Source organism: Acinetobacter sp. P37, from assembly GCF_057480965.1.
The window spans coordinates 173,015-230,685 of the sequence record NZ_JBLIYY010000003.1 but is presented as its reverse complement, the minus strand read 5'-3'; the positions used below and the strand labels follow the sequence as shown (position 1 = coordinate 230,685).

The 57,671-nt window shown below is 40.2% G+C and carries 51 protein-coding genes and 2 pseudogenes (2 of these 53 running past the window's edge); 30 read left to right on the top strand and 23 right to left on the bottom strand.

What is annotated here, in order from left to right:
* From AC25JC_RS04485 to AC25JC_RS04475, 3 genes are all read left to right on the top strand, one after another.
* On the top strand, positions 1-305 hold the final stretch of the coding sequence (locus AC25JC_RS04485) for a glyceraldehyde-3-phosphate dehydrogenase (RefSeq protein WP_111885541.1). The gene continues 1,153 nt to the left of window position 1, outside the view; 305 of the gene's 1,458 nt are visible here — the last part of the coding sequence; the start codon falls outside the window, past its left edge; its stop codon occupies positions 303-305.
* Positions 306-611: 306 nt separating this feature from the next.
* Positions 612-1,313 carry an MFS transporter gene (locus AC25JC_RS04480; RefSeq protein WP_143221649.1) on the top strand — a complete coding sequence of 234 codons (702 nt, stop codon included), beginning with the start codon at positions 612-614 and terminating at the stop codon, positions 1,311-1,313.
* Between the two features lie 3 nt (positions 1,314-1,316).
* Positions 1,317-1,997, top strand: a complete 681-nt coding sequence (locus tag AC25JC_RS04475; RefSeq protein WP_078190209.1) for a hypothetical protein — start codon at positions 1,317-1,319, stop codon at positions 1,995-1,997.
* A 58-nt stretch (positions 1,998-2,055) separates the two neighbouring features.
* Here AC25JC_RS04475 and AC25JC_RS04470 read toward each other — a convergent pair whose 3' ends face one another.
* Entirely contained in the window at positions 2,056-2,910 is an 855-nt protein-coding gene (locus AC25JC_RS04470) for an SDR family oxidoreductase (RefSeq protein WP_486923529.1), read from the bottom strand.
* A gap of 115 nt (positions 2,911-3,025) precedes the next feature.
* Here AC25JC_RS04470 and AC25JC_RS04465 point away from each other — a divergent pair, with 115 nt between their 5' ends.
* From AC25JC_RS04465 to AC25JC_RS04450, 4 genes are all read left to right on the top strand, one after another.
* Positions 3,026-3,400, top strand: a complete 375-nt coding sequence (locus AC25JC_RS04465; RefSeq protein WP_078191873.1) for a winged helix-turn-helix transcriptional regulator — start codon at positions 3,026-3,028, stop codon at positions 3,398-3,400.
* A gap of 213 nt (positions 3,401-3,613) precedes the next feature.
* On the top strand, positions 3,614-4,828 hold the full coding sequence (gene cgtA, locus AC25JC_RS04460) for an Obg family GTPase CgtA (protein ID WP_078190204.1): 1,215 nt from the start codon (positions 3,614-3,616) through the stop codon (positions 4,826-4,828).
* A gap of 40 nt (positions 4,829-4,868) precedes the next feature.
* Complete coding sequence (gene proB, locus AC25JC_RS04455) at positions 4,869-6,002, top strand: glutamate 5-kinase (protein WP_180004924.1); 1,134 nt, start codon at positions 4,869-4,871, stop codon at positions 6,000-6,002.
* A gap of 279 nt (positions 6,003-6,281) precedes the next feature.
* The gene (locus tag AC25JC_RS04450; RefSeq protein WP_486923528.1) at positions 6,282-6,611 is read left to right on the top strand and encodes a GNAT family N-acetyltransferase; all 330 of its coding nucleotides are present in this window, start codon (positions 6,282-6,284) and stop codon (positions 6,609-6,611) included.
* Between the two features lie 57 nt (positions 6,612-6,668).
* On the opposite strand, the gene arsH is transcribed toward AC25JC_RS04450, so the two are convergent.
* The 6 genes and pseudogenes from arsH to AC25JC_RS04420 all read right to left on the bottom strand — a co-directional run bounded on the left by arsH (position 6,669) and on the right by AC25JC_RS04420 (position 12,411).
* Positions 6,669-7,373, bottom strand: coding sequence for an arsenical resistance protein ArsH (arsH, locus tag AC25JC_RS04445; RefSeq protein WP_486923527.1), 705 nt, complete (start codon positions 7,371-7,373; stop codon positions 6,669-6,671).
* Between the two features lies 1 nt (position 7,374).
* The gene (gene arsB, locus AC25JC_RS04440; protein WP_180055084.1) at positions 7,375-8,415 is read right to left on the bottom strand and encodes an ACR3 family arsenite efflux transporter; all 1,041 of its coding nucleotides are present in this window, start codon (positions 8,413-8,415) and stop codon (positions 7,375-7,377) included.
* Positions 8,415-8,888: an arsenate reductase ArsC gene (locus AC25JC_RS04435; protein ID WP_078191858.1), complete on the bottom strand. Its 474-nt coding sequence runs from the start codon at positions 8,886-8,888 to the stop codon at positions 8,415-8,417. Before AC25JC_RS04435 ends, arsB begins: the two co-directional genes overlap by 1 nt.
* Positions 8,885-9,214, bottom strand: coding sequence for a metalloregulator ArsR/SmtB family transcription factor (locus tag AC25JC_RS04430; protein WP_078191857.1), 330 nt, complete (start codon positions 9,212-9,214; stop codon positions 8,885-8,887). The genes AC25JC_RS04435 and AC25JC_RS04430 overlap by 4 nt, the downstream gene beginning before the upstream one ends.
* Before the next feature lie 113 nt (positions 9,215-9,327).
* A pseudogene (locus tag AC25JC_RS04425) lies at positions 9,328-11,522 on the bottom strand (TonB-dependent receptor family protein).
* Between the two features lie 187 nt (positions 11,523-11,709).
* Complete coding sequence (locus AC25JC_RS04420) at positions 11,710-12,411, bottom strand: SIMPL domain-containing protein (RefSeq protein WP_180133095.1); 702 nt, start codon at positions 12,409-12,411, stop codon at positions 11,710-11,712.
* A 483-nt stretch (positions 12,412-12,894) separates the two neighbouring features.
* Between AC25JC_RS04420 and AC25JC_RS04415 the strand changes: the two genes are divergently transcribed.
* Entirely contained in the window at positions 12,895-14,268 is a 1,374-nt protein-coding gene (locus AC25JC_RS04415; protein ID WP_180040630.1) for a diaminobutyrate--2-oxoglutarate transaminase, read from the top strand.
* A gap of 3 nt (positions 14,269-14,271) precedes the next feature.
* A complete protein-coding gene (locus tag AC25JC_RS04410) occupies positions 14,272-15,804 on the top strand; it encodes a pyridoxal phosphate-dependent decarboxylase family protein (RefSeq protein ID WP_486923526.1) in 1,533 nt (510 codons plus the stop codon).
* 359 nt (positions 15,805-16,163) lie between these two features.
* Here the strand turns inward: AC25JC_RS04410 and AC25JC_RS04405 are convergent.
* Positions 16,164-17,216: pseudogene (locus tag AC25JC_RS04405) on the bottom strand (Rieske 2Fe-2S domain-containing protein).
* Between the two features lie 408 nt (positions 17,217-17,624).
* Between AC25JC_RS04405 and AC25JC_RS04400 the strand changes: the two are divergent.
* The 6 genes from AC25JC_RS04400 (at position 17,625) to AC25JC_RS04375 (ending at position 26,155) form a co-directional block, all read left to right on the top strand.
* The gene (locus AC25JC_RS04400; RefSeq protein ID WP_180107529.1) at positions 17,625-18,650 is read left to right on the top strand and encodes a substrate-binding domain-containing protein; all 1,026 of its coding nucleotides are present in this window, start codon (positions 17,625-17,627) and stop codon (positions 18,648-18,650) included.
* Between the two features lie 100 nt (positions 18,651-18,750).
* The gene (pstC, locus tag AC25JC_RS04395) at positions 18,751-20,130 is read left to right on the top strand and encodes a phosphate ABC transporter permease subunit PstC (protein ID WP_180023450.1); all 1,380 of its coding nucleotides are present in this window, start codon (positions 18,751-18,753) and stop codon (positions 20,128-20,130) included.
* Entirely contained in the window at positions 20,127-21,518 is a 1,392-nt protein-coding gene (gene pstA / locus AC25JC_RS04390; protein WP_078191850.1) for a phosphate ABC transporter permease PstA, read from the top strand. The genes pstC and pstA overlap by 4 nt, the downstream gene beginning before the upstream one ends.
* A 13-nt stretch (positions 21,519-21,531) precedes the next feature.
* A complete protein-coding gene (pstB, locus tag AC25JC_RS04385) occupies positions 21,532-22,455 on the top strand; it encodes a phosphate ABC transporter ATP-binding protein PstB (protein ID WP_218945842.1) in 924 nt (307 codons plus the stop codon).
* A gap of 189 nt (positions 22,456-22,644) precedes the next feature.
* The gene (gene sohB, locus AC25JC_RS04380) at positions 22,645-23,607 is read left to right on the top strand and encodes a protease SohB (RefSeq protein ID WP_078190186.1); all 963 of its coding nucleotides are present in this window, start codon (positions 22,645-22,647) and stop codon (positions 23,605-23,607) included.
* A 340-nt stretch (positions 23,608-23,947) separates the two neighbouring features.
* Entirely contained in the window at positions 23,948-26,155 is a 2,208-nt protein-coding gene (locus AC25JC_RS04375; RefSeq protein WP_486923525.1) for an Ig-like domain-containing protein, read from the top strand.
* Between the two features lie 62 nt (positions 26,156-26,217).
* Here the strand turns inward: AC25JC_RS04375 and AC25JC_RS04370 are convergent, their stop codons facing one another.
* Positions 26,218-26,847, bottom strand: coding sequence for a DUF2238 domain-containing protein (locus tag AC25JC_RS04370; RefSeq protein WP_180115065.1), 630 nt, complete (start codon positions 26,845-26,847; stop codon positions 26,218-26,220).
* Between the two features lie 212 nt (positions 26,848-27,059).
* On the opposite strand from AC25JC_RS04370, the gene AC25JC_RS04365 reads away from it, so the two are divergent.
* A complete protein-coding gene (locus AC25JC_RS04365; protein ID WP_180023455.1) occupies positions 27,060-27,299 on the top strand; it encodes a hypothetical protein in 240 nt (79 codons plus the stop codon).
* A 115-nt stretch (positions 27,300-27,414) separates the two neighbouring features.
* Here the strand turns inward: AC25JC_RS04365 and purB are convergent, their stop codons facing one another.
* Genes purB through AC25JC_RS04345 form a run of 4 tightly spaced genes read right to left on the bottom strand, consistent with a single transcriptional unit; the run spans position 27,415 to position 31,230 of the window.
* Positions 27,415-28,803 carry an adenylosuccinate lyase gene (gene purB, locus AC25JC_RS04360; RefSeq protein WP_180115066.1) on the bottom strand — a complete coding sequence of 463 codons (1,389 nt, stop codon included), beginning with the start codon at positions 28,801-28,803 and terminating at the stop codon, positions 27,415-27,417.
* A gap of 56 nt (positions 28,804-28,859) precedes the next feature.
* The gene (gene hflD, locus AC25JC_RS04355) at positions 28,860-29,591 is read right to left on the bottom strand and encodes a high frequency lysogenization protein HflD (protein WP_486923524.1); all 732 of its coding nucleotides are present in this window, start codon (positions 29,589-29,591) and stop codon (positions 28,860-28,862) included.
* 12 nt (positions 29,592-29,603) lie between these two features.
* Complete coding sequence (gene mnmA, locus AC25JC_RS04350) at positions 29,604-30,740, bottom strand: tRNA 2-thiouridine(34) synthase MnmA (RefSeq protein ID WP_486923523.1); 1,137 nt, start codon at positions 30,738-30,740, stop codon at positions 29,604-29,606.
* Positions 30,741-30,744: 4 nt separating this feature from the next.
* Positions 30,745-31,230: an NUDIX hydrolase gene (locus AC25JC_RS04345; protein WP_180010414.1), complete on the bottom strand. Its 486-nt coding sequence runs from the start codon at positions 31,228-31,230 to the stop codon at positions 30,745-30,747.
* Between the two features lie 181 nt (positions 31,231-31,411).
* Here AC25JC_RS04345 and AC25JC_RS04340 point away from each other — a divergent pair, with 181 nt between their 5' ends.
* Positions 31,412-31,798: a hypothetical protein gene (locus AC25JC_RS04340; protein ID WP_078191841.1), complete on the top strand. Its 387-nt coding sequence runs from the start codon at positions 31,412-31,414 to the stop codon at positions 31,796-31,798.
* A 131-nt stretch (positions 31,799-31,929) separates the two neighbouring features.
* Here the strand turns inward: AC25JC_RS04340 and AC25JC_RS04335 are convergent, their stop codons facing one another.
* From AC25JC_RS04335 to AC25JC_RS04315, 5 genes are all read right to left on the bottom strand, one after another.
* Positions 31,930-32,472 carry a hypothetical protein gene (locus tag AC25JC_RS04335; RefSeq protein ID WP_180065471.1) on the bottom strand — a complete coding sequence of 181 codons (543 nt, stop codon included), beginning with the start codon at positions 32,470-32,472 and terminating at the stop codon, positions 31,930-31,932.
* Positions 32,473-32,560: 88 nt separating this feature from the next.
* Positions 32,561-33,103, bottom strand: coding sequence for a gamma carbonic anhydrase family protein (locus tag AC25JC_RS04330; protein WP_486923522.1), 543 nt, complete (start codon positions 33,101-33,103; stop codon positions 32,561-32,563).
* Positions 33,104-33,206: 103 nt separating this feature from the next.
* Positions 33,207-34,355 (bottom strand): D-alanyl-D-alanine carboxypeptidase PBP5/6, encoded by a 1,149-nt coding sequence (gene dacC, locus AC25JC_RS04325; protein ID WP_078191838.1) that lies wholly within the window; start codon positions 34,353-34,355, stop codon positions 33,207-33,209.
* A gap of 118 nt (positions 34,356-34,473) precedes the next feature.
* Positions 34,474-34,860, bottom strand: coding sequence for an MCR_0457 family protein (locus AC25JC_RS04320; protein WP_111884221.1), 387 nt, complete (start codon positions 34,858-34,860; stop codon positions 34,474-34,476).
* A gap of 228 nt (positions 34,861-35,088) precedes the next feature.
* Entirely contained in the window at positions 35,089-35,463 is a 375-nt protein-coding gene (locus AC25JC_RS04315) for an MCR_0457 family protein (protein WP_111884222.1), read from the bottom strand.
* Positions 35,464-35,579: 116 nt separating this feature from the next.
* Here AC25JC_RS04315 and surE point away from each other — a divergent pair, with 116 nt between their 5' ends.
* The 3 genes from surE (at position 35,580) to AC25JC_RS04300 (ending at position 38,320) form a co-directional block, all read left to right on the top strand.
* A complete protein-coding gene (gene surE / locus AC25JC_RS04310; protein WP_111884223.1) occupies positions 35,580-36,353 on the top strand; it encodes a 5'/3'-nucleotidase SurE in 774 nt (257 codons plus the stop codon).
* Positions 36,354-36,467: 114 nt separating this feature from the next.
* Positions 36,468-37,298 carry a peptidoglycan DD-metalloendopeptidase family protein gene (locus AC25JC_RS04305; protein ID WP_078191836.1) on the top strand — a complete coding sequence of 277 codons (831 nt, stop codon included), beginning with the start codon at positions 36,468-36,470 and terminating at the stop codon, positions 37,296-37,298.
* A 92-nt stretch (positions 37,299-37,390) separates the two neighbouring features.
* Positions 37,391-38,320 (top strand): LysR family transcriptional regulator, encoded by a 930-nt coding sequence (locus AC25JC_RS04300; RefSeq protein WP_078190171.1) that lies wholly within the window; start codon positions 37,391-37,393, stop codon positions 38,318-38,320.
* A gap of 69 nt (positions 38,321-38,389) precedes the next feature.
* Here the strand turns inward: AC25JC_RS04300 and AC25JC_RS04295 are convergent, their stop codons facing one another.
* On the bottom strand, positions 38,390-39,601 hold the full coding sequence (locus AC25JC_RS04295) for an acetylornithine/succinylornithine family transaminase (protein WP_486923521.1): 1,212 nt from the start codon (positions 39,599-39,601) through the stop codon (positions 38,390-38,392).
* Between the two features lie 198 nt (positions 39,602-39,799).
* On the opposite strand from AC25JC_RS04295, the gene grxD reads away from it, so the two are divergent.
* Entirely contained in the window at positions 39,800-40,141 is a 342-nt protein-coding gene (gene grxD / locus AC25JC_RS04290; RefSeq protein WP_067762767.1) for a Grx4 family monothiol glutaredoxin, read from the top strand.
* A 182-nt stretch (positions 40,142-40,323) separates the two neighbouring features.
* Here the strand turns inward: grxD and AC25JC_RS04285 are convergent, their stop codons facing one another.
* On the bottom strand, positions 40,324-42,972 hold the full coding sequence (locus AC25JC_RS04285; protein ID WP_486923538.1) for a Lon protease family protein: 2,649 nt from the start codon (positions 42,970-42,972) through the stop codon (positions 40,324-40,326).
* A 205-nt stretch (positions 42,973-43,177) separates the two neighbouring features.
* Here AC25JC_RS04285 and AC25JC_RS04280 point away from each other — a divergent pair, with 205 nt between their 5' ends.
* From AC25JC_RS04280 to rpmE, 5 genes are all read left to right on the top strand, one after another.
* Entirely contained in the window at positions 43,178-45,322 is a 2,145-nt protein-coding gene (locus tag AC25JC_RS04280; protein WP_486923520.1) for an AmpG family muropeptide MFS transporter, read from the top strand.
* Positions 45,323-45,519: 197 nt separating this feature from the next.
* Positions 45,520-45,921: a lactoylglutathione lyase gene (gene gloA, locus AC25JC_RS04275; RefSeq protein ID WP_078191833.1), complete on the top strand. Its 402-nt coding sequence runs from the start codon at positions 45,520-45,522 to the stop codon at positions 45,919-45,921.
* A gap of 223 nt (positions 45,922-46,144) precedes the next feature.
* Entirely contained in the window at positions 46,145-47,119 is a 975-nt protein-coding gene (locus AC25JC_RS04270) for a bile acid:sodium symporter family protein (RefSeq protein ID WP_486923519.1), read from the top strand.
* A 379-nt stretch (positions 47,120-47,498) separates the two neighbouring features.
* Complete coding sequence (locus tag AC25JC_RS04265) at positions 47,499-47,645, top strand: hypothetical protein (RefSeq protein ID WP_486923518.1); 147 nt, start codon at positions 47,499-47,501, stop codon at positions 47,643-47,645.
* A 217-nt stretch (positions 47,646-47,862) separates the two neighbouring features.
* Positions 47,863-48,087, top strand: coding sequence for a 50S ribosomal protein L31 (gene rpmE, locus AC25JC_RS04260; RefSeq protein ID WP_078190165.1), 225 nt, complete (start codon positions 47,863-47,865; stop codon positions 48,085-48,087).
* An 83-nt stretch (positions 48,088-48,170) separates the two neighbouring features.
* Here the strand turns inward: rpmE and AC25JC_RS04255 are convergent, their stop codons facing one another.
* From AC25JC_RS04255 to epmB, 3 genes are read right to left on the bottom strand one after another with little or no spacing between them, the layout of a single operon-like run.
* On the bottom strand, positions 48,171-50,300 hold the full coding sequence (locus tag AC25JC_RS04255; protein WP_486923517.1) for an EAL domain-containing protein: 2,130 nt from the start codon (positions 50,298-50,300) through the stop codon (positions 48,171-48,173).
* Entirely contained in the window at positions 50,282-52,027 is a 1,746-nt protein-coding gene (locus tag AC25JC_RS04250) for a GTPase (RefSeq protein ID WP_486923516.1), read from the bottom strand. The genes AC25JC_RS04255 and AC25JC_RS04250 overlap by 19 nt, the downstream gene beginning before the upstream one ends.
* 14 nt (positions 52,028-52,041) lie before the next feature.
* Positions 52,042-53,058: an EF-P beta-lysylation protein EpmB gene (gene epmB / locus AC25JC_RS04245; protein ID WP_078191830.1), complete on the bottom strand. Its 1,017-nt coding sequence runs from the start codon at positions 53,056-53,058 to the stop codon at positions 52,042-52,044.
* Between the two features lie 387 nt (positions 53,059-53,445).
* Between epmB and efp the strand changes: the two genes are divergently transcribed.
* The 4 genes from efp to AC25JC_RS04225 all read left to right on the top strand — a co-directional run.
* Complete coding sequence (efp, locus tag AC25JC_RS04240) at positions 53,446-54,015, top strand: elongation factor P (RefSeq protein ID WP_067762759.1); 570 nt, start codon at positions 53,446-53,448, stop codon at positions 54,013-54,015.
* A gap of 194 nt (positions 54,016-54,209) precedes the next feature.
* The gene (locus tag AC25JC_RS04235; protein ID WP_486923515.1) at positions 54,210-56,312 is read left to right on the top strand and encodes a carbon starvation CstA family protein; all 2,103 of its coding nucleotides are present in this window, start codon (positions 54,210-54,212) and stop codon (positions 56,310-56,312) included.
* 13 nt (positions 56,313-56,325) lie between these two features.
* The gene (locus AC25JC_RS04230) at positions 56,326-56,628 is read left to right on the top strand and encodes a YbdD/YjiX family protein (RefSeq protein WP_078190160.1); all 303 of its coding nucleotides are present in this window, start codon (positions 56,326-56,328) and stop codon (positions 56,626-56,628) included.
* A 262-nt stretch (positions 56,629-56,890) separates the two neighbouring features.
* Positions 56,891-57,671 carry the 5' portion of an AAA family ATPase gene (locus AC25JC_RS04225; protein ID WP_486923537.1) on the top strand. Its footprint extends 143 nt past the window's final position, so 781 of the gene's 924 nt are visible here — the first part of the coding sequence; its start codon is at positions 56,891-56,893; its stop codon lies off the right edge, out of view.

The following is a 57,671-nucleotide window of genomic DNA, read 5'->3' as shown; positions in this document are numbered from 1 at the left end:
ACCTTACTTTGGGTCAAGATGTTGACCGTGAAGAAGTGAATGAATACATTCGCCAAATTTCAATCAACTCTAACCTTCAAGGTCAAATCGGTTATACAAACTCAACTGAAGTTGTATCGTCTGACTTTATCGGTTCACGTACTGCAGGTGTGTTTGACGCTCAAGCGACAATCGCTTCTGGTAACCGTTTAACTGCTTATGTTTGGTACGATAATGAAGTGGGTTATAGCTGCCAAGTATTGCGTATTGCTGAGCAAATGGGCGGCGTAAGCTATCCAAAAGTTCCTGCTGAAACTAATGCTTAATTAGTTCATGCTGTAAAAAAGAGCCTCATTTGAGGCTCTTTTTTTATCTAAAGAGCAGGGGTAAAAACTTAAGGCATAGATGACGAATGGATTGATCAAAAGCATCAAAAGTTCTTGTTTTTTCTGCCACTGTTAGATGAGTGAGAGTCATTTATAATGAAAAGCTGACTAAAATATTCAAGTTTTAAGTTAATGAAATTATTAAAGAATTAAATACAAAAAATTGCAAACTGGTTTGTATAATGTGTTCAAAATGAGACTGTAAAAAATAAAAAGCAAAAGGAATTTAGTTTGCAAGCAAAGCACATGCTCAGTGGATTGGCATTTATTGTGTTTGCTGCGCTCTGTGGTGTACTTATCGCCATTTGGGTGTTTAAGCACTTTAATATTTATATCCCGCTAGAAAATCAGAACGTCAATATTGACCTGCAAGAGCCGTTACAAGCCGAAGTCAAAATTCATGATGCCTTGGATGTGGACGTGACAGGGAGGGTGAATGCTGAAATTCCGATACATGAAAATTTAAATATTCCCTTAACTCAAACGCTGACGCCACGGGTGTATTTTGATAATCAAGTCCCGATTAAGACCACGATTCCAGTGCGTGAAACTTTGAAAGTGAATCAAAACCTACCTGTGAATACCAAAGTGAAAGTTAAAGTCATGGGGCAGGATGTGACTTTGCCGCTCAAAGGTGATATCCCGATACAATTGGATATTCCAGTAAATATGAATGTGCCTTTGGAGCAAAAAGTACATTTAAAATTTGATGCGCCAGTCAAAACCGTGCTGAAAGAAAACCTACATATTCCACTAAATGCAAATTTAAAAACCAACATTCCTATTGAAGGTAATTTAAATGTTCCAATTAAGACGGCATTAAAAGCGACAGTGGATGTGCAAAATACGTTGCCGGTTCAAATTAAAAAGGGTGAATTAGTAATTCCACTAAAAACAATGCGACTCAACAGAGAGCATGCCAAAACTGAAGCGAAAGCTCAGGAGTAAGCCATGTGGATATTTCAATCGGCGAAGCGCATCATTTTGAGTTTTATCGCAGTTGCGTTATTGGTTGCGGTACTATTTTGGTTGTATTTAAATATTTATGCGTCGATGCAAGTACGTGCAAAAAATGCTGATATTCAATTGTCGCATTCACTACCCACCAAAATTTCCGTTGGTAATTATTTGCAAACGCAGTCTATTGGGACTCTGGATACGCAGATTGCTTTAGATCGGAAGCTGCAATTACCCTTAAAGGGAAAATATCTGGCAGATTTGCAATTTAGTGTAGAGGTTCCGATCTCAGTGGATATTGATTATTCCACCAATATTCAAATTAACCAGACGATGCCGCTTGAGGCGACCACAGATTTGGTGATTAAAAATAAACTCGTGCCGAAATTTCCGTTAAAAATGGACATTCCTGTCAAGTTAGATGTGCCTTTTCATTTGAAAAGAACCTATAACATTCCTATTCGAATTAATTTTAATGGCCCTGTGTATTTTGAGTTTAATGAAAAAGTTGATTTGCATGTGGTACATCAGTTTGCACCACAGCTAAAACTGAATGACCCGATGACCATGCGAAAAATCGCAACCTTTAATGCCACGATGTACAACGCAGAGCGTAATACCAAGGCAAATTTAGATATGAATATGGATTTGCCGATAAAAAATGTACATCCATAAGTTAGATTTAACTCAAAAAAAAGCCCGAATCAATTCGGGCTTTTTTGTTGGTTTGATCTTATTTTAAAGCAGCTTCAACAGCACTACGTAGAGAAGTGGTTGGGTGACCGAGTAACTGTTCCAAGTCCTTACGATCACTTTGCATTGCACCGTCAATGCTGTTGATATCAGCATCGACGATCACATCTACAAGACCAGCAGGTAAGCCAGCTTGTAATAGGCCTTGTGTGTAGTCTTCTGCTGTAAGATTTTGATAGTGAACATTTTGACCTGAAACTTGCTGTAGGATTTCAGCAAGCTGTGCCAATGTGAAACTGTCTGAGCTTGCAAGTTCATAGGTTTTATTCTCATGACCAGCGCTTGTAAGTACTTTTGCAGCAGCTTCAGCATAGTCAGCACGTGTCGCTGCATTAATTTTTCCATCCTTTGCTGCACCAAATAAGGTACCTGTTTCAACCACATGCCCTACAGCGGCAAGATAGTTTTCGACATACCAGTTATTTCGTAAGAAGGTATAGGTTAAACCACTAGCTTGAATCAAACTTTCTGTTTCACGATGTTCTTGAGATAAACCCAATGGTGACGTATCTGCACGTAACAGGCTGGTATAAGCAAGATATGGAACTTTCGCATCTACTGCAGCATCAATTACGGCTTTGTGTTGTGGAGTACGACGACCAATTTCATTGGCGGAAATGAGTAATAATTTATCGACACCTTGTAGTGCAGGAACCAGTGTATCTGGTTGATCATAGTCAAAATGACGAAGTTCGATGCCTTGAGCTTGTAGAGATGCTGCTTTTTCTGGTGAGCGAACTAAAGCGATGATGTTTTCGGCCGCGGTTTCTTTCAATAAAAATTGAAGGACCAATTGGCCTAGTTGACCTGTTGCACCTGTAATTGCGATTTTCATATTTAAACCCTCTGATTGTTGAATAAATAATCTTGATGGTTAAATCTTAATCTGTTAACTTACTAAATGTAAGTACGTACCAAAAAGTAAGTTAGTGACTTTGAGGAAAGATTTAATGAACACATACGCTACAAGTAAATTATTAGGTCAAGTTTTATCCACAGATTGTCCATCTCGAGAAATATTGGAACATCTCACCAATAAATGGTCAGTATTAGTTTTACGTTGTTTGACTGAAGGGGTACACCGTTTTAGTGAACTTAAGCAGCGGATCGAAGGGGTAAGCGAAAAGATGCTGGCTCAAACGCTGAAAATGCTCGAGCAAGATGGTTTTATCTTAAGGACAGTCTATCCAGTCGTGCCACCCAAAGTTGAATATCAACTGACTTTAATGGGCTCGCAGGCTGCAGAAAAGTTAATGCATCTGATTGGTTGGGTTGAACGAACCTTGCCTGAAATTATTGAAGCCAAGGAAAATGCACGTAAATAGCTTTCAGAAATGGGGAGTGAAATTCGTTTGCCATTTATTAAAGGTATTTTGATGATGAGCTAAAGATTTTCAAGCGAGGTGCGGATTTTCCTAAAAATTTGCATCAGCACCAAGATGAATGAAATTTATAGTATTGCTGAATAATATTGTTCGAGAAATTCTTTAAAATATGGCAGAATAAGCGGTTTTAAAGTTTTTAGAGGATTGGCAAACATGCGCTTTGTTGATGAAGCAGTCATTACCGTAGAGGCTGGCGACGGTGGCAATGGCGTAGCCAGTTTTCGCCGTGAAAAATTCGTACCATTTGGTGGTCCAGATGGTGGTGATGGTGGTCGTGGCGGTAACGTATACGTTCAAGCCGACAACGACACAAGTACCCTAGTAGATTATCGTTATACACGTAAATTCCGTGCAGAACGTGCTAAAAATGGTCGTGGAGCGAACTGCTCAGGCCGTGGCGGTGAAGATACCGTATTGCTCGTTCCAGTGGGCACAACAATTGTAGATACAGAATCTGGCGATATCATCGGCGACTTAGTGGCTGACGGTCAGCGTGTGTTAGTGGCAGCAGGTGGTGAAGGTGGTTTGGGTAATACTCACTTCAAATCTTCAACCAACCGTTCTCCACGTAAATGTACACACGGCTCAAAAGGCGAATATCGTGAAATTCGTCTTGAATTAAAAGTACTCGCAGACGTTGGTTTGTTGGGTATGCCAAATGCGGGTAAATCAACCTTTATCCGTGCAGTTTCAGCAGCAAAACCAAAAGTTGCAGATTATCCATTTACCACTATGGTGCCAAACCTAGGTGTGGTTGATGCCGATAGTCACCGTTCATTTGTAATGGCGGATATTCCAGGTCTAATCGAAGGGGCTGCAGAAGGTGCAGGTCTAGGTATTCGATTCCTGAAACACTTGGCGCGTACACGTATTTTATTGCACATCGTAGATGTTCAACCGATTGATGGTTCTGACCCTGCGTACAATGCAAAAGCAATTTTGGAAGAGTTGAAAAAATTCTCCCCAACACTTTCAAAATTACCTGTTGTATTGGTACTCAATAAAGTAGACCAATTGGCGGCTGAAACGCGTGATGAATGGTGTGATCACATTCTCGAAGAGTTGCAGTGGAAAGGCCCTGTATTCAAAACTTCAGGTTTAACGTTTGAAGGTACTAAAGACGTTGTGTACTACCTGATGGATCAAATTGAAGAACAGCGCGAACGCGAAACTGAAGATCCTGAATATGCAGCAGAAGTTAAAGCGTTCCGTGATCAGCTTGAAGCTGAAACACGTGAGCAAACGCTTGCTGCGAAAGAAGCATATCGTGAAATGCGTCGTCAACAACGTCTGGCAGGTCAAGGTGAAGACTTTGATGATGAATTTGAAGACGGTGATGATGAGGCAGAATCGTACTACGTACGTTAATTGCTGAATAAGTGTCAAAGCAAACAAGTCTGAGGACAAGATGATAGAAGTGGTAGATGGGCAACGTCAGCTCAAGGGTTGTAAACGTATCGTTGTTAAAATCGGATCATCACTACTCACAGCAAACGGAAAAGGGTTAGATCTGGATGCAATCTCGCATTGGGCGGGACAAATTGCAGAACTACACAATGCAGGGCACGAGATCATTCTTGTGTCTTCCGGTGCTGTGGCTGAAGGTATGGTTCGAATGAATCTGGACAGCCGACCCACAGATCTACCCAGTCTTCAGGCTTGCGCAGCCATTGGACAAATGGGTTTAATACATACTTGGTCAAGCGTTTTAGAACAACGTTCTATTCGTACAGCTCAAGTTTTATTAACCCATGACGATTTGGCTGACCGTCGTCGTTATTTAAACTCTTGTGATGCCTTGCAGCATTTGATTGATTGGCGTGTGATTCCTGTGATCAATGAAAATGACACAGTGTCGACTGACGAAATCCGCTTTGGCGATAACGATACTTTGGCTGCGATGGTGGCTGGACAGGTTCATGCAGACCTTTTGGTGATTCTAACTGACCAAGAAGGCATGTTTGACTCAGACCCTCGTTCCAATCCAGATGCAAAACTGTTCCATACAGTACGTGCAATGGATGAATCATTATTCGATATGGCTGGCGGCGGCGGTAAATTCGGTCGTGGTGGTATGTTGACCAAAGTTCGTGCGGCACGTTTGGCAGCCAAGTCCGGTTGTCCAACAGTCATTGCGAGCGGTGATAGTGATAATGTGCTGTCACGTGTAATGGCAGGTGAATTACTCGGTACATTATTTATTACCGATAATGACCGTGTGACAGCCCATCAACAATGGTTAGCTGCACATTTACAAACAGCTGGACGTTTGGTGATTGATGATGGTGCTGTAAAGGCAATACGTGATAATCACCGCAGTTTATTACCTGTCGGTGTGAAAGCGGTTGAAGGGCATTTCGAACGTGGTGATGTGGTGGAATGTGTTGATACACAAGGTCATCGTGTTGCCGTAGGCCGTGTAAACTTCAGTTCACGCTCGGCAGAAATCGTTAAAGGTTTAGCCTCAGATAAAGTTCATCAAGTTTTAGGGGAAGCCCGATCACTTGAAATGATCCATCGCAATCATATGTCGATTTACTAAATTGAAAATCAAAATCCTGCTTCCGAGCGGGATTTTTTATGGCATGCCATTTGAATATAACGATAAAAATAGAAATAAGAGGAAAAGAAGATGAGCTAAATTTAATATTTAAACTTTCAAGATCTAAAAGATGAGCAGGCTCAACTTTGCGAAATATTGGCACAATGTGTGCAAGATAAAGCATCACTGAGTTTTTTTGCTGAAAAATCTAAGTTACCCTATGATGAATATTGGTCTGCTGTGGCAAAGGATATTCAAAAGCATAAAACCTTTTTGTAGGTGGTGCTGCAAAGCGGTGAAATTGTGGGCACAGTACAATTGGTTCGTGCCACCAAAGCCAATGCACTGCATCGTGCTGAGATTGAAAAACTTATGGTGCATCCAAAGGAACGTCAGCAAGGCATTGCTCACCAACTATTAACACTTGCAGAAGATAAAGCAAAACAATTGAACTTGAAATTACTTGTACTTGATACGCGTACAGGCGATGTCTCTGAAAAGCTATATGAAAAATTTAACTTTATAAAAGCTGGGATCATTCCGCAATTTGCATTGAGCCATACAGGTACAATAGATTCAATGACATTATTTTATAAATTATTAGTTTAAGTTGAAACGGATGGATATTTTAGACCAAAACTCCTGCACAGATGCAGGAGTTTTTCATTAAAGGTTCTTTTGATTAACTCGTTTAGAGAGTTCTTCCGCACTTTCAACTCGTTCAGAATAGCGATCTGTGAGGTAGGCAGATTGACCACGTGTGAGTAGGGTAAATTTGTATAATTCCTCCATCACATCGACAATGCGAATGTAATAGCAGGAAGGTTTCATGCGATCATTTTCATCAAACTCTAAAAATGCTTTTGCAACGGAAGATTGATTTGGAATCGTGATCATCCGCATCCAACGCCCAAGGATGCGCATTTGGTTAACAGCATTAAAAGATTGCGAACCACCACTGACTTGCATTAACGCCAGCGTTTTACCTTGAGTAGCACGAATGGCACCTGCCGCTAAAGGAATCCAATCAATTTGTGCTTTCAATATAGAGCTCATCGCACCATGTCGTTCTGGCGAACACCAAACCATGCCTTCTGACCATGTAAGCAATTCATGTAATTCCTGAACTTTAGGATGGGATGTTTCAGCATCTTCAGGCAGAGGAAGACCTTTAGGATGAAAGATTTTGACTTCTGCACCAAAATGTTCAAGGATTCGACCCGCCTCCAATACCGTTAAGCGGCTAAATGAGCGTTCACGGTTGGAGCCATATAGCAGCAGAATGCGTGGCGGATGTTCAAGTGCTTTAGCTTGAACTTGTTCAAAACGCGGTGTTTCAAGTAGATCTAGTTGAATATTGGGGAGCTTCATTTTAGTTCTCTTTATACCATTTGCGTTTTAACCATAGCGATACACTCACTAATGCAATAAGCACAGGCACTTCAACCAATGGGCCAATAATCGTGGTAAATGCAATCGGAGATGCAATGCCAAAGGTCGCGATGGCAACAGCGAGGGCAAGTTCAAAATTATTACCTGCTGCGGTAAAGGATATGGCAGTGGTTTTGGCGTAGTTATTGCCCATCCATTTGCTCATCAAAAAGCTAATGAAAAACATCACCACAAAGTAGATTGTGAGGGGAATGGCAATACGCAGTACATCCATCGGAAGGCTCACGACATCTGCACCTTTGAGGCTAAACATCACCACAATAGTAAAGAGTAATGCGATTAAACTGATGGGGCTGATTTTGGGTATAAATTGATTTTTATACCAATCCAGACCTTTTTGTTTTACCAATATGGCACGCGTCAGGAAACCGAGTAGGAAGGGAATACCTAAATACACCAATACTGCATGTGTGATGGTCCAAAAGCTGACTTGGATCACTTGCGCTTCTATACCAAAATAAGGCGGTAAAAAACTCAAAAAGAACCATGCGTAGGTACTAAAAAATGCAATTTGGAAAATACTGTTAAATGCCACTAAAGCCGTAACGTATTGGTTGTCCCCACAAGCTAAATCATTCCAAACCAAAACCATCGCAATACAACGTGCTAAACCAATCAGAATCAAACCGGTCATGTATTCAGGGTAGTGTTGTAAAAACACGATAGCCAAAATAAACATCAGGCAAGGTGCGATTAACCAGTTTTGAAGTAGTGAAAGGTATAAGGTACGTTTATCTTTAAACACTTCAGGCAGGGCTTTGTAATCCACTTTAGCTAAAGGCGGATACATCATCAGGATTAAACCAATGGCAATCGCAATATTGACATCACCGATATTGAGTTGATTTAAAGCCCTTGAAGCACTTGGAATATACACGCCAATCGCAATGCCTAGCCCCATTGCGATAAAAATCCATAGCGTTAGATTGCGGTCTAGAAATGACAGTTTTGCAGCAGCCATTATTGAATCTCTGAAATTTTTTGGATTTCTTTGTTAAGCTCTTCACGACTTAATTGCTTAAAATCGAGTGCAAATAAAGCATCTAAACGGCGGTTAATATGTGCCACGGTATCAAGAAAAGCTGCAAGTTTTACGTCATCTGCAAGCTCTAAATGGGAAGGGTCTTCTAAACCCCAGTGTGCTTTGATGGCAGAGCCTAAGTAAATTGGGCAAGCTTCTTGAGCTGCAGAACCACAGACAGTAATTACCACATCGGGTTGGTATTGTTCACATGCGGTGATGGTTTTACTCGACAAGCCCTCAGTCGGTAGATTGAGGTTATGTAGGGTTTTTAAGGTAAATGGGTGGACTTGTCCTGAAGGTTTACTGCCTGCGCTATAAGCACGGAAACCTTCAGGGGCACGCTGGTTAAAAAGTACTTCGGATAAAATGCTGCGGCAGCTATTGCCAGTACATAGAAATAAAAAATTCATAGCGTTTCACACAATGTGGTAGTGCCTTTCGGGGAGTTTAAATCGAGGTCTTTAAATCGTTCTTGGTGACGCATGACATCGAGTATTTGTGTACACCAAGTAGGCAGTGCAGGGTGAATGGAGTAATAGACCCATTGACCTTTACGTTGATCACTCAGCACACCTGATGAACGCAGTAATGCCAAATGACGCGAAATTTTAGGTTGGCTCAATTCAAGGGACTCAGTGAGTTCGCAGACGCAGAGTTCACCTTTACAAGCCAACAGCATGATGATGTTCAGACGAGTCTCATCTGCAAGTAATTTGAAAAATTCAGTCTGTTCCATGTTTATCTGTATATATGGATTTTCATATATCCTTACATATGAATATATGGATGTCCATATATATTATTCAATAAAAATCCCACACTTGGTGGGATCTTTATATTTAGACCAGTTTAAAAGTCGAATGAAGTTTGTAAGAAGAAGGTACGTGGTTGCCCTATATATTTACCACCTGTTGCATCTGATGAACGGGTGAAATACTGTTTATCAAATACATTCTTGATGCCAGCGGCAACTTTAACCCCTTGCAGCGAACCGCCAAAGTCATAGCCGGTACGCACAGCAAAAGTTGAATAGCCTGGAATATCGCCCAGTTTACCATTTGCCGTTTCTTCAGTTTGGTAGATCCCTGAATCTTGGTTACCTGGGGCACGTTGTTTAGATTGAGCATACATGTCGGCATTGATTGACCAAGCATCGTATTTATAGCCTAAGCCAAAGTTTGCGACATTTTGTGAATAGAAGGGCAAATCTTTACCTTTAAAGTTACCTGCTTCAGCAACTGCTTTGGTATAGGTGTAATTACCATAGGCTTTTAAGCCTTCGAGGGTGTCAGCTAAATGTCCAAAGTCATAACTAAAACCGGTTTCAATCCCTTTATGACTTGTAGCACCGAGGTCAGTCCAAATGCCATTGTTTGCAGCATCACGTTCTAAAATCAGTTCTTTGTCAAAATCAAGATAAAACGCAGTCAATTCAGCACTCAAACCATTGCCTAAATATTTGGTACCAATTTCATAGTTATTAGACTTTTCAGGATGTAAGCCATCTAGGGTTGTGACTGCTGTAGTACCTTGTGTTGTTGCTAATTGGTTATATTGCTGTGGACCAAAAGATACACCGGCATTGGCAAAGAAATTCCAATGGTCTGTTGCTTTATATAGGACAGCTAAACTTGGTAAAAATTCGTCTGATTGGATCGAGGGATGAACAGTATTTTGTAATACGCCATTTTTATAGGCACTAAAACTGTTTTGCGTATCAATCGATTCAAAACGAACGCCGGGTGTAATATTCCATTTACCCAATTCTATACGGTTATCGATATAAGCTGCGTGTGCTTTGGTGCCACCCGCACTGCGGGTACGTGCTATAAACTGACCGGGTTCAGCATCTGCAGCGTATTCAGTACGGCCTGCGAACTCGGTGCTTTCTTCATCCATATAACGGTAGCCTACAGTCACTTCATTCAGCGTGCTACCTAAGCTATAGCTACGAGAATAACGTGGCTCAATGGCAAAGACTTTATAATCACGCGGTGAAGTATCTAAGCGATGATTGCCATTGGTTAAGGTGGATTCAAGATTGCTGGTACGGAATGAATCGATGTAATAACTTAAAAGTTCAAAGTTGTTCGTGTCATCTTTATGTGTATAACGCAGCGATACGTCTGAACGACGGCCAGTGAAAAAATCACGATAATGCGACGTTTGATATGGATTTGCTTCGAATTCAGCAGTGCTTAAACCTTCAGGCATTTTACCTGTACCATCGTAGTGATGGAAATTTAATGCAATTTTATCCTGATCTGTTATGTCATAAGCGGTTTTTAACATGACATCATCAATGTCATTTTTATTGTTCGCTTCACGATAACCATTGCCTTTAGTACCTGAATAAAGCAGGGCTAAGCCTAAACCATTATCTAATGTTCCACCAACGAACAGACTAGGACTTAATTTTACCTGATCTGTACCTGTTGCATATTCAGAGTTTAAAGCTACAGTTCCTTTAAATAATTCAGGAATGCTACGTGTGGCAAAATTGATAATACCACCGACATTTTGTGGCCCAAAACGGACAGAACCTGCACCACGGACTACATCAACAGATTCTATATTTCCTAAAGAGACAGGCGCCATCGAAAGCTGTGGTTGGCCATACGGTGCAAATGATATTGGGATGCCATCGATCAACACGGTTGAACGTGGAGAGAGGCGAGAGGTTAATCCTCGAACGCCAATATTTAATGAAACATCGCTACCGCCAGTACCATTATTTTCTTGAACCTGAACGCCGGGAACTTGGCGTAACGCATCTTTAAGAGATGTTGCTGCGCTTTCGTTTAAGCGTTTACGGTCAATAATGGTCCGCGCACCGGCATGCTTTTGCACTTTTTTTCATTGGCGTTTTCCAGCCAGTTACCTTGAGTTTCAATGGTGATGGTCGGTAAAACATTAGCTTGCGCGGTATCTGTATTTTCAGCAGCAGAAGCCATAGTGGCAACCATGCTTATACCTACGGCAATACTCAGCGGTAATAAAGGGAAGTTTTGAAGCTTTGAAGATTTTTTGCTTGAACTATACATAAAAGTGTGAGCAATGGAGAGAGTGGGCGTATCATAATCTTGAGTGTGATAAATTTAAATAAGGATGATTATCATTTAAAACTATGAATATGATTAAGCTAATAGACTTTTTAATTTAAATAAAGAATAGGTGTAATTTATAGTCAAAAAAACCGCGCTAAAGCACGGTTTTTTAAAATGAATTTAATTATTTGAACTGGATAGAGCCATTTGCACTGACCGTGATTTTAGATTCACCACCTGCCATTTCTTGTTCAGGAATAGCATCGGCACTTGCAGCTTTCATCATCGCCATACGCGGAACTGGCTGACCACCATAATTGCTGGTATTTAAATTAATATTAACTAAGTTGTAGCCTGATTTATTCCATGCCTGAGCGAGCGCTTGGGCACGTTGTTGAAAGTTTTTGGATGCTTCAACCATCAGTTCATTTTCAACTTTTTTACGCTGTGCATCTGACACACTAAAGCTGATGGATTGAGTTTGGAAATTTTGTTGTAACTCGCTCACCAATTGGCTAGCTGCTTTAAAGTCTGTACTTTCTAAACGTAATTCGGCACGACCACGCCATTCTTTAAGTTTACGGCTGTCATTGTCATAGATAGGATAAGTAGTTTGTGAACCTGTTTCAATTTTTACCGATGGGTATTTACGGGCGGTGTTCACCGCTTGGGTCATCAATTGGTTGATTTGGGTAGCAAGTTCAGCCGGCTGTTTATTTGATTTTTCAATATATAAAACGGCATACATTTGGTCGTTCGACACTTGGCGAGTAGCATCCGCCTGAATATTCACGATGTTGTAATTGAGTGGGTCAGCTGCTTGAGTTGCTGCTGCCAAACCTAGACCGGATGCTAATAAAACAGTGGATAAGATAATTTTACGCATTGTTATGACCTATTCTTCTTTCAGAATGACTAATTTAGCTTATGCTCTTATCTTAAAAGGGGATTGTGATGGATTAAAGGAAAATCTGTGGTGGGATTGTAAATCTTTCAAGAAAAATAAATGTAGTGCTTGATGAATATTTATTTAAATAATCAGTGCTTAGTTGTTTAATTAATTGAAGATTACAATAATCATTCATAAGTTGTAAAAAAGCATAAAATAAAAAGGTTTTCTTTGTTATGTCACACTGTAAGATGATAATTCAGGCTATCAATCGGATTGATCTGTTTTTTCAGTGCTTGATGCTATGATTTGGTCATAAAAGTTATTTATTTTCCTGAAAAATTCTGTATCATCCGCCCTCTAGTTAGCCATTATATAGAGAGCTCTTAAAACTAACTGGAACTCATAAAGCACCGAGTCAAAGGACCGCAAGTCACCCGACTTATTTCTTTTAACCCATATCAGAGATGGTAATTCGATATGAGCGTTTCTTCAGTAAATCCTGCCCCTAATTCTACTAACGAATACTATTTAACTCGCCAAAGTCAAATGGAATCGAATGTTCGTAGCTATCCACGTAAACTTCCACTTGCGATAGCAAAAGCTTTGGGCTGTTGGGTTACCGATGTTGAAGGTACAGAGTACCTTGATTGTTTAGCTGGGGCAGGTACATTGGCACTAGGCCATAATCACCCTGCGGTCATTCAAAGTATCCAAGACACACTTGCAAGCGGCTTGCCATTGCATACTTTGGATTTAACAACACCTTTAAAAGATGCTTTCACTGAAGCTTTACTTGAGCAATTACCAGGTGGTAAGGAAGAGTATTGCCTACAGTTCTGTGGTCCGTCTGGTGCAGATGGTACAGAAGCAGCAATTAAGTTAGCAAAAACATACACTGGTCGTAGCTCAGTGATTAGCTTCTCTGGTGGCTATCACGGTATGACGCACGGTTCTTTAGCAATGACAGGTAACTTGTCTGCGAAGAATGCTGTGAATGGCTTGATGCCAGGTGTTCAATTTATGCCGTATCCGCATGAATACCGTTGCCCATTAGGCATTGGTGGTGAAGCGGGTGTAGACGCATTAACGTATTATTTCGAAAACTTCATTGAAGACGTAGAAAGCGGTGTAACTAAGCCAGCAGCTGTCATTTTGGAAGCGATCCAAGGTGAAGGCGGTGTGGTAACTGCACCTGTGAAGTGGTTGAAAAAAATCCGTGAAGTGACTGAAAAGCACAATATTGTGTTAATTCTTGACGAAGTTCAAGCGGGCTTTGCACGTTCAGGTAAAATGTTTGCCTTTGAACATGCGGGTATCGAACCTGATGTTGTTGTAATGTCTAAAGCGGTTGGTGGTAGCTTACCACTTGCAGTACTTGGTATTAAACGTAAGTTTGATGCTTGGCAGCCTGCAGGTCATACGGGTACTTTCCGTGGTAACCAATTGGCTATGGGTACGGGTCTTGCAACAATCAAAACCATCAAAGAGCAAAACTTGGCTCAAAACGCGCAAGAGCGTGGCGACTTCTTACAAGCTGAAATTAAAAAATTAGCGGTAGAATTCCCATGTATCGGTAACGTACGTGGCCGTGGTTTGATGATTGGTGTTGAAATTGTTGATGAACGTCAAAAAGCAGATCACATGGGTTCTTTACCAGGTGATTCTCAATTGGCAGCAGCAATTCAAGCAGCATGTTTCAACAATAAATTGTTGTTAGAAAAAGGTGGTCGTAACGGTACAGTCATTCGTTTACTTTGCCCATTGATCATCAATCAAGCTGAATGTGAAGAAGTGATCGTTCGCTTCAAGAAAGCACTTGCTGAAGCACTTGTTGCAACTCGAGGCGCGTAAGACATGGTAGATTTTGCAGAACATCGTAAAGCGTTATTCTGCAATGATGCACAATCTATTGCTGACTATCAGTCGGCAATGGATTCAGCTGTAAAAGCTGTATCTGCATGGTTGCAAAATGACAAAATGTACACAGGCGGTAGCATTAAAGAGCTTCGTAGTGCAATTGCATTCAATCCTTCTAAAGAAGGTATGGGTGTACAAAAATCACTAGACCGTATGGTTGAGCTTTTCTTAAATAAAAGCTTAAAGGTGCATCATCCGCATTCACTCGCGCATTTACACTGTCCAACAATGGTCACTAGCCAAATTGCGGAAGTGTTAATTAACGCAACAAACCAATCAATGGACTCATGGGATCAAAGCCCTGCAGGTTCATTGATGGAAGTTCAATTGATTGATTGGCTTCGCCAAAAAGTGGGCTACGGTGCAGGTCAAGCAGGTGTATTCACCTCTGGCGGTACGCAGTCTAACTTAATGGGCGTTTTACTTGCACGTGATGCGTGCATCGCGAAAAACTGGAAAGACGAAAACGGCAATCCGTGGTCTGTTCAGCGTGATGGCGTACCATCTGATGCTATGCGTAACGTCAAAGTGATCTGTTCTGAAAATGCGCACTTCTCTGTGCAAAAGAACATGGCGATGATGGGCATGGGCTTCCAATCTGTCGTGACTGTTCCTGTAGATGCTAACGCACGCATGGATATGGACGCGCTTGAGAAAACCATGGCTCACCTTCAAGCTGAAGGCAAAATCGTGGCATGTGTAGTTGCAACTGCGGGTACAACCGATGCAGGTGCAATTGACCCATTGAAAGAAATTCGTGAAATCACCAACAAATATGGCGCGTGGATGCACATCGATGCGGCTTGGGGCGGTGCACTGATTCTTTCAAATGACTATCGTTCAATGTTAGACGGTATTGAACTGTCTGACTCGGTAACGCTTGATTTCCATAAGCATTACTTCCAAACGATTTCATGTGGTGCGTTCTTGCTGAAAGATGAAGCGAACTATCGTTTCATGCATTATGAAGCTGAGTATTTAAACTCTGCTTATGATGAAGAGCATGGCGTTCCTAACTTAGTATCTAAGTCACTACAAACAACTCGCCGTTTTGACGCGTTGAAATTGTGGATGACGGTTGAAGCGTTAGGTGAAGAGCTTTACGGTTCCATGATTGATCATGGTGTAGGTCTAACACGTGATGTTGCAGACTATATTACTGCCACTGACGGTCTAGAAATGCTGGTTGATCCTCAATTTGCATCGGTATTGTTCCGTGTAGTACCAGCAGGTTACCCAGCTGAATTGTTAGATACATTGAACCAAAACGTTGCAGACGAATTGTTTGCTCGTGGTGAAGCGAATATTGGTGTAACTAAAGTAGGTCAAGTTCAATCATTGAAAATGACGACTTTAAGCCCAGTAGCGACTTTAGACAACGTGAAGAATTTGCTTGCTCTTGTGCTTGCGGAAGCGGATCGTATCAAAGGCCCAATCGCTGATGGTACATATACACCTGCAATTGACTAATTGTCATTTTGTAATTGTAGAAGAAGGGGCTCGTAAGAGCTCCTTTTTTTAAAAAAAATGAAAAGGTGCTTAATTTATTACATCACCACAATTTTTCATTGAGTGATGATAGTTTACTGCGTAGGCAGATTGTTACTTTGAGGGATCAAAGTATCTAAAATCTTTCTCAGGGAAAAGTTACATCCATGTGACCATTACCTTATAGTGACATCCCTGTCGCCAGTCGCGATATTCATTGATGTTTATCATTTGATGAATAAGATACCACAATATTTATAACCAATATAAGGCTTGTAAAGGAGTTTCCCTCTCCTTGTAGGAGAGGGTTAGGGTGAGGTGAATGCAATACGATATTAATGTTATGCCGCAAATAATGGACTAAAACCTTTCTTACGCAGCAGTTTGCGGTACATACTCGAACTACGGTCCGCTGGAAAATGCGCTTCGATGCTTAAATCTAAGGGTAAATATTCAGGCTTTTGCGATTCAGATACAAGGCGGTCTTCCTCAAATATTTTCAGGTTAAAGTCATAAGCATCTTCGACAGGTAAGTCTTTGTCATAATTGCGGCAAATGGGAGCAAATAGACGGGTAGAACGAGCAGTCATCGGTGAAGCCGTATTCATAATCACTTGCTTGCTGTTATTTGGAAAATGAATCGTCAGCGTTGCAGTAAACGGCAGATGAATTTCAAAATGGCGCAGCCATTGGAAACCCTTTTGTCCGCGCTGTTCTAAACCAATTTGATAGCGCCCAACACTGCTCCAATAGTCTGCATTAAAGCCAGTTTCTGTTTCGATGGTCGTGTAGTCAGGTACTTCTACATTTGCAGGGTCGCCAAACGTATCGGGATGTACCCATGCAAAATGCGCAACATCAATAAAACCTTCAAGCTGCCGGCCTGCAAAACATTGAAAATCTACCGTTGGACAAACCAATTGTTGAAAATCTGCATCTTCCCAATTGGGCATGCTAGGTATATTGGGTTCAGCTTCAGAATCAGCCGTCAGATTGCACTAGATCAAACCATAGCGCTCTACCGCTGCATAGGTGCGTAAATTAAAGCGCGGTGAAATTTTCTGTTCTGGATATGCAGGAATACGGTTGCAATGACCATGTTCATCAAAGCGTAAGCCATGATATCGGCAGACCACGCCTTGACCATCATTCTTGCCTAAACTTAGGGGTACGCAGCGGTGTGGGCAGGCATCTTTAGCTACAATCAGTTCATCTCCCATTTTATAAATGACGAGCGGCATATCTAAAAGCATGGTGCCATAAGGCTATTCTGTAATGTCTCGAGTGAGTGCAATCGGATACCAATATTTCGTAAGTAAGTGCCAGTCATGTTCTTCAAAAGTCATATGCACAGGCAAGTCTGGATTAAATGTCGCAATGGCTTTACTGGTTATTTTAGGCTCTGTTTTTATGTAAAGTTGCATATTGAGCTAACTAAAAATGTAATGAAATTTCAATTATTGGAATAACATAGAATAAAAAATCGAACATGCAAATGTGTATCATTCAGAAAAAGAGGAGAATTTGAAAAAAGAAAATAAGACAAAATATGACAGTGATATGAATTCTTACGAATATCAAAGTAGAAATATATAAGACCAATACTTTGATAAATTTCATTACGTATTGAAAAATAAAGAATTATATTTAAATCAATGTGCAATCATCAATTATCATAAAAGCGTCATAAAGATGTAACCTAACTGTCATACTCTAAAATCAAAATGCGTATATCGAAAAAGTACAAGACTTTATTAGAAAGTGGCGTACTCCAATAAATGCATCAATAAAGAGAGATGAGAATGCGCTTCAATCATATCGCAATTGCGTTGGCACTTTCAGGGGCAGCTGTTGCAACAACTGCAAATGCAGCTCGTGACACGATCCAAATTGCTGGTTCTTCTACAGTTTTGCCTTACGCAAGTATTGTTGCAGAAGAGTTTGGTAATACATTCCCACAATTTAAAGCACCTGTTGTAGGTTCTGGTGGTACTTCTGGTGGTTTGAAACAATTCTGTAATGGCGTTGGTGATAACACTATCGATATTGCTAATGCATCTCGTAAAATTAAAGACACTGAGCTTGCTGCTTGTAAAAAAGCAGGTGTAAACCAAGTTCTTGAGATTAAAGTAGGTTATGACGGTATCGTGTTTGCATCAAACGCTAAAAAAGCCGCATTCAAACTTCGCCCACAGCACGTATTTGCTGCACTTGCTGCTGAATTACCTTCAAAAGGTAAATTGGTTCCAAACCCATACACACGTTGGAATCAAATCGACCCAACTTTACCAAACGAAGCAATCACTTTAGTTATTCCTGCATCAAATCACGGTACTCGTGAAGTATTCCAAGAGAAAATGGTAGATGCTGGTTGTGAAACTTACCAAGCATTTGCGAAGCTAGATAAAGATGCAAAGAAAAAGGCATGTTCTACATTCCGTAAAGATGGCCGTGTAATTGAAATTGCTGGTGACTATACAGAGACATTGGCACGCTTAAAAACTTCACCTAACGCTGTAGGTGTATTCGGTTTAGGTTTCTATGATCAAAACCGTGACAAATTACGTGTAGCGACAGTAAACAATGTTGCGCCATCTGAGAAAACAATTCTGAATGGTTCTTACCCTGTATCACGTCCATTGTTCTTCTATGTGAAAGGTGAGCATCTTAAATCAATCAAAGGCTTGAAAGAATTTACAGAATTCTTTGTAAGCAAAAAAGTATCTGGTAAAGGTTCTAAGCTTGAAAAAGCAGGTCTGATTTCAATGTCTGACAAAGAACGTGCTGCGGTACTTGCAAACTTCAAAGCGGGTAAGGCTGTTAAATAAAAGTATGGAATTAGCCAATGGCAGGGTCGACCTGCCATTGGTTTTTTTGCAAAGAAACAGTTTTTTCAAAATGTGTCATTGAAGAAACAGTGGAGATTACATGAATCTGCTCCTCATTGGTGTGTTACTGGCGATTATTGCCATTGCCTATCAAGTTGGCTTAACCAAGAGTCGTAAACTTGCAGGTAAAGGGAATAACTCAGCAATGCTGCATTCTCGACCGGGCTATTATGGTGTTTTGGTCGCTTTATGGTGTGGGATTCCCGCTTTTTTAATCTTGATTGTTTGGAACTTGGTTGAACCGAGTATTTTTCAACATGTTATTTTAAATAATGTTCCTGAAAATATTCGTTTAAGTTTAGATCCTGCAAGCACGAGCGTAATGGTTGACCGCGTTCAAGCGATTGCTTCTGGTTTTGGAGTAAGTGATACGCCAGCTGCATATGAACTTGCAGCAGCAGAACAGTTAAAGAAAATTGAAAGCATCGGCTCATATGCAAAATTGGCCGTTGTGATTTGTGCGGCATTGATTGGTTTAGTCATGGCTAAACGCCGCATCGCAGAAAAATATCGTGCACGTAACCAAGTCGAAAAAGTCATTAATATCGCATTGGCATTATGTTCCGGTGTCGCCATTCTGACAACAGTTGGCATTGTGATGTCGATGTTTAGTGAAGCCATGCGTTTCTTTAGTTTTGTCAGTCCACTAGATTTCTTCTTAGGCACTGAATGGAACCCAGGTTTTAGTACATCAGGGAATGCCGAAGGTAGTTATGGTTTGCTGCCACTCCTTTGGGGCACACTCATGGTTAGTGGTATTGCACTACTGGTTGCTGTTCCAGTTGGTCTGATGATTGCAATTTATTTGGCTGAATATGCAAAGCCAAGTTTCCGTGCTTGGGCAAAACCTGCCATAGAAGTTCTCGCAGGTATTCCAACCATCGTTTACGGTGTATTTGCCTTAATGATTATTGGACCCTTTGCAAAACAGCTTGGCGCATATATTGGACTCGATATTAATGCAACCAGTGCTCTAACAGCAGGCTTTGTGATGGGGATTATGATTATCCCATTCGTTTCATCATTATCTGATGACATCATTACTCAAGTTCCTCGCGCGCTTCGTGACGGTTCACTCGGTTTGGGTGCAACAAAATCAGAAACTATTCGCCAAGTAGTGATACCTGCAGCTTTGCCGGGCATTATCGGTGCATTCTTATTGGCAGCATCTCGTGCAATTGGTGAAACCATGATTGTGGTACTTGCAGCAGGGAACAGTCCTTTACTACACATTAATCCGCTCGAAGCAGTGTCTACAGTCACCATTACCATCGTAAACCAATTAACAGGTGATACAGACTTTGCGAGTCCTCAAGCATTGGTTGCTTTTGCACTCGGTTTAACACTGTTTGTGATTACCTTAGGGCTGAATATTGTTGCACTGTACATTGTGCGTAAATACCGTGAGCAATACGAATGAGTACGACGAATACATCAAACATGGATCAAAAATTTGATTCACATGCAGCCGCTGAGCTTCGTGAAAAACGTAAGAAAATCATTGAAAACTCTTTGGCGAAAAGACATCGTAAAGAAAAGACCTTCCGTGTCTTGGGCTTTAGTGCAGTAGTGACTGGTTTATTTTTCGTCGTGCTATTGTTTGGCAGTATTTTAGCCAAAGGCTTACCAGCATTTTGGCAAAGCTCAATGACGGTACCTGTATTTTTTGATCCAAACATTGTCAAAGTTGGTGCGAAACCAATTCAAAAAGAAGGTGAATCACCTGCACAGTTCCAAGAGCGTTACATTGCTTGGCAAACTGAAATGGGCATGGTGGATTGGGATGCGCTCATCGTAAATGGCATCATAGCAAAAGATCCAGCAATTGCCTCACAACGTGATGATCTCAACAGTTTATATACAAGTTCAGAAGCTTATCGCTTACGTGACATGGTAATGGCAGATCCGTCATTGATTGGTCAAAAACAAGATTTTAAAATCCTTGCAGATGCTAATGTCGATGTCTGGTTGGCTGGTAATATTGACCGCAGCTTGCCTGATGAGCAGCAACAATTGAGCCCAGAAGTACGCCAACTTGCAGATAAACTTAAAGCTGATGGTGTTATTACTAACTCATTTAATACTGAAATATTTAAGAATCCAGACTCTCGTAGCTCACCTGCAACTTCAGGTTTAGCTGGGGCGTTTATGGGGTCGTTATTTATGATGCTGATCGTGATCATTATTTCGATTCCAATTGGTGTAGCATCTGCAATTTACTTAGAAGAGTTTGCACCTAAAAACTGGATTACCGATGTTGTCGAAGTCAACATTAACAATCTAGCAGCGGTTCCTTCGATTGTCTTTGGTTTGCTTGGTGCAGCGATCTTTATTGGTTGGATGCATATGCCGCTTTCGGCTCCTGTGGTTGGTGGTTTAGTCTTAAGTTTGATGACTTTGCCAACGGTCATTATTACCACACGTGCTTCACTAAAAGCTGTTCCTCCATCGATCCGCCAAGCCGCTTTAGGTTTGGGTGCATCACGTTTACAAACTGTATTTCACCACGTCTTGCCACTGGCATTACCAGGTATCTTAACTGGTGCCATTATTGGTGTTGCGCAAGCCCTAGGAGAAACTGCTCCATTATTATTGATTGGTATGAGTGCCTTTGTAGCAAGTGTACCAGCCACTCCTTTAGATCAATCCACTGCATTACCTGTACAAATTTTCCTTTGGCAAGGTAATGAGCTACGTAACTTCTTTGAAGGACGTACCGCAGCAGCAATCATTGTACTTCTTGCTCTCATGATCGGCTTAAACAGTTTAGCCATCTGGTTACGTAAGAAATTTGAAGTACGCTGGTAATTGAGGGCATTATATGAATAGCGTCGTTACAACTGAAAAGAATTCCTTATATCAGGATAAGTCCGTGAATCCAGAACAAACACAATTTACCTCTGCTCAGGGCAGCCAAAAACAAACCAATACTGCGTTTGTGTCACAGTTCGATACGCAATCTAGCGCGAAAAAAGATGCGAAATCGAGCAATGTGAAAATCAGTACCAATGATGTGCATGTGTACTATGGCGAATCTGAAGCGATCAAAGGCATTGATCTGAACATTTATGAAAATGAAGTGATCGCCTTTATTGGACCGTCTGGTTGTGGTAAGTCAACTTTCCTGCGTACGCTCAACCGTATGAATGACACGATTGATTCTTGTCGTGTGACAGGACAAGTGCTCATGGATAATCAAGACATCTATGATCCAAATCTAGATGTAGTGTTACTGCGTGCCCAAGTGGGTATGGTTTTCCAAAAGCCGAACCCATTTCCAAAGTCAATTTTTGACAATGTCGCTTATGGTCCTAAACTGCATGGATTGGCACGTGACAAATACGATATGGAAGAAATTGTTGAAAATAGCCTACGTAAAGCAGGTCTTTGGGATGAAGTGAAAGATCGTTTAAACCAACCGGGTACGGGACTTTCAGGTGGTCAGCAGCAACGTTTATGTATTGCGCGAACTATTGCAGTCAGTCCTGAAGTGATTTTGATGGATGAGCCTTGTTCAGCACTCGATCCGATTGCAACAGCAAAAGTGGAAGAACTCATCACCGAGCTATCCGCGCAATATACTATTGCGATTGTGACGCATTCGATGCAACAAGCAGCGCGTGTATCTGACCGTACCGCATATTTCCATTTGGGTGATTTGATTGAAGTGAATTCCACTGAAAAAGTCTTTACTCAACCGGATCATCAATTGACTGAAGCGTATATTACCGGGCGTTTTGGCTAATCTAGTCTGTCTAAAAAAGAGCCTAAAGGCTCTTTTTTTATGAAGTCAATAATTAGGTCAAAAAGTCCTGATAGAAATAAAATACTCAATTTGGCTCAATGAGAATTATTTTCAAAAAATAGATTGAATTTTTGTGATGCAACCCACATGTTATACAACATAAATATGAATTAAATGAGTTTCAATTTTATGCTATTTCATAATCCCAAGTTACCTGCGGAAATTCGTGTAAGTCACTTAAATGCACGTATTAATGAACAACGAAAAAAAATTGCGCAAACCACTGCATCTAAACTTGAGCTGCTGCAACTAAGCCAACAATTATCAAAAGAAGCGCGTGCACGTAAAAAGAATAACCAAAAAATTTATGTAATCGATTTTAATGGTGATACCGCTGCATCTGCGGTAACAAGTCTACGTGAAGAAATTACCCTAATCTTAGCGACAGCAAAAGCTGGGCGCGACCGCGTGGTTTTACGTTTAGAGAGCCCAGGCGGGATGGTGCATGGCTATGGTCTGGCTGCAGCACAATTGGTACGTTTACGTGATGCTGGATTTAACTTAACCATTTGTGTGGACAAAGTTGCTGCAAGTGGTGGCTATATGATGGCCTGCATTGCAAATGAAATAGTTTCAGCTCCATTTGCAGTTGTGGGATCGATTGGCGTGGTTGCACAAGTGCCAAACTTTAACCGTTTATTGAAAGAAAAACATATCGATTTTGAACTGTATACAGCAGGTCAGTTCAAACGTACCGTCACTATGTTTGGTGAAAATACGGCTGAAGGTAAAGCCAAATTTGAAGAAGAGTTGCAGCAAACGCATAACTTGTTTAAACACTTTGTTGAAAAATACCGTCCTCAGCTCAATGTCGATAAAGTTGCAACAGGTGAGCATTGGTATGGGCAAGATGCCATTGATCTTAATCTAGTCGATAAACTGCAAACGTCAGATGAATATCTATTAAGTCTCATGCCACAACATGATGTATATATGATTGAAACCCGCAAAAAGCCAACACTTGGTGAGAAGTTGGGCTTACAAGCAGCACAAATTGCGGATTCCTTGGTTCCTGCAGTCATGTCTAAAGTGATGGAGTCATTGAGCAAAGCCAATTCGAGTCTCGTGCAGTTGCGTGATCCTAAACTCTAAAATCGTTTTTGTTATGATGTCTTTAAAGCTCACTTCGGTGAGCTTTTTTTATTCTAAATGACGCTACTTTGAAAATTGCAGCAAGCGCGGCTAATAAACAGCAATCATTTATAAATACTTTGATAATTTTGATTATCCAAACTTGGCTGAATCTAAAATATTAAAATGGATAGAACCATAGAAACCGCTGTTATTGGCGTAGAATTTAAGGTGAAAAATTAAATAAATATAATTCTGATGAATTTACATCCAGAATGGTTTGTCTGTTCAGCACCAATTTGATAAGGTACTTAACTAATTATTTATTAGATGTTTATTACATAATAACACTGAGGGCGAAATGACAAAAATTGTCGTGATATCAAAGAAAGATCAAACGATTTTAAAAGAAACTCAGGCCACAAAAATACAAATATCTCAACCGTCCGTTATTCAGTTAGAACTCAAGCCAGCCGATATTCAGTCGATCCATAGGGTAGGTAATCAATGTGTGATTACCCTGAAAAATGGTCAAAAAATTGTGATTGATGATTTTTATACAGATGACTTTGGCTCTGATAATTCTTTGCTCGTGCATAGTGGGCCAGAGCAATTTGAATTGGTTGAAATGGATGTCGATGGCAAAACAATTAGCTATCGTTCTGTGAATGAATTTATGCAACCTTTAGCTGCATCGACTCAATTAAATCAGGCGGCAACACCAGCTCAAGCTACAGAAGTTGCAAGTGAGGATGATGGTTCACCATCGCTACTTAAGGCGGGATTGGCGATCTTAGGTGCAGAAGCGGTATATCTGCTGGCATTTGACAAAGAAGATGATAAATCCTCTAGCAATGACAAAACAGCGCCAAGTACGCCAACTGGAAGTTTTGATAGTGACGGAAAAGTCGTGTCCGGTAAGGCGGAAGTGGGTGCAACGGTTTATATCGTAGATGCGAAAGGCAATACGATTGGTCAATCTAAAGTAGATGCCGATGGCAACTATAAAATTACTTTAGATGACGCGATTACAGACGGCAATCGCGTAATTTTGTACGCTAAAGACAAGGCGGGAAATAGTTCACAATCGACGATATTGACGGGTAATAAAGATACAATTTCGCCGGACGCGGCAAATGCACAAGTGGATGAAAGCGGTAAGTTTGTCTCTGGTTTTGCCGAAGCGGGTGCAAAAGTTTATGTTTATGCTGCAGATGGCACAACGCTTTTAGGTGGGCCTGTGACTGCGGCAAGTGATGGCAATTTCTCCATTGCATTAAGTAATACTTTACAAGCAGGTGAGACGGCTAAAGTCATTGTAGAAGATAAAGCCGGCAACAAATCTGAAGTGCAGTCAGTTGAGATGGGCAAAGATACGCTTCGACCTGATCAACCTAAGATTGAAGTGAATAAAGCCGGAACTGAACTGGTTGGTACTGCCGAAGCCAATAGCACCATTCAAATATTAGATGCAAATTTACAAGTCATTGCTACCACTACGGTAGATGCCAATGGTCAATTTAAACTGACATTGTCCCCAGCACTGTCGGATAGTAATAAGACAACTATTATTGTGGTTGATGCAGCAGGGAATCAATCGTTACCTTTAAATGTCACTGCTGGAACGGATAATACGGCACCCGTTGCACCAACAGCAATAATCAATACTGATGGTACAGAGGTGTCGGGAAGCGCTGAAATTGGTGCCAAAATTACCATTAAAAACAGTGCAGGAAATACGCTTGGTACCGCAACTGTAGGTGACGATGGTCGCTATACGGTGAAATTAAGCAGCGCAGTAACAGATAATAATGTTGTCCAAGTGACTGCGACAGATGCCGCTGGCAATAGCTCAAAGAGCACGCAAGTGATTGGTACAAAGGACACCATTGCGCCATCCGCGCCGACATTGACGACTGTGTATGATGATCGCGAGACAACAAAGCTCACCATTAAACAGGGGGAGAGCACTCAAGATTCAACCCCAAGTTTTGAAGGCAAAGGTGAGGTAAATGCCACGATCACCATTTATAAAAATGGCGTCGCAGTGGCAACGGTCAAAGCAGATACCAGTGGAAAATGGTTGTATACACCAGAATCTGACTTAGCGGCAGGTAAGTATAGCTATAGTTTTACCCAAACGGATGCGGCTGGAAATACCAGTGCCAAAAGCTCTGCATTTGATTTTACCGTTGAAGCGATGACAGTTGCCAAAGCGAGTTTATTCTTGATGTCAGAAGAACAGGCTTCGGTTGAATTACATGATCAGGCATCACTGTTAACAGATGATAATACTGTGTTTGATGTACTTGCGCAGCACAGTGTTTCGAGCTTTGGCTTAAATGAAACAAGCTCTTTTATTTCTGATGATCAAATCGATTTGAACGGCTTATTGAGCAATCAAGAGCCAAACAATGCTCTTGATGAAATATCAGATGATTCATCTTATTTATATCCGTCTATCAATCCTGTATCGGGTGGGACAGCAGTTTCGAATGCAGCGTTCCAAACAGCATGGGGCACATTAGATCCGTTAGATCAATCCTTAAATGTGCTACCACTCTATTAATTATTAATACATCCATTCATGAATATAGCGATAAAAAAGCACTCGGATGAGTGCTTTTTTATTTAAGATTTTTTCAGATTGAAATATAAAAGGCCGCCAGTGATCATCGCACCAAATGTTGCAAGCAGCATATCTTTATGCGCATCCCAAATATCACCTTGTTGCCCATTGTAATTTTCAGCGTCCTCTGGTGATAAGCCAATGGCAATCAGCCATTCGATCCATTCATAAAATAAACTGGTCGCCATGACGAATTGTACGACCAATAAAAAGAGTGTTCCGGCTTTTAACTGCGGTAGCCAGATTTGAAATATGCGATAAAAGAACGGGTAGAGCAGCAAACCATAGGCAAGATGTACAAGCCGATCATACATATTCCGAGTCCATCCCATGCTTTGGTCAAGGTTGAAACCGAGGAGAGCTTGTGTCCATTCAGAATAAGGCACATAAGAATATAAATAATGGGCACCAATGACATGAATCAGTAAAAAGCCAAGATACAGACAAACTGTTGTGAAAGTTAGCCCTATTTTATAGAGGAAAACGAGCAAAACGATCAGCATAAACGCTGTGCCGATTTGATGGAGGATATACGCTTCCATTTCTAAAGGTTGGATACTGGCGATCACAATGGCAAGCGTTAATAACGCAAAAGCTAAGATGTGCTTAAGTTTTAATTTGAAATCAATCATGAAAAGGCAAAGCTCAAAATTTTTATCGGTGTGCAGTGGTTATAATTCGCGGCAAGTATAGCCATAATGCGATGAAAAGTGTTAGTTAGACGGCGCTAGAATTTGTGCATTATTTTTTCAAATGTCATCAGTTCGCTACTAGGGATAAGTATTTTCAAAAAGATTGTATTAAACTCAGATGTATATCGAAGTTTATGTATTTGGAAGTAACTATGGCCGTTGTTGAGGCATTTATTGCGACTCAAAATTGTTATTTTAACTATGAGTTTGAAGAACTTAATTTAACAGATGATTTTCCAGAAGAGCTCTCTGTGTCTTTGCGCGGCATGATGTTTCGCCATGAGATTCAATATCCCGATGCCACATATTATGTTTATTATTCAGATGTTTTAACAGGCTGTGAATTACAACGGATGAAAGATGATTGGGCAAAATATTGCCCTGCAGAATAAAATTACGTCTAAATTTTCTATCTCCTTGCGGAGCATGCTCCTTATCTCAAAGAGAGAAGAAGTATTATAAATAAAAAACGAGGCATGAAGCCTCGTTTTTTTGATCTATCTAAAATTAGATTTTAGAAATAAGATCTTTAATGTTTGCTGCTTGAGTTGATGCATTACCTGTATATGTTGCAGGTGTCATTTCTGCAAGACGCGCACGGTCAGCAGCAGGAACAGCTTCAAGCTCATTACCATTTACGAAATCAACCATCATATCGCGAGTCATTGCTTGACCACGAGTGAGGGCTTTAAGTTTTTCGTATGGTTTTTCAACTGCATAACGACGCATAACAGTTTGAATTGGTTCAGCAAGAACTTCTTGAGCATGGTCAAGGTCTTCAAGAATACGTTGAGCATTCAATTCAAGTTTGCCAATACCTTTAGAGCAAGCTTCAAATGCGATCAAGCTTTGTGCGAAACCAACGCCCATGTTACGAAGAACAGTAGAGTCAGTTAAGTCACGCTGCCAGCGAGATACAGGAAGTTTTTCACCAAGGTGAGCCAATACCGCATTCGCAATACCCAAGTTACCTTCAGAGTTTTCGAAGTCAATTGGGTTTACTTTATGCGGCATCGTTGAAGAACCAACTTCACCTTCTTTCAAACGTTGTTTGAAGAAACCAAGTGAGATGTAGCCCCAAACGTCACGGTTAAAGTCGATCAAAATGGTGTTGAAACGACGTAGCGCATCAAAAAGTTCCGCCATGTAGTCATGTGGTTCGATTTGAGTGGTGTACGGGTTAAATTTTAAGCCTAAAGATTCAACAAATGCTTGTGAATGAGCAGGCCAGTTAATTTCAGGGTAAGCAGAGTAGTGCGCGTTGTAGTTACCTACTGCACCATTGATTTTACCAAGTAATTCAACTTGTTTGAATTGTTTGATTTGACGTGCAAGGCGGTAAGCCACGTTCGCCATTTCTTTACCCAAAGTTGTTGGGCTTGCAGTTTGACCGTGTGTACGAGACAACATTGGTTGTTCAGCGTGTTGTTCAGCCAAAGCAACGATTGAATCGATGATTTGCTGCATTGCTGCAACTAAAACTTCACGGCCATTTTTAAGCATTAAAGCGTGAGACAAGTTGTTGATGTCTTCTGATGTACATGCAAAGTGAATAAATTCGCCTGCATTTTTAAGCTCATCGATATGTGCGATTTGCTCTTTTAAGAAGTACTCAACTGCTTTTACGTCATGGTTTGTTGTACGTTCAATTTCTTTAATGCGGTTTGCATTGTCTTCAGAGAAATTTGCAACGATTGCGTCAAGTGCAGCATTCGTTTCAGCACTGAATGCTGGAACTTCAGTGATTTCAGGACGGTTTGCAAGCGCTTGTAACCAACGCACTTCAACAGTCACACGAGCATGGATTAAACCAAACTCAGAGAGGAAGGGACGTAGAGCATCACATTTGCTTGCGTAACGTCCATCTAATGGAGAAAGTGCGGTTAAAGCGTTCATAGCGATTCCTTAAATTTTGGAATTAAACGTAAAACAAAAAGCCCGTACTGCATCAGTTAAACCACCTGATACTGTAAACGGGCAAGATCTTGAATATCTTGGAGCAGCTTACGCTTACTTAAAATCATACCCCATGAGCTACCACCGAGCTGACGCCATAAATGTGCCATTTGTAAGCCGGTAAATAAGGTGGCGCGAATGCGATTGGTATGAGAGGTGTCTTTAAATGCTTCGGCATTACCACGAACCATAATACGTGGATTAATTTGGCCAGCAGTTTCAATATAGGTTTGCGCTAAATTGGCAATGATACTTGGATGTAAATAATTATTATCGAAAAAGGAAAGCTGTCTTAGGATTTTTTGTTGGGATTGTTCAATGGTTTCGACAAATTTGGGATTGCTGTAGACTTTCTTTTCTAACTGTAATAACGCCATCGCATACGTCATGGGTAGCTTGGTATTAGCAAGTTTAGGCAGTCTAGATTTGGGAGATGTATTGAAGGGTTGAGTAATGCTACTTTCTAAGGTCTTTAAACCCAGTGAAATATCCGCCAAACTACTAAAAAAATCGAGCGTCTGACTAGACTGATTCGACTTGGGACGGATATTTAAACTGGCTTTAATGAGATGTTCAAAATAAAAGTTACCGCTTTCCCCGATACTCTGTTGCCCAGTCAATGCAGTCATGTGGGTCAACTGTGTTGCTTGAAATACAGCAGCTAACGCCAATGCACGATTTTGGCGAGTATTCAGAGTCTGAGGCTGTTGAAACGGTAACTCTGTCATCCGAAACAATCCTTATACAATAAAATCCGGTTTAGGCGCATTGGTATGATGAATCACACCGCCACCTAAACAAACTTCACCGGTGTAGAACACCACACTTTGACCCGGTGTAACAGCACGTTGTGGCTCATCGAATTCGACACGCACACCATTTGGCGCTGTAGAGTCTTTAAATAATGTACAGTCTTGGTCAGGCTGACGATAACGAGTTTTCGCTGTGCAGCGGAAACCTGATTCAGGAATCTCTTGTTCACCAGCCACCCAATCAATCGCTTCAGACCATAAAATGGTGCTTTGCATGAGTGGATGTTCATGACCTTGACCAACGACTAGGCGGTTACCTTCGATATCTTTATGCAGTACAAACCAAGCGCCTTCTTCAGCACCTTTTAGACCACCAAGACCGATGCCACCACGTTGGCCGAGCGTATAGTACATTAAGCCGTGATGTTCACCAACCTCTTTACCTGTTTCTAAGACGATTTTTCCGGGTTGAGCAGGTAAATATTGCTTTAAGAAGTCATTAAATCGACGTTCACCAATAAAGCAGATGCCAGTAGAGTCTTTTTTCTTCGCAGTGGCTAAACCAAGTTCTTCAGCGATTTTACGCACTTGAGGTTTTTCAATTTCACCCACAGGGAATAAAGTCTTGTTAATTTCACGACCATGCACTGCATGTAGGAAATAGGTTTGGTCTTTGTTGTTGTCTAGACCACGTAGTAGAGGAGCATACTCTTCACCACGTGAATTTTTTAGCGTTTCACCACGGCGGCAATAGTGGCCTGTCGCAATAAAGTCAGCACCTAAGTTGACAGCATGGTCTAGAAATGCACGGAATTTAATTTCTTTGTTGCAGAGAATATCTGGGTTTGGTGTACGACCTGCGGCATATTCTTCTAAGAAATGCTCAAAGACACGGTCCCAATATTCCATCGCAAAGTTTGCGGTATGAAGTTTGATACCAATTTTGTCACAAACGGCTTGAGCATCGGCAAGATCTTCCATTGCCGTACAGTATTCCGTGCCGTCATCTTCTTCCCAGTTTTTCATGAAAAGACCTTCAACTTGATAACCTTGTTGAAGTAAAAGTGCTGCAGATACAGAAGAATCTACACCACCAGACATACCGACGATGACACGTTGTTGCATAGGATTAAGCATCCAAATTTGAAATTAAGGGAGAATTTTGGTGCTCGTAAATGAGCGATAAAGGAAATTTTTGACCTGAAAGAGCATCTTGTACAGCTTTGATGACTAATGGACTGCGCGCACGGGCAGACTCAATGAGTTCATCAAGCGTCATCCATACTGCACCGACAATACCTGTGTCTAACTGTGCATCGGAATGGTACTGAATGTCCTTAGCTAAGAAACAGAAACGGAAATAAGTACGATCAGGGAACATCGGAGGAGTATAAGTATACATGCCTAGGAGGTTCGTGATTTCTACATCGTGACCTGTTTCTTCCATGGTTTCTCGAATGGCTGCTTCAATAATGGTTTCGCCAGCTTCAACATGACCTGCAGGTTGATTAAATACAGTATGGGTCACACCTTCTGTATGTTCTTCAACAAATAGGAATTTTCCGTCTTTTTCAACGACTGTCGCAACAGTGACGTGAGCAGTCCAAGCGGTCATAGAAAAGCACCATGGGGTAAAAACGCTATTCTACAAAATTTAGGGAGCGGTGGCTATGATTGATTTTTTTCTTAATTTCCTTGAGATGCGTTTCAATATTGAAGTAAGAAGAACGTGGAGGAATCTAGTAAGATAAATCCATTGTACATATCTTCACACTGAAAATTATTTTGAGAATTAGATGAAAATACTAAGTTTATTTATATTTGTTATGTTAATGGTTAGTTGTACGGCAAAAAGCGGTGCTGATGAAAATTTATTGCTTGTAGATGATGCAATTCTCGACGTTAAACAAACGCTGCCAAAGAAAAATAATGCATATACAGTTTGGAAAGATATATACAGAGATGGTGCAACTATTAAATTAATATATCAGATGGATAATTATACATTTCCAAAAGATAAAATATATTTGTTAGAAGAGTATGCAAAATCAGATTCTGTAAAGAATGTTATTTGCAAATCTTTATTGGAAACATTTGGTTGGGATTATTCTGTAGAGTCAATTACATATGATATGAATGATACAGTTTTATTTTCTTTTGTTTATAGTAAGAAAAATTGTTAAATAAAAGTGTATTGTTTAATTATTTAGTTAAATTATATTTTTGTCCAGTACTGACCGAATTGTTATAGATTTAACATTACAGCTTTTTAAAATACTTGCTTTAAAAAGCAGTAATGTTAAATATTTAATTTTTATTCAATGAAGGGAATTTTACTATCTCGAGGAAAATCTGGGAATAGTGTGTAAATCATATCAGGATTCTTTTGCAGACCCGCACCATCAATGTATTTCCACTCCTTACTTTCAATTGGACGTACTGCAAGCATGAAGGAAAGATCACCTGTCATTTTTCGGCCATTCATAGAAATCGTGACTTGTTTGGGTATGGCACAAAACTCATTTCTACCAATGATATAACTTTGTTTTGGAGGATGAGTGTCAACTTGAGAGACATATATTTTATTTTGTTTAAAGGAGTTTGCAGCAAGTTCTAATATGGCATTATATTTATCTTTACCACCTGCATAATTGATAATAGATGAATCTGTTTTTTCGGTGATTAATGCATAATTACCCTTATTTAAGGCTGTGCCGATATCTTTAATTTCTTTGGCAATGATTTTTTCATAATCATCTTTACACTGCGTTGAATTCGCAAAAGCAGTGTTAGAGGTTAAAATTACGCCTGCAAAAAATATTCTAGTAATTAATAAAGTATAAGGTTTAATCAACATTAAAGAGTTACTCTGTATTTGAATTTGTCTGTCAATGAAGCATTGAGACATAAGCTGGAACTGTTAAAATTAAAAACGAATGCGTATATTATTTATTTTGATCAAGATAATTATTCGACACTTTCACATAATTCTGCGCTGAATACGGTAAAAATGCTTTTTCTTTATCGGTTAGTGGGCGGGCTTTTTTGACTGGACTGCCCACATATAAATAACCACTTTCCAAAACCTTATTTGGTGGAACAAGTGAACCAGCACCAATCATCACATCATCTTCAACAATTACATCATCTAAAATAATCGTACCTATACCGACCAAAACACGATTACCAATGGTACAACCGTGTAATTTCACATGATGACCAATTGTCACATCTTCACCAATAATCAGTGGAGAACCCTCAGGTTTATCGGCTTTTTTATGACTCACATGCAACATTGAATGATCTTGCACATTAGAGTTTTTACCAATACGAATATGGTTTACATCACCACGAATCACAGCAAATGGCCAAACAGAGACATTTTCAGCCAATACAACATCGCCAATCACGACTGACATTTCATCGATATAGCAAGAGTCAGCAATACGTGGAACAGTGTCTAAATAAGGGCGAATGTTTTGGCTCATAGGAAAGTCATCTACAGGTTTTTAGGCAGTATAAAATAAAAAAGCACCTAGACCGAAATCTAGATGCTTTCACTTTAGTCTTAATATCGAGTTTTCATCAAACTTAGAATAAGTTGCTAAAGAATTGTTTGATGTGATCAATCATTTTTGCAAAGAAACCAGCTTCTTCAACATTTTGTAGAGCTACAAGTGGTTTTTCAGCAATGACTTTGCCATTAAGCGTTGCAACGTATTTACCGACCACTTGACCTTGTTTTAAAGGAGCAGTTAATTTTGGTTGAACAACCAATTGAGTTTTAATGGCGTTCGCTTCGCCTTTAGGCATCGTCACGTTAAAGTTTTCAGCTAGACCTACTTGAACTTCATTGTCTTTACCGTACCAAACTTTTGCTTTTGCAAGCACTTGTTTAGCAGGTTGAACTTTTACAGTTTCAAAGTTTGCATAACCCCAAGCTAAAATTTCACGTGTTTGAGATGCACGTTCGTTCATGCTTGGCGCACCAAAGATCACTGAAATTAAACGTAAAGGACCACGTTTAGCTGAAGTCGTTAAGCAGTAGCCCGCTTCTTCAGTATGACCAGTTTTTAAACCATCTACACTTGGGTCAGTATAAAGCAGGGCATTACGGTTGCCTTGCTTAATGCCATTGAACGTAAATTCTTTTTCAGAGTAGATCGGATAGTATTTTGAACTGTCATGAATAATATGTTGCGCTAGAGTCGCCATATCTTTGGCAGTCGAGAAATGACCTTCAGCTGGCATACCTGTCGCATTGATGAATTGAGTATTCACCATGCCAATACGTTTCGCTTCTTGGTTCATCATGTGGGCAAAGGTGCCTTCATTGCCAGCAATATGTTCTGCCATAGCTTTAGAAGCGTCGTTACCCGACTGAATGATAATGCCACGTAACATTTCTAATGCAGTTGCAGTACCGTTGAGCGGAACGTACATACATGACTCAGTGCTGCTGCCGCGACACCAAGCCGACTCATTCATACGTACTTTTTCATTTTCAGTTAGTTCACCGCTTAATAACTTTTGTTCAATGATGTAACTGGTCATCATTTTTGTCATTGAAGCAGGAGCTAATTTTTCGTTTTCATTTTTAGAAGCAAGGATTTGCCCTGTCTCATAGTCCATCAGCACATAAGATTTATTATTTAATTCAGGTGGTGCAGAAAGGACAGTTGCCGCGAATGAAAAACTAGGTGCAAGTAGTAATGCGGCAAGGGCGGTTTTTCGGGTCATTCTGGGTGGTTCCAATAACTTAGGTATAAGCACAAAGAGCCTAGCATTTTAGGACAAAGCTAGGCGGACTGCTATGGGGTGCAAGCGCTTATTTTAAAAGTATTGTAACCAATTGGTATTATTTGCTGTAAGCAGTCAATTCTTTGCAAATCGCACCATTTTTCTTATCGCCAGCTTTCTTCGCATCAGACTGCGCTTCTTTTAAAGCGTCTTTAAAACTTTTTTGTTTGCTGAGTTGCTGTAAAGCATTTACTGGGTTCTTTTCATTCGGCATATATTCTTTAGCTAATTTTGCATAACCCGCTTCAAACTTTGGTTGATCTTTGTCATTCACCAATTTTGGGCAGACTTCAGATAGTACATAGATAGCTGCAAGTTCTTGACTAGTCACTTGAGGTGTAGGGGTGACTTCAATTTTTTCATCTGCGGCATGTGCAGACATGGTAGTGAAAGCAAAAGCAGAAAGGCTAAGGGCACAAAGAGATTTTACAAAGGAGTTTTTCATTTAAATAACCTGTTAAATAAACTAAAAGATATCAAATAGCTAAAATTTATTTGCTTAGCTTAATCGTATTTCTGGTAGAGATCAGTAGAAAATTGTATTGAAGCTGTTTAAAAATCAATACATTGTGAAAGAAAAAAGGATGAGGCTATAAGGCTTCATCCTTTTTTTGGCAGGTTTGATGCAATAAGGACTAACCTATTTAGAGGACGTCCACAGCTGAATGATCAATTAACCTTCATAACTTAAAACGTCATCACAAACTGATTTTTGCTCAGCTTTATCAGTTTCTTTAGCAGCTTGACGCGCTTCTTCAAGAACTGATTTATATTCGCTGTCAGACTGTAATTTTTCTAATGTCATTGATTTATCAGAATAATCAGCAAGATATGTTTTAGTGAGTGCTTGAATGTTGGCATCAAATTTTGCATTTTGACCAATAATCGCAGGGCATACTTCTAACATGACTTGTGCAGATGCAATATCTTCTTTTACGATGGTATTGGCTTCTTCTTGAGTGAAGTCATTGTCTGCGACCACAGTTTGAGTCATGCAAGCTGCTAGAGCAAAGCTCAATAAACCACGAAGTGCTACGGTTTTATTCATTTTGTACACACACATTTATGCTGGATGTTGAAATGTAAATATATATAATTATTCATATATTTCAATAAAATGTTCTTGCGAGTCATTTTTAATTTTTTAGTAATGGAAATTTAGTTGTGAATATTTTAATTGCCAATGATGATGGCGTTTTTGCTCCCGGTATCCAAGCTTTAGCACATGCATTGCGTCCTCTCGGTCGTGTGGTGATTGTGGCGCCTGAAAGCGAACGCAGCGGTTTTTCAAGTGCTTTAACTTTAGATCGACCATTACGACCTGTCGAAATTGCACCGAATATGTGGGCGGTAAATGGTACACCTGCGGACTGTGTGTATTTATCAATGAATGGTCTGTTTGATTTTGAATTTGATCTGGTGGTGAGTGGAATCAATAGTGGCGCAAATCTGGGTGATGATGTGCTGTATTCAGGGACAGTGGGTGCGGCATTTGAAGGCCGTTTAATGAAACAACCTGCGCTAGCCGTCTCTTTGGCTGGGCCAAATGTGCGTAGTTATAATAACCCAGAAGATTATGCAGTCGCCGCGCAATGGGTGCATGATTTTATTGCCAATGGACTACCTGCGCTACCTGCACGACATATTTTTAATATTAATATTCCAGATGTTGCTGAACTTCAAGGCACCAAAGTGACCTATCAAGGAAGACGTTTACAGTCCAAACCGATTACCAGTCATGTAGACCCGCGTGGTCGTCAAGTCTATTGGATTGGATTGGCAGGCGAGGCAGTGGCAGAGCCTAAGAAAGGCTTAACCGATATCGAGTCAGATTTCTTTGCCGTGGCAAATGGTTATGTCAGTGTAACGCCTATACAAATGGATGCTACAAACTATGAGATTTTGAATAACTTACACGCAGAGTTATCTAAAATTTAAGTATTAGTGTTATAACTTTGTGAAAATGGTTATGCCGCAACTTTTTTAGAGTGGATTTTTGCTAATCTTAGCCCATTCATAATGACTATATTTGAATTATTAGTGAGGAAGATGATGTCCCTGGTGTCACAATATCGCGTTATTACCGCTCCTGCAGCATTATTTAAGACCCTTGTTTTATCTGCTGCTGTGGTTACAACTTTGGTCATGACTGGCTGTGCGTCAAAACCACAAATTAATAATGCGACCCGTTATGCGACTGCTCCGGATTATTATACAGTTCGTTCGGGAGATACTTTAAGTGGCATCGCAGCTCGCTATGGCTTGAGCTATGTCAGCATCGCAGAAATGAACGATATTGCCCAGCCTTATCGCATCTATGTTGGACAATCCATTCGCCTTAAAAATAGTGGCTCTCGTCGTACGACGTCTACACAAGCCATGACTCAAGCGGCACCAATTCAACGCCAAACGATTGCAATGCCAACGCAAACAGCGCCGGTGACTCAAGCTTCAACCACTCCATCGACAGTGACGCGAACTACAGTTCCAACGCCAGTGGTCAGTTCTTCAAGTTTACGTTGGGTGAGTCCAGTATCGCGTCCTACGGTATTACAAGGCTATAACTTAGCATCGAATGTGAAAGGAACACGTTACGCAGGTAATACAGGTGATCCTATTTTTGCAGCAGCTGATGGTCAAGTGGTCTATGCCGCCGATGGTCTTAAAGAGTACGGCAATTTAATTTTGGTGAAGCATATTAATGGCTATATCACTGCATATGCACATAACAGTAAAATGAATGTCAAAAGTGGCGATACTGTGAAAGCAGGGCAGCAAATTGGTGAGATGGGTTCATCGGGTACCAACCGCACGATGCTTGAGTTCCAAGTGCGTTTAGATGGTAAACCAATCAATCCAACTTCAGTTTTACCAAATAATTAAATATATAATGCAAAAGCAAAATATCCCCGTATAATACAATGAGTTGCTTTTATCGAAAGATGAAGCTTCTCATAAGTTTATGAGGGAAATTTATGTTAGATCAACTTCGAGCAATGGGTGTCTTTGCTTGCGTTGTGGAAAAAAATTCGTTTAGCGGTGCTGCTCGTGAGTTAGGTATTACCACGAGTGCCGTGAGTCAGCAAATCCGCTCACTAGAGCAGGATATGGAAGTCATTCTTTTACATCGTTCAACACGTAAGTTAAGTTTGACAGAAGCTGGACAAGCTTTTTTTCATAGTTGCCAAGAGATGCTATCTGCCGCAGAGCGCGGCAAAATTCGTATCAATGAACTTCGTGACGACTTAGTCGGTGAATTACGTATTGCATCAACACCAGAACTTTGTGCGAATCATGTGATTCCTGCATTGTCACATTGGATGTCGGCACATCGCGGTTTATCCGTTCATCTAGAAGCAGATAATCAATATATCGACTTAATTGATGGCCGCATTGATATTGCGCTACGAATGAGTTCAAAAATTGATGATCAACAGTTTCATGTGGTGCCATTGGCACATGTTGAACAAGTTCTCGTTGCAGCACCAAGCTATATCAACCAAACCAGTTTAATTACACGACCAGAAGATTTACAAAATCATGATATGGTTCAAATAAATTTGGTTAAAAACTTTCAGCATTTTGCATTTGAAAATGCAGTGACTAAAGAGCAGGTTGCATTGGATGTGCACTCCCGATTTACAACAAATAATGTATTTGCTGCAAAAGCAATGTGTCAACAAGGACATGGCATTGCAAGAATATTATATCTAGATACGCAAAAAGACTTATTAAACGGTTCTCTTGTTGAAGTTTTACCAGAATGGCGTTTACCATCATTTACTCTATATGCGGTGATGTCTAAACGTGACCAACAGCCTACCAAGATTCATCGTTGCCTAGATGCATTAAAATTGTATTTCAGTCAATTACCAGGCGGACGTGTATACCAAGAAGCCTCATAAAAACAAAAAAAATTTGAAGAAGATATAAAAAAAGCCGCAATTAGCGGCTTTTTTTACTTTCGGCACAAATTAGGCTAGAAAGTTTTTCACCATTTTAACAATGCGTTCAATCAAGATATCCGCTTGTTTTTTATTGATGTTCAGCGTAGGTAATAAACGAATCACAGAGCCTGCTGTTACGTTAATAATCAAGTGATGCTCATCACGTGCAATATTCACAAGTTCGCCACATGCTTTAGGTAATTCAATGCCGACCATTAAACCAAAACCACGAACAGTCACGTTTTGCTCTGCAAGATGCTCTGTGAATTGCTCAACAAGATACGCACCCATATTTGCAGCATTTTCAACAAGGTTTTCTTTTTGAATGGTATCAATCACGGTATAAACCACACGTGAACCTAATGCTGTACCGCTATAAGTTGAACCGTGGTTACCCGCTGTTAAAACGCCAACACCACGACCTTGAGTCATGACTGCGCCGATAGGGAAGCCATTACCCAGACCTTTAGCTGTAGTTAGCACATCAGGAACAATATTAGTGTGTTGATACGCAAAGTATTTACCTGTACGACCATTACCTGTTTGCACTTCATCAAGCATCATTAACCAGTTGTGCTGATTACAGATTTGACGAATTTCTTCTAGGTAGCTAAAACCCTGAGGTGCAGTATTTACACCACCTTCACCTTGGATCGGCTCAACCAAAATCGCTACGATGTCAGGGTGGTGAATCGCCGCTTCCTCAATCGCTTCGATATCACCGAAAGGTACACGGATAAAACCTTCAACCAATGGGCCAAAGCCTTCTTGAACTTTTTTGTTACCTGTTGCAGATAAGGTTGCCATGGTACGACCATGGAAAGAATGATCAGCAACGATAATTTTTGGTGTTGCGACACCTTGCATATGACCAAATTTACGTGCAATTTTGATTGCACCTTCATTTGATTCTGCACCACTATTTGAGAAGAAAACTTCTTCCATACCCGCAACTTCAGCTAATTTTTGCGCAGCAGCCGTTTGCCAAGGCACTTCAAATAAGTTACTGGTATGAATGAGGGTCGCTGCCTGTTCAGCAATTGCAGCTGTAATTGCAGGATGTGAGTGACCTAAACCACAAACAGCTATCCCTGTCAGTGCGTCTAAGTATTCTGTGCCATCTGCGGTATACAGGTGAGCACCTTGACCTCGGACAAAGCTGATCGGTTGGCGGCCAAATACTGGCATCAAGTGCGATGGTTGATCAGTTTGTACTGGGGCAAGGGTAATGTTATTCATGACTAACTCTAATTTGTCAGGTGATTGAAATAATATAGAGGAGACGCCATATATATATGAGCATCAAGAGGTCTATATAAGCAAAATATGACTCACTTGAAAAGCTGAAATGTAAATAAAACGTGAAATATTGCTTTAGTCATATTGTTTTACTCAGTTTTGGGTATAATGCGAAGCAGATTTATTGAGGATATATCAATGACTGAACAAGCACGCGATACAGAAGCGTTAATTCGTGACCAAATTGCTAAACACGCAGTTCTACTTTACATGAAAGGCACTCCACAGTTTCCACAGTGTGGTTTCTCTGCGCGTGCAGTAGAAGCGCTCAGTCAAATTGGTCGTCCGTTTGCTTATGTAAATATTCTTGAAAATCAAGATATTCGCGCAACTCTTCCACAAATTGCAAACTGGCCGACTTTCCCACAATTATGGATCAATGGTGAGTTGATCGGTGGTAGCGACATTATGCTTGATATGTTCCAAAAAGGTGAATTACAACCTTTAGTTGAACAATATAGCCCAGCTCCTGAAGCTTAATTGGATGTGTATTTGATGATTTTGATCATTGGATACAGATAAAAAATAGCGCCTTTAAGGCGCTTTTTTTATGACTTAATTATCTAAAAAGTCTGGGGTTATGCGTTTTTCCACCATTTCAAAGGCATTTAAAGTGCAATGAATGGTGGAAAAATCAACAAATGAATAAACTCATCGAAGATTTATGACGGATTGTCTTCAGTCGGACTTTCTTCAACACGTTGCTCGTTTTCAGCAGTTCCATTTTTAGCAGTACTGTCTTGAGCTTCAGACTTCTTTGCCTTTTTATCTTTGTCCTTTTTTGACTTCTTCTTTTTTTTCTTTTTCTTTGGCTCTTCTTCCTCAAATTCAGCACCATCTTCAATCGCTTGCCAGTATTCAAGTTGCTCCATGACAGCAGCGTAGATTGAGCCTTTACTATAACGACCTTTTTTATCAAGAGTGCCTACTGGACGCGCCATCAAAATTTCTAATGCTTGGTCAATGGTATCTATGGCGTGAATATGGAATTGACCTTGTTGCACAGCTTCAATCACATCTTTGCGTAACATTAAGTGCTGCATATTTTGGCGTGGAATAATCACACCTTGCTTGCCTGTTAACCCTTGTAATTTACATGCATCATAGAAGCCTTCAATCTTGGCATTTACACCCCCAATCGGTTGAACTTGACCCAATTGGTTCATGGAGCCAGTGATTGCCCAAGATTGATCGATCGGTAATTGGCTAATAGCGGAAATAAGAGCTGAAAGCTCTGCAACAGTTGCGCTGTCGCCATCTACTTGGCCATAGCTTTGCTCAAAGGCAAGGGCAGCAGAAAAATGTAAAATTTGTTCACGACCAAAGTGTGCCTTTAAGAAACTCGACATCAGCAGGACGCCTTTGGCATGCAGAGAACCACCGAGTTCTACACTACGCTCGATATCTAAAATATCGCCGCCACCTTGATAAACCGAAGCCGTTAAACGTGACGGTAAACCAAATTCAACATCAGCATATTGAATCACAGAGAGGGCGTTAATCTGCCCGAATCGATGACCTTTGGTTTCGATTAACTGTGTACCGCGAGTGAGATCTTGCCAATATAATTCACGTAAGTAGCCTAGACGGTATTTACGATGATCAAGAGCGGTGTTGATATGTGTTTCTGTCACCATTTTATCGCCAGCAAGTGCTGCATGATGATGTGCTTCACGAATCAAATCACCTAAGGTGAGGGCATGTAATGACAAAGAGCTTTGATCTTCAGCTTGACGACTTGAATCAGTTAACAGTGCAGCAAGTGCTGTACGGTCAAATGGCAGAAGTTTGTCTGTTTGCACATAGTCAGCAATCAGCTGCATATATGCCTGCTCATTAATGTCATTACGTTGTAATGTATCGGTAAAATCGGCACGAATTTTAAAGACACTGCCCAGTTCTGGTTCGAGTTCTAAAATATCGTAATAAATATCAGGTTCAGCAAGCAGGATCACTTTGATATTTAAATCAATAGCTTCAGGCTCAATCGAAATACTGCCTGTCAATGTAAGCATATGTTCAAGTGAAGACAGCTTTAAATGTCCTGACTTTAATGCACGTTTTAGACCTTGCCATGCATAAGGCTGCTCTAAAAGTTGTTCAGCTTCCAAGATAAGGAATCCACCATTGGCCTTATGCAGTGCACCAGGACGGATTAATGTAAAGTCTGTGGTGATGGTGCCATTTTGGGTCAGTTGTTCGACATGACCTAGCAAATTGTAATGGGTTGGGAAATCTTCAAAAATAACGGGCGCACCAGCATTTGGTTTGTGTGTGGCGATAATGTTAGCTTGGTAGCGAGATGGCACGCGGTTAAATAGGCCAGGTGTAAAGTCATCTTCTTCTTGCTCAAGCACAAACTCAACATTTTGAATGATGTCATCTGCATATTGCTTCAGATAATCTTCCAAGCCTTCAACCATGCTGAATTTATTTTGAATTAGATCAATACGCGGCATTACAACTTGTTTAGCAATTTCACGGTTTAAAACCTGAACTTTATCGCGTGCGTCATCTTCAAGATCACCAAGATGTAGACCAAGGCGTTCAAGTTTTTTATCCATATAACGGACGTTTGACGCAATTTCAGCTCGTTGTTTACTGCTTAGTGCATTGATGTCTTCTTTGGACATTTCTTGGTATTTGTTATCGACCAAATGCACGGGAACGAAACAATGATCATCATCCTGAGAAATCAGTTTAAGATCGAGCTCTTCACCTTCTCGGGTTAATTCAACTAAAGCAAGATGTTGTTCATCACCAGCATGTTGGCGAATCATTTCAATGCGATTGTGATAGGTTTCTGCGGTGAAGCGACGTTCAAGCTGTTTTAATATGGTTTGCCAACTTTGATGTAATAACGCTTGGAATTTTGTCGCTTGACCAGAAGGAAGTTTTAGCGCAATTGGTTCACGCGGAAACTTAAAATTATTGACATAGACCCAATCTGAAGGCGTTGGCATATTTTTAGCGTGTTGTTGTAATAAGCGCTTAATCATGGTGCGCTTACCTAAGCCTGCGGTACCTACAGCAAAAATGTTATAGCCTGAATAGGGCAATGCAATGCCAGCTTCAACCGAAGCTCGGGCACGATCTTGTCCTAAAAAGTCATTGAGTGGTTTAATCCGCTTGGTAGACGTCGGTATTTTTTTAAGCTCAGGCGTATGCGTCAGCTGAAGCGGCTGCAACTGGGTTTTAGTTAAAGTATTCTGTATTTCGGGTTGATCAAAAGCGCTCTTTAGTGTCGTTATTGTTTCTGCTAAGTTTTTTGTGTTGGTTTCATTAATGGTGGTTGATAAAGAAGAGTGAATTTGTTCAAGTCGCTGGGTCACTGTTGAATCCAAAAAACTAAAGAATAGAGATATGTAATTAAGGTATACAGGTTTAATGCCAAAGATCAAGCAACAGCATGCGAAATATCGATAAAATAAAACAATGATTTCATAAATGTTGTTGAAACCGTTGTCATTAAGCGCTTGAATAGCAACATTCGATTTTGACAAAAATAACTGAGTCATGACAACACAAGCTTCAGGATGGAAATCTGCTTTTACTGCATTTTTAGACCGACGTGCGCTGATTATGCTTTTTCTTGGCTTTTCGGCTGGTATCCCAATTTTACTGATCTTTTCCAGTTTATCGCTTTGGTTAGGTGAAGCAGGAATTGATAAAAGTGCAGTGACTTTTTTTAGTTGGGCAGCGCTTGGCTATTCGTTTAAGTTTGTTTGGGCGCCATTAATTGATGAGTTACCTGTGCCATTTTTAACCAAACAACTCGGACGTCGCCGTGCATGGTTATTGATCGCTCAGGTTCTCATTATCTGTGCTATTTGTATCATGGCATTTTCAGACCCTGCTTTAGGACAAAGCTATATCTACCAAATGGCCGCTGGAGCCGTACTACTTGGTTTTTCTGCCGCAACGCAAGATATTGTGATCGATGCGTATCGTATTGAGTTGGCAGAAACTGAAATGCAGACCGTTTTAGCTTCGACCTATAATGCAGGTTATCGTATCGGCATGATCGTGGCAGGTGCAGGGGCGCTATTTTTGGCTGCATATTTAGGCACGGCCAAAGGTAACTATATTTATGAAGCTTGGAAATATACTTACCTTGCAATGGCTGCTGTGATGGCTATCGGTATTATCACAACTTTATCGATACGTGAGCCGCATGTTGACCGTGTACAAAAGCATTATAAACGGACCGACTATTATCGTTTAGTCGCTGTATTCTTTGCTGCCGTGGTTGCCTTTGTCTTGAGTTATATCTATTCAGGTGTGGCAGTTGAAAGCTTGAAAGAACAGTGGCAAATTTCAGACTCATTTGCATTGTTCTGTTTAGAAGCTGTGCGTTTTATTGGTTCAGCTGTGATTGCTTTTGGTGTCGGTTCAGTTTTAGTGAAATCGGGTGCTGTAAATAAGCAGATGGCATTTGAAACTTGGGTTAATCCAGTTGCAGATTTCTTTAAGCGTTATGGTCTAAAACTGGCTTTAGTACTGTTGTTACTTATTGGCTTTTACCGTATTTCCGATATTATCGCCGGCGTCATTTCCAATGTGTTTTATCAAGATTTAAACTTCACCAAAGAGCAGATTGCCGAAGCTGTAAAAGTCTATGGTGTGATTTTTAGCTTGGTTGGTGGCTTCCTTGGTGGTTTGCTTGCGCAGCGTATGAACATTATGAAATTGATGTTTGTCGGTGCGATATTAGCAAGTTCAACAAACTTGATTTTTATCGGTCTGGTCAAATCAGGTCAGCCATTGAGCGATGTCACTGTCAATGTAGCAGGGCAGCAATATACCGCGACGCCAGATGATACGGGTGCTTGGGCAGTTCAAATTCCAAAAGCAGTCTTGGCGGCTGATCAAAATATTAAGGTCAGTGCGGATTATCAGTCTAAGAATCAACATCCAGTACAGGTGAGTTTGCCGTATTTGAATAATGCTTTTTCAAACGCAGCAATGATGTTGCTGCCAGTGACTTCAGATAACACGATTTCAGCTCAAGAGACGGTGAATAGTATCGTGGTCCGTGGACAATACTTGGCAGGCGAATTAAAAGAAAATCAAAAAATTCAAATTATTTTGGATACTAAACCATTCGACGCGAAGCTTGATAAAACTGGTGTTTTTAGTGCTGCAATTCCAGGTCAAGCGCTCGAAACAGCAAAGCAAAAAACATTAACGGCTCAATTACTAGAAAATGATGTAGTGAAAAAGAGTGTCGATTTAGCGTATCAAGTGAATACATCAGCCAATATGTCAGGTGTACTTGGTGTTGATATTCAACCGATTAACTTAGCAAGTGCTGAACAGAATGTGGACATCAAAGGTAAGGTCATTAAGCCTTATAGTTCGCTGTGGCTGTATTTTGCGATTATTGTTGATAACTTGGCTTCTGGTCTTGCTGGTGCGGCATTTATTGCATTTTTATCGAGCTTAACCAGTGTTTCTTTCACAGCTGTTCAATATGCCATCTTTAGTTCATTAATGACCTTAACCCCTAAAATTTTAGGCGGTTACTCTGGTACGATTGTGACCAATATCGGTTATCCAAACTTTTTCTTGATGACGACTTTAATTGGTATTCCGATTTTAATTTTAGTGGTTTGGGTGGCTAAACTATTAAAAGAGCATGAACAGAAATCTAGTTTATAATTCAATTTGAATTAAAAAAGCCCATTCAATCTGAACGGGCTTTTTTATTCTAAGCTCATAAATAGCCTAAGCATATCTGCGGTTTTGGACAAGGATATTTGAAATAAGCGGGTATATGCGTTCTAGACTTAAATTGAACTTTGCATGTTAAATCCCTATAGTATTCAAACATAATGATAGATTTAGGAAACTCGATTATGCGCATGCTGCATACCATGTTACGTGTAGGCAATTTAGAGCGTTCATTGGCGTTCTATACTGAAGTACTCGGTATGACTTTGCTTCGTAAGCGTGATTATGAAGAAGGTCGTTTTACTTTGGCATTTGTGGGCTATGGTGATGAAGAAAATCATACTGTACTTGAGCTAACTCATAACTGGGATACGGAGAGTTATGAGTTGGGAAATGCGTATGGCCATATCGCTATTGCTGTAGATGACGCTTACAAGGCTTGTGAAGAAATTAAAGCACGTGGCGGAAACGTGGTACGCGAAGCAGGGCCAATGAAAGGTGGTGTGACCGTCATTGCCTTTGTTGAAGATCCAGATGGCTATAAAATTGAGTTGATCCAACAAGACTCAAATGCACGAAATAATTAATGTGCAATCATTAATATAAAGTCATCTGTAATTCTAAATAATCTTATTTATAAATTTTTTTGCGTTGATCTCACTATCAACGTTTAAAATAATGAATATATCGGAGAAAAGCTGGCTTTATTTATATGGCCCAGTAAGATGAAATTTACTCAATGGTAAATTTAGCTTATTGGGCATTTTTGTGCCGATCAGCTTTAAAGGGAAATTTGTACAGGATGTTGTTATGCTAAAAATGTTGGCTTTGGATCGTTTTACCATTCTACTTTTTGTAATGGTCATACTTGCGACTTTTTTGCCTGTCAGTGGTCAAGCTGCAGAAATCTTTGGCTATATTACAACGGCTGCAATTGCCATTTTATTTTTTCTACATGGTGCAAAGTTATCTCGTGAGGCTGTGGTTGAAGGCATAATGCATTGGAAGTTACATGCTTTAGTTTTTGCTTTTACCTTTGCATTATTTCCATTATTGGGTTTAATGGCGAAACCAATCCTCGTGCCGATGTTAGGGCAAGAGTTGTATTGGGGCTTTTTGTTTATGTGCTTTTTACCTTCGACAGTACAGTCTTCCATTGCATTTACTTCGGTAGCACAGGGTAATGTTGCTGGTGCAGTCTGTAGTGCATCATTTTCAAATATTATTGGTATGTTTATTACCCCAGTGATGGTGGCCTATTTTATTCTCGGCCAGTCACAACATAACTACGATCCGACTGCATCTATTATTCAAATTACGCTGTTATTACTGATTCCCTTCATTTTAGGGCAGCTCCTCCGTCCTTGGGTGTTTCCTTATATGAAGAGGGTACCAAAAATTGTGAAGGTATTTGATCAGGGCTCAATTTTGATGGTGGTCTATGGTGCATTCAGTAGTGCGGTGGTGGCAGGGCTATGGCATCAAGTGAGTGGTATGACTTTATTCCTTTTGATTGTGGCGTGTTCTGTCTTGTTAACGATCATTATGTTATTGGCGCTATACGTACCGCGTTGGTTGGGCTTTAGCCGAGCTGATCAAAAGACGATTTTCTTTTGTGGCTCTAAAAAAACCTTGGCGAGTGGTGTGCCCATGGCACAAATTCTCTTTATTGGTCAGCCGATGGGGATGATAGTTTTACCAATTATGATCTTTCACCAAATTCAGTTGATGGTCTGTGGTGTGATTGCCAACCTTTGGGCAAAACAGAGCCGTGGGCAAAAGTAAGGACGAGATGAATACGTCCTTTTAAAATACCTTATATAGATGAAAAGAAAAAAATCATGAAAATTAAAAAAGGCTTTTTCATTTTATTCTTGGGTCTGAACACAGTCGTTCATGCCCAATAGGATTTATCTCTAAATAGTAACCGTGATGTCATTGAAAAAATGCCGCTGATCAGCCTGCAGCCCATGTTGGATTTTGTCGTGATCGACAACCACAGATGAATAAGGAATTAGATCAGACTTATTAAGCTGCAAAACTTAAATTAATTGCTGCAGTTCAGGCTATCCATTTTAATGGTGTAGAGCCATTAAAGGCAAAAGATATTGATCTGTCAGTCGATGCACAATTTAAACAGCAGCTTCAAGGCATGTTAGAGGGCATGAGCAAATCATTACAGCCAGTAAATGCAGCGACGTTTTGTCCTGCATTTATTGAAAGATTAAACCATTTTGATCAAGCCCAATTTCAGCGCACAGTCGAATTACAATATCAGAAATATTTAGAGCAAGCTCAACCTAAAGAGTAGAGCGATTCAGCCTTGAATATCTATTTATTAACAATAAAAAATCAGCTATAATTTGCCCCAACTTGTTGTGCTTAGCTCTGACGGTATCCGTCTCGGTGGGCCAAAAGAATGGTCTGTTATGGTGTTGGTCTGCTTTTTTAAGCCTTCCTTGTAGTGATGCAAGAGTGATCAATTGCGATGACAGCTAAACCTTCTTAAATCTTAGGAGTAATCGACGATGCGCGCCGATATTCACCCAAAATATGAAACTTTAGTTGCTACATGTTCATGCGGTAACGTAATTGAAACTCGTTCAGCTCTTGGTAAAGAAACTATTTACCTAGACGTATGTTCTGCTTGCCACCCATTCTACACTGGTAAACAGAAAAGCGTTGACACTGGCGGTCGTATCGACAAATTCAAACAACGTTTTGCTGGTATGTCACGTTCTATCAAACGTTAATATCCAAAACGAAAAAACGGGCTTTATGCCCGTTTTTTTGTGCCGATAAAAAGATAAACCTTAAATCGGCAATGTTCAGAACCTTATTGGTCCTGAACATCAATGAGATGGTCGAGTTTCTTCTGGAAATAATCGCCTTGAATAAAGCGAGCCTCAACATTCCAAGCATTGGCAAATAGGGTCATGTCATTTAATTCACGTAGCATGATTTCAACAGTTTTGATTTCATGATAAGTGGTAATTTTTTCTTGCAGCTCTTGGCATGACTTATCGTTTGCAAGCATTTTGGTCAAACTTGAATCTAATGTTAAGCAGTGAACATCCATTTGACGTAATAATGATTCACTAAACATCGAATGACCAAAATTACGTAAAGCCAGTTCGGCACCATTTTTACGAAGTTCAACAAATGCTTTTTGAGCGGCATCAATATTGAGCTGAATGTCTTCTTCTGCAAATTGTAAAATCAGTGGATTCTTCAATTTACTACGAATAATCGTAATGAGTTTTGAAATAAACTCAGGGAAGGTGCGGTCGTTATATAGCACTTCCTTGTTCAGGTTAACGATTAATTTAGCTTCAGGGAACTGAGTAATAAAGTTGTGTAGCTGTTTACACGATTCAACCAAGATCCAACGATCCAATTTAATGGATAGCTCTGAGTCTTCAGCCAATTCACGTAGTTGGGCGATATCTTTCCATTTATTTTCAAAAATAAAGCCGCTGGTTACTTCATAAGTATAAAGATGTGAATCTTCTTTATCATACAGTTGCTGATATTTAAGATGAATTTCACCGCGTTCTAAACAGTTGCGAAGGGCCTTGATAACAGGAGCTTCATCACTAACGACAATCGGCGCAATTTGTGCTTCTGGTGTACCGAAATCCAAACTTGGTATGTCAATTTCTAATGGAATAGTTAAATCGATTTCAGGTGCTTGTTGGTTGGTTGGTAGCGCAGTATTAAAGGCTTTCGCAATAAAGGTATCAAAATGTGCTTCATCACGAATATCGCTGTCTAAAACACTGTATCCTATGCGTAAATTTAATGGATAAGTTTCATTGTTTACACTGAGTAACTGAGGTTTGCTCAGGGTATTAAGACCAATCAATTTAGACTCAAGTTTGAGCTGATTATCCGCTTGGAATAAGGCAACGATTGCACCATTATCTAAACTAAATAATGGAGCATGAGTCTGGTCTTTCAAGAAGTCTTTAATATTGGTGAAATAGCTCTTATAGGTATTCCAATCTTTTTGAAAAATCGCATCAGAACAAGAAGCCAATGTAAATAGAACCAAAGCATTTACATTAGCAGGTTGCTGGCCAATGGTGCGGTTGAGTTGTTGAAATGCTTTTGGTTTTTGTGGGCTAGCTTCAACTGGAGCGTTGCTTACAGCATTGCTGCTTTGACTGCCAATTTCAATTGCGAGCTGTAAAGCATCTTCTTCAGCCGCAGCAATAAATTCGAGTTTTAGTGGGTTTTGCCCAGCCACTGCGATATTTTGCGAAACAAGATCAAAACGTCCTAAATCGAGCTGTCCTTGGCTGATTTTTTTAAAGCGTTGCTTAAAGTCGTTGAGGTCAGTAGGTTGTAATAGATCGAGTAAAGGCAGACCAATTACATCATCTTCATTTTTTAGACCAAACAAAGTGAGATATTCAGCATTGGCTTGAATGTGAATGCCTTCTTGAATCACGGCAACCGCTTTACGACTATCTTCAACTAAAGACTGGGTTTGGATTTGAGCTGTTTCGAGCTCTTCCATTAAATGTTGCTGCGATTGTTGTAGGCGACTAAAGGATAAAGCACGGATTAAACCAAAATAGAAACTCTCAGGTTCAGCAATATCGACAATGTCATAAATCCCTTTTTTGACTAAACTTGCATATTGTTCTGCTTGATAGTCTTCGGGTTTAAGTAAAATAATCGGTAAATTCGGTTGGCTCGATAGTTGAACTAAACTTAAAGCTTGTTCATATTTTAAATCATAAGCACGTCCAAAAATGATCAAGTCCCAATTGAGATTCAGCTGTTTTTCGAAATTTTGTAAATCATCAAGTAATATGGCATGAACTTGATGTTCGCTGTTTGTCAATAAATCACGTATCTGGTTAAAACGTATTTGATTATCATCAATAATGAGTAATCGAGTTTCCGTACGTTTTAGTTTTTTGGATAGTAATGGATTTCTCACTTTAATGCTTCCCATAAGTCGTTATTTTTGATCTCATTGCTCTGTTTCGCAATATAATCTTTAACGACATTTTCTTGCTCTTCATTCAATAATTCATATTCAAAGCGAATAAAGCTTTGCGTCACCAACTGCGCTTTGGTGAGATAGACTTTGATGTCTTCTTTGCCTAAGCGAAGGTGGATCGTTTGTTTCTCTCGGAAGAGATTTGCCCCAGGTAAAATTAAGGTCGTAGACACTTGATCAAGTTGTGTGGTCTGAACCAATAAAGCAGGTTGGTGATTTGTTGTATTACGGTCGGTACGAATATGGGCTGAACATGGATACAAATCTTGAGCCAGCACTTCGAGACCCAATTCCAAACTTTTTTCAGTCGATTGTTTGATCCAACGAACTACACCTCCACGCCATTGGCTTTGAGCATTTTCTTGGATCAAAATAAATTCGCCGGTTTTTAAATTGGCTGGGGTAGGGCCAGTCCATTTAATGCGATAACCATTCACACTAATATCTAATACGTCAGCGATATGAATCTGTTTTGCTTCACGATCTAGCGCTTTCGCATTAGTCATGCCTGTTGGCATATTTGAATCATGCGAATTGACAAAAGAGGCTTCATTGTGGAATTGATAATTGCCTTCTAAATCTAAAGTTTCGTGGAAGTTTTTACCTTTAGAGAGATAGAAATGCGCCACCATTAAGCTAAAGCAAATATTAATTTGCGCAGAATATTCATAACGCTCATGACGACGTTCAGTGTTGTTGGTCAAAATATTATGAATATGGAAATATAGCGCTGGGGTTAAGAATAACTTTTCATTTTTAGATAAATAATTGGCATTTCTAGTTTGCGTTTCGGTCAAATGATCGAGCAAGTTTTGCGTTGAAATGTATACATTGGCTTGATAAGACCGATCTTGTTTTGAGTTATAAATCGGTGGGTGATCTTTTTTCGTGTCTACAACATAGCGTGAAAGCGTGGTTTCTTTCGGTAGGATTTGAACCAATTTTGCCCAGTCAAAGCTACATAAATACAAACCTTGGATTTCAGCAGGGCGAATCTGATGATTATTGAAAATATCTAATAAGATTAATTGTGCATAAGCTTGAGCAATATTTGCAATTTGATGTTGAGTACCCAGTAACTGATTGACATTACTTTGATAGAAATTGTGTTCAATGGCACATTCAATCAGTTGATGTGCCGCAATCCATTGACCTGCAGTCGGTGTGGCATACAACATATGTTGTTGATACAACAAAAGTGTCAGTTGTTGCAACGCATAGTAGATTGATGCAATTCGAGCGGTTTGTAAGCTTTTTTTATGGCCGAATGAAAAAATCGAAAACTTTTGTTGATTAAGCTGCTGATTACATCGTTTGGCAATATCAATATAGATTTTGGCAAAGTGACTGCGTAAAAGCATCGCCAATTCAATGATTTGGTCATTACGATCCGTGGTAATGAGGCTTTGATTGGTAAAGTGTTTTTCTAAGCTTGTGAGCACACTTTCCATAGTCGGATGTAAAATTTGAACCAAATCAAAACGTAACATCTCTTGGCATTTCAGCTCGGAGATTTCAAGTAAGGCATTGAATAAAGCTTTAGATGAGGTACCCAATTGTAAAATTGAAATACCGTTTAACCACTCTTGCAGACCTTTAGCATTGGTCGGACAAAAGCTTAATTTATCCAGCTTTAATTCAGTCGGATTGTAAAACGTATCTGAAGTATGCGTGGTCATCTTTATTATTTAACTCAAAAAGTTGAAGCCCCAAAAAGCGGTGTCTTGTTTTTTTCGCCCGCTATTTCCCGTACAAGTTTAGGAACCAAATAACCAGGTAGGTTCTCTAAAACTTTTTTATAAATTAAATCAATATCCTGAGCTGGTGTATCAAAATGATGAGCACCTTTTACTTTATCCAGAACATGCAAATAATATGGCATTACACCTGCGTCGAATAAGCGGTAACTTAAATCGACTAATACTTCTGCAGAATCATTAACCCCTTTTAATAAGACTGCTTGGTTCAGCACGGTGATTCCTTGTTTGACAAGCTGTTGAAGCTGGCTGCACGTGAAGTCATCTAGCTCTGATGGATGATTTGAGTGTACCACTAGAATAATGCGTAGCCTACTGTTTTTTAAAATAGAAACCAGCTCTTCGTCGACACGGTTGGGGATTACGATAGGAACTCGTGAATGAATTCTCAAAAATTTAATTTGTGGCAAAGTCGATAAACGTTCAATCCACACTTGAAGTTTACGATTTGATAGTGTGAGCGGGTCTCCACCACTTAAAATCACTTCATTAATATCGGGTTGTTGTTCAATATATTGTTTAATGTTTGGCCAATCGTCATTTTTAGGCAGGTTTTCTTGGTATGGAAAATGCCGGCGGAAACAATAACGGCAATGCACCGCGCAGGCACCGGTTAAAGTCAGTAAAAAACGAGACTTGTACTTATGTAATACCCCTGGCTGTTGGTTAGCCTGCTCTTCACCTAAAGGGTCGGTGACAAAACCGGCGTGTTCTTCAAGTTCCAAATGATGCGGTAGAACTTGGAGTAAAAGCGGATCAAGCGGATTACCTTTTTGCATTTTTTCGACAAAAGCGCGCGGCACACGTAGGCGAAACTCATCTGCTGCGAACTGAGCACCCGATAATAACTGATCATGCGAAAGTTCTAATACATCGAGTAATTCTTGAGGATTTGTTATCAAATCACTCAATTGGGTTTGCCAGTTTTGCTCTTGAAATAAATAGTTTATCATGCCGATTGTTTAAAAATGCAGAAAGGTGAGTAGGGAATATTGCTGAAATTAATGCGTCGAACTTTGATGTTTAAGCTGAAAAAATTCCGATAAAGCTTACAACGGATGAAGCCTACGAAACATTTATTAAGTTTCAGTAAACAGCAATTTTACCTGTTTGTGGGCATTGTATAAACAAAGTTCTTTAATGTCTGAGTGTAAGTTAAGCAGCTTGACCCCTTTAATGGGGATTTTTTCGTTGCGACATGGTGCATTGGTCATTTAGAATACGCAATATCACATTAATGTGCATGTGGCAGCCAATGTTACAGTCAGTACTTGCTAAATGACATGTTACAGCCCATAGCATCTATAGATTAAAGTTAGTAAGTTTGGAGTGAGCCAGTCATGGCCTATTATTCTACGAATGATTTCAAGTCAGGCCTTAAGGTCATGCTTGACGGTAACCCATGTTCAATCATGGAAAACGAATACGTAAAACCAGGTAAAGGCCAAGCTTTTAACCGCGTAAAATTACGTAACCTTAAAACTGGTAAAGTTTTAGAAAAAACTTTCAAATCTGGTGATTCACTAGAAGCTGCTGACATCCAAGAAGTTGAAATGAACTACTTGTATAACGACGGTGAAATGTGGAACTTCATGGATCCAGAATCTTTCGAACAAATCGCTGCTGATAAAGTTGCTATGGGCGACGCGGCTAAATGGTTGAAAGATGACTCAAATGAACTTTGCACAATCATGCTTTGGAACGGTGTTCCTTTAACTGTGAGCGCGCCAAACTTCGTTGTATTAAAAATCGTTGAAACTGATCCAGGTGTACGTGGTGATACTTCAGGCGGTGGCGGTAAACCGGCTAAGCTTGAAACTGGTGCAGTTGTACGTGTTCCATTATTCGTACAGCAAGAAGAAAGCGTTCGTGTAGACACTCGTACTGGTGACTATTTAGAACGTGCATAATGGTTTAAAAATAGACTATTATCGAAAGGGATGAAGTGATTCATCCCTTTTTTTATACCTATTGGTTTAAATTTTTATTCCAAAGTATTAGATGAAAAAACCTATAACAGGAGTAGAGTTTCAAGGGAAGAAACAGCAGTACCTCGAACAAGAAAAATCAAGCTGATTTATTTCAACATTTATGAGGGATTGAGATGGAAAACATTCAACCGAAGTCAGGAATGGCTTCAAAGATTATCTGGCTGTTTGTAGCCATTCTAGGTGCCGTTTCATTCGGCATACTAGCACTTAGTCGAGGCGAGCATGTCAATGCAGTTTGGCTGATCCTTGCAGCAATCTGTGTGTATAGCATTGCATATCGTTTTTATAGTTTATTTATTGCCAATAAAGTCTTTGAACTGAATGAGCGACGTTTAACGCCTGCCCATCGCTTAGCTGACGGTTTGGATTATGTGCCGACCAATAAAAGCGTTCTATTTGGTCACCACTTTGCTGCGATTGCAGGTGCAGGTCCTTTAGTCGGACCGATCCTTGCTGCGCAAATGGGTTATTTGCCGGGAACAATTTGGCTCTTGGTGGGTGTTGTTCTCGCAGGTGCGGTTCAAGACTTTTTAGTCTTATTCATCTCGACGCGTCGTGATGGTCGTTCACTCGGTGAAATGGCAAAACAAGAACTGGGTTCTTTTGCCGGAATCATCGTGATGCTTGGCGCACTTGGTGTGATGATCATCATTCTTGCGGTACTTGCTTTGGTGGTTGTAAAAGCGTTGACCAATAGTCCGTGGGGTGTCTTCAGTATCGCTGCCACTGTACCGATTGCGATTTTCATGGGTATCTATATGCGATTTATCCGTCCGGGTAAAATTGCAGAAGTGTCGATCATTGGTTTTGTACTGATGATGGCTGGGATTATCTATGGTGGCGACATTGCACAGCATCCGTACTGGGGGCCATTCTTTACACTTTCAGGTACTGAACTAACTTGGTGGTTGATTGGTTATGGTTTCGTGGCATCAGTATTACCTGTTTGGTTACTGCTTGCACCACGTGATTACCTATCAACCTTCTTGAAAATTGGTGTTATTGCTGGTTTAGCAATCGGGATTATGTTTGCCTTACCTGAAATGAAAATGCCAGCGGTGACGCATTTTATTGATGGTACAGGTCCTGTATTTGCAGGCTCAATGTTCCCATTCTTGTTTATTACCATTGCCTGTGGTGCAATTTCAGGTTTCCATGCGCTCGTTTCTTCAGGAACGACACCGAAGCTTGTGAATAATGAAAAAGATATTCGCATGATCGGTTATGGCGGCATGTTGATGGAGTCTTTTGTTGCGATTATGGCTTTGGTCTGTGCAACGATTCTTGAGCCTGGTGTGTATTTTGCGATTAATGCGCCAGCAGCTGTGATTGGTACAACGGTTGAGTCCGCTGCAGAAGCAGTTCGTACATTAGGCTTCGTGGTCACACCTGAAGCATTGACCTTACTTGCACAAGAAGTGGGTGAAAACTCGATTCTGTCTCGTACAGGGGGCGCACCAACATTTGCGATTGGTATGGCTCACATTATTACGGAAATTTTCAATAACCGTTCAATGATGGCGTTCTGGTATCACTTCGCGATTTTATTTGAAGCACTTTTCATTTTAACAGCTGTGGATGCAGGTACGCGAGCGTGTCGTTTCATGGTGCAAGATACAGTGGGTATCGTGGTTCCTGCGGTAAAAAACTCACATAATTTCTTCGGAAACCTGTTGGGTACGGCGGTGGCTGTCGCAGGTTGGGGCTTCTTCGTTTACCAAGGCGTGGTTGATCCACTCGGCGGTATTAATAGCTTATGGCCGCTATTTGGTATTGGTAACCAAATTCTTGCTGCGATGGCATTGATCTTGGGTACAGTGATTTTATTCAAGATGAAAAAACAAAAGTATGTTTGGGTGACAATTATCCCAACATTATTCTTGTTTATTACTTCAATGACCGCTGGTTGGCAGAAGATTTTCCACGAAAATCCAAAGATTGGTTTCTTGGCTCAGGCAGATCGTTTTAATGCAGCCATTGCGAAAAATGAATTGTTGGCACCTGCGAAAACCATGGCTGAAATGCATACGGTTGCATTGTCGAATCAAATCAATGCCGGACTTTGCGCATTCTTTATGATTGTGGCTTTTGTTATGTTATTTGCAGCGATTGGTGTGGTACGTCGTGCCTTGGCAAATCCAAACCCATCAGTGAATGAAGCAGAAGCGATTTACCGTGACCCAGCTGAAATTAATCCGTCAAATTCAGCACATTAATAGGGGAATATGAATGAACCTGAAGTTTGCAAAAAGTGGAAAAACGGTGATTTATAAAATCATTAAAATGACCATTATGTCGCAGAAGGATTTAATTCTGAACCCGAAAAATTGGTCACGTATTGCGACGTTGTGGCAACGTTTACAGCAAAGCTTCCGCCTGATGGTGGGTGTGCCAGATTACCAAAACTATTTGGAACATATGGCAAAACATCATCCTGATTTGGAAGCGATGGATGCAAAAACATTTTATCGTCACTGTGTAGATGCACGTTATCCATCAGCTGGTGGTGACATGAAGAAGTGTCCTTGCTAATGCAGTGACTCGAGCCAAAAATCTAAGAAAAAAGCGTTCTTCGGGACGCTTTTTTTATTGCTGATTTGTGATCAGTCGAAGCGAAAACAACCCTTTTGTATATTCAATAAATATCAAGAGTATCTATTTAAAGTATGGAACTGGGTATTGCTTGGAGATAAACACTGTATTTTTAAATAAAACCCTGTATGTTAGTCATTCATTTAACTTTTTTATTGGGGAATAAAAGGTGTTTTGGGGATCAGAGAAAAGCCAACAAAATATTACATCAACGCTTTTAAGTGAGCAGAGCCTTGCGCCTTTTTACCCGAAAATAAATACATTCCTCGAACAAATTAACCAAATTATTTTGGATAAAAATCAGCAAACCAAATTGGCTTTAGCTTGCCTATTGGCAGGCGGGCATGTGCTATTTGAAGACTTACCTGGTTTAGGAAAAACGACATTATCTAGCGCCTTGTCACATTTGGCGGGATTAAAGTTTCAACGGATTCAATTTACCAATGACATGCTGGCTAGCGATGTGATAGGGGTAAATATGTTTAATCAAAAAGAACATCATTTTGAGTTTAAATCAGGGCCGATATTTACCCAAATTTTATTGGCAGATGAAATCAACCGTTGTAGTCCAAAGACCCAAAGTGCTTTATTGGAAGCGATGGAAGAGGGGTATGTGACGGTTGATGGTATGCGATATGCTTTGCCTCAACCATTTTGGGTGATTGCGACACAAAACCCTTTATTTCAAAGCGGGACTTATGCCTTACCTGAGTCCCAGTTGGACCGGTTTTTAATGCGTTTGTCTTTAGGTTATCCATCGCGTCAGGCAGAGAAATTATTACTCCAACAAACTTCACGCCATGATCTGATTGCAGTATTAGCAAATATTTTTAACGAAGCCGAAATTTTACAACTACAAGGCTTTGTCGAGCAGATACATCTGAGTGATCGTTTAATGGATTACATTTTGGATCTTGCTGCTGAAACACGTAAAGGGAGACATGGTCTTTCTACGCGTGGTGTTTTAGCCTTAAAGAAAGCTG

What these genes read in the sequence shown, in the direction of transcription:
- AC25JC_RS04480 (WP_143221649.1), top strand. Translation starts at nt 612, where the DNA reads ATGCTCAGTGGATTGGCATTTATTGTGTTTGCTGCGCTCTGTGGTGTA.
- AC25JC_RS04475 (WP_078190209.1), top strand. Translation starts at nt 1,317, where the DNA reads ATGTGGATATTTCAATCGGCGAAGCGCATCATTTTGAGTTTTATCGCA.
- AC25JC_RS04470 (WP_486923529.1), bottom strand. Translation starts at nt 2,910, where the DNA reads ATGAAAATCGCAATTACAGGTGCAACAGGTCAACTAGGCCAATTGGTC.
- AC25JC_RS04465 (WP_078191873.1), top strand. Translation starts at nt 3,026, where the DNA reads ATGAACACATACGCTACAAGTAAATTATTAGGTCAAGTTTTATCCACA.
- cgtA (WP_078190204.1), top strand. Translation starts at nt 3,614, where the DNA reads ATGCGCTTTGTTGATGAAGCAGTCATTACCGTAGAGGCTGGCGACGGT.
- proB (WP_180004924.1), top strand. Translation starts at nt 4,869, where the DNA reads ATGATAGAAGTGGTAGATGGGCAACGTCAGCTCAAGGGTTGTAAACGT.
- arsH (WP_486923527.1), bottom strand. Translation starts at nt 7,373, where the DNA reads ATGAAGCTCCCCAATATTCAACTAGATCTACTTGAAACACCGCGTTTT.
- arsB (WP_180055084.1), bottom strand. Translation starts at nt 8,415, where the DNA reads ATGGCTGCTGCAAAACTGTCATTTCTAGACCGCAATCTAACGCTATGG.
- AC25JC_RS04435 (WP_078191858.1), bottom strand. Translation starts at nt 8,888, where the DNA reads ATGAATTTTTTATTTCTATGTACTGGCAATAGCTGCCGCAGCATTTTA.
- AC25JC_RS04430 (WP_078191857.1), bottom strand. Translation starts at nt 9,214, where the DNA reads ATGGAACAGACTGAATTTTTCAAATTACTTGCAGATGAGACTCGTCTG.
- AC25JC_RS04420 (WP_180133095.1), bottom strand. Translation starts at nt 12,411, where the DNA reads ATGCGTAAAATTATCTTATCCACTGTTTTATTAGCATCCGGTCTAGGT.
- AC25JC_RS04415 (WP_180040630.1), top strand. Translation starts at nt 12,895, where the DNA reads ATGAGCGTTTCTTCAGTAAATCCTGCCCCTAATTCTACTAACGAATAC.
- AC25JC_RS04410 (WP_486923526.1), top strand. Translation starts at nt 14,272, where the DNA reads ATGGTAGATTTTGCAGAACATCGTAAAGCGTTATTCTGCAATGATGCA.
- AC25JC_RS04400 (WP_180107529.1), top strand. Translation starts at nt 17,625, where the DNA reads ATGCGCTTCAATCATATCGCAATTGCGTTGGCACTTTCAGGGGCAGCT.
- pstC (WP_180023450.1), top strand. Translation starts at nt 18,751, where the DNA reads ATGAATCTGCTCCTCATTGGTGTGTTACTGGCGATTATTGCCATTGCC.
- pstA (WP_078191850.1), top strand. Translation starts at nt 20,127, where the DNA reads ATGAGTACGACGAATACATCAAACATGGATCAAAAATTTGATTCACAT.
- pstB (WP_218945842.1), top strand. Translation starts at nt 21,532, where the DNA reads ATGAATAGCGTCGTTACAACTGAAAAGAATTCCTTATATCAGGATAAG.
- sohB (WP_078190186.1), top strand. Translation starts at nt 22,645, where the DNA reads ATGCTATTTCATAATCCCAAGTTACCTGCGGAAATTCGTGTAAGTCAC.
- AC25JC_RS04375 (WP_486923525.1), top strand. Translation starts at nt 23,948, where the DNA reads ATGACAAAAATTGTCGTGATATCAAAGAAAGATCAAACGATTTTAAAA.
- AC25JC_RS04370 (WP_180115065.1), bottom strand. Translation starts at nt 26,847, where the DNA reads ATGATTGATTTCAAATTAAAACTTAAGCACATCTTAGCTTTTGCGTTA.
- AC25JC_RS04365 (WP_180023455.1), top strand. Translation starts at nt 27,060, where the DNA reads ATGGCCGTTGTTGAGGCATTTATTGCGACTCAAAATTGTTATTTTAAC.
- purB (WP_180115066.1), bottom strand. Translation starts at nt 28,803, where the DNA reads ATGAACGCTTTAACCGCACTTTCTCCATTAGATGGACGTTACGCAAGC.
- hflD (WP_486923524.1), bottom strand. Translation starts at nt 29,591, where the DNA reads ATGACAGAGTTACCGTTTCAACAGCCTCAGACTCTGAATACTCGCCAA.
- mnmA (WP_486923523.1), bottom strand. Translation starts at nt 30,740, where the DNA reads ATGCAACAACGTGTCATCGTCGGTATGTCTGGTGGTGTAGATTCTTCT.
- AC25JC_RS04345 (WP_180010414.1), bottom strand. Translation starts at nt 31,230, where the DNA reads ATGACCGCTTGGACTGCTCACGTCACTGTTGCGACAGTCGTTGAAAAA.
- AC25JC_RS04340 (WP_078191841.1), top strand. Translation starts at nt 31,412, where the DNA reads ATGAAAATACTAAGTTTATTTATATTTGTTATGTTAATGGTTAGTTGT.
- AC25JC_RS04335 (WP_180065471.1), bottom strand. Translation starts at nt 32,472, where the DNA reads ATGTTGATTAAACCTTATACTTTATTAATTACTAGAATATTTTTTGCA.
- AC25JC_RS04330 (WP_486923522.1), bottom strand. Translation starts at nt 33,103, where the DNA reads ATGAGCCAAAACATTCGCCCTTATTTAGACACTGTTCCACGTATTGCT.
- dacC (WP_078191838.1), bottom strand. Translation starts at nt 34,355, where the DNA reads ATGACCCGAAAAACCGCCCTTGCCGCATTACTACTTGCACCTAGTTTT.
- AC25JC_RS04320 (WP_111884221.1), bottom strand. Translation starts at nt 34,860, where the DNA reads ATGAAAAACTCCTTTGTAAAATCTCTTTGTGCCCTTAGCCTTTCTGCT.
- AC25JC_RS04315 (WP_111884222.1), bottom strand. Translation starts at nt 35,463, where the DNA reads ATGAATAAAACCGTAGCACTTCGTGGTTTATTGAGCTTTGCTCTAGCA.
- AC25JC_RS04305 (WP_078191836.1), top strand. Translation starts at nt 36,468, where the DNA reads ATGTCCCTGGTGTCACAATATCGCGTTATTACCGCTCCTGCAGCATTA.
- AC25JC_RS04300 (WP_078190171.1), top strand. Translation starts at nt 37,391, where the DNA reads ATGTTAGATCAACTTCGAGCAATGGGTGTCTTTGCTTGCGTTGTGGAA.
- AC25JC_RS04295 (WP_486923521.1), bottom strand. Translation starts at nt 39,601, where the DNA reads ATGAATAACATTACCCTTGCCCCAGTACAAACTGATCAACCATCGCAC.
- grxD (WP_067762767.1), top strand. Translation starts at nt 39,800, where the DNA reads ATGACTGAACAAGCACGCGATACAGAAGCGTTAATTCGTGACCAAATT.
- AC25JC_RS04280 (WP_486923520.1), top strand. Translation starts at nt 43,178, where the DNA reads ATGACAACACAAGCTTCAGGATGGAAATCTGCTTTTACTGCATTTTTA.
- gloA (WP_078191833.1), top strand. Translation starts at nt 45,520, where the DNA reads ATGCGCATGCTGCATACCATGTTACGTGTAGGCAATTTAGAGCGTTCA.
- AC25JC_RS04270 (WP_486923519.1), top strand. Translation starts at nt 46,145, where the DNA reads ATGCTAAAAATGTTGGCTTTGGATCGTTTTACCATTCTACTTTTTGTA.
- AC25JC_RS04265 (WP_486923518.1), top strand. Translation starts at nt 47,499, where the DNA reads ATGAGCAAATCATTACAGCCAGTAAATGCAGCGACGTTTTGTCCTGCA.
- rpmE (WP_078190165.1), top strand. Translation starts at nt 47,863, where the DNA reads ATGCGCGCCGATATTCACCCAAAATATGAAACTTTAGTTGCTACATGT.
- AC25JC_RS04255 (WP_486923517.1), bottom strand. Translation starts at nt 50,300, where the DNA reads ATGGGAAGCATTAAAGTGAGAAATCCATTACTATCCAAAAAACTAAAA.
- AC25JC_RS04250 (WP_486923516.1), bottom strand. Translation starts at nt 52,027, where the DNA reads ATGACCACGCATACTTCAGATACGTTTTACAATCCGACTGAATTAAAG.
- epmB (WP_078191830.1), bottom strand. Translation starts at nt 53,058, where the DNA reads ATGATAAACTATTTATTTCAAGAGCAAAACTGGCAAACCCAATTGAGT.
- efp (WP_067762759.1), top strand. Translation starts at nt 53,446, where the DNA reads ATGGCCTATTATTCTACGAATGATTTCAAGTCAGGCCTTAAGGTCATG.
- AC25JC_RS04235 (WP_486923515.1), top strand. Translation starts at nt 54,210, where the DNA reads ATGGAAAACATTCAACCGAAGTCAGGAATGGCTTCAAAGATTATCTGG.
- AC25JC_RS04230 (WP_078190160.1), top strand. Translation starts at nt 56,326, where the DNA reads ATGAACCTGAAGTTTGCAAAAAGTGGAAAAACGGTGATTTATAAAATC.